The sequence below is a fragment of the Cupriavidus sp. 94F1 genome (assembly GCF_057798875.1).
The window spans coordinates 455,217-512,173 of record NZ_JBYOJT010000005.1 but is presented as its reverse complement, the minus strand read 5'-3'; the positions used below and the strand labels follow the sequence as shown (position 1 = coordinate 512,173).

Below are 56,957 nucleotides of genomic sequence, written 5' to 3'. Positions count from 1 at the left end.
GTGGACCGGGCATAGCGGGCGATTGATCGGCAGCTCGTGGAAGTTGGGACCGCCCAGCCGGGTGATCTGCGTGTCGATGTACGAAAACAGGCGCGCCTGCAGGAGCGGATCGTTGGTGAAGTCCATGCCGGGCAGCAGGTGCCCCGGGTGAAACGCCACCTGTTCGGTCTCGGCGAAGAAGTTGTCCGGGTTGCGGTTCAGCACCATCCGCCCGATGCGCTTCACGGGCACCAGTTCCTCGGGGATGATCTTGGTCGGGTCCTGCAGATCGAAGCCCAGCTTGAGCATGTCGGTCTCGGGCACCAGCTGCACGCCGAACTCGTATTCGGGGTACTGGCCCATCTCGATCGATTCCCAGAGGTCGCGCCGATGGAAGTCGGGGTCCTTGCCATTGATCTTCAGCGCCTCGTCCCAGATCAGCGAATGGGCGCCGCCCACGGGCTTCCAGTGGTACTTGACCAGCGTGGCCTCGCCCCTGGCATTGATGAGCCGGAACGTGTGGACGCCAAAGCCCTCCATGGTGCGGAAGCTGCGCGGAATGGCGCGGCCCGACATCGTCCACAGCACCATGTGCATCGATTCGGGCTGCAGCGAGACAAAATCCCAGAACGTGTCATGGGCCGACGCCGCCTGCGGAATCTCGTTATGCGGCTCCGGCTTCACCGCATGCACGAAGTCCGGAAACTTGATGCCGTCCTGGATGAAGAATACGGGGATGTTATTGCCCACCAGGTCGAAGTTGCCCTGGCGGGTATAGAACTTGGTGGCAAAGCCGCGCACGTCGCGCGCCAGGTCGGCCGATCCGCGCGAGCCAGCGACCGTCGAGAACCGCACGAAGACCGGCGTCTTTTCTCCGACGCGGGTGAACAGTTCGGCCGTCGTGTAGTCCTCGATGGACTCGGTCAGCTCGAAATAGCCGTGCGCTGCCGCGCCGCGCGCATGGACCACCCGCTCGGGGATGCGTTCGTGGTCGAAGTGCGTAATCTTTTCACGCAGGTGGAAATCTTCCAGCAGCGTGGGGCCCCGCAAACCGAGCTTCAGCGAGTCGTCATCCTCGGGAATCTGCAGGCCCTGGTTGGTGGTCAGCGTCTTGCCGGCGTTCGATACGACGTTGCCGACGCTGGGCGATCCCAGCCGCTCGGGGCGGCCGGAAAGGCGGTCTGCCACGGCTTTTTCGTAGGTGCCGTCCTGATTGCTGCCGGATGCGCGGTCCTGGCTGGGATTGTCGCCGGAGTGCTGGGGCGTGGTCTGGCCCGTAGGCACGGTCGTCGCTGAGGTTGGCTTCGGTGGGGACTGATCGGGCATGACGGCGCCTCCTTTGCGTTCCATGACGTATTGGGGAACCGTTTGTTCTGCAGAATGCGTGCCATGCCCGCACGCGCGCCTTTTGCCCGCCGCCGCGCCGGGCCGCTACACCATCACCACCTGGTTGCGGCCGTTGCGCTTGGCCTGGTACAGGCCGGTATCGGCCGCCTCGACCAGTCGGCTGAAGTTGCCGTCGCTGTCAGGGACGATCACGGCACCGCCGATGCTGACCGTCACGAAGCCGCTGGTGGGCGATCCGCTGTGCGCGATGCGCAGCGTCTCGATCGACCGGCGCACCTTCTCGGCCAGCAGGCGCGCGCCGCCGGGCGATGTGGCCGGCAGGATCATCGAGAACTCCTCGCCGCCAAAGCGCGCGGGCAGGTCCGCCGGCCGGGCGCAGTTGTCGCGGATCACGGAGGCCACGCGGCGCAGCACTTCGTCGCCCGCCACGTGCCCGTAGGTGTCGTTGTAGGCCTTGAAGGCATCGACGTCGATCATCAGCAGCGCCAGCTGGGTCTGTTCGCGCTGGGCGCGCTTCCACTCGGCGCCCAGGTATTCATCGAAATAACGCCGGTTGGACAGCCCGGTGAGGCCGTCGGAATTGGTCAGGCGCTGCAGTTCCAGGTTGGTCTCCAGCAGTTGCTGCTGACTCTGGCGCAGCGCGCGGTAGGCCTCGTCGCGCTGCAGCAGGTTCAGGTACGAGCGCGAGTGATAGCGGATGCGTGCCACCAGTTCGATCGTGTCGGGCAGCTTGACCAGGTAGTCGTTGGCCCCGGCGGCAAACGCCGCGCTCTTCATCGTGGGCTCTTCCTTGGTGGACAGCACGATGATCGGAATATCGCGCGTGCCGGCGTTCTCGCGATAGCGGCGCACCAGCGTCAGCCCGTCGGTGCCGGGCATCACCAGATCCTGCAGGATCACGGTCGGCTGCGTGCGCTCCGCCACGGCCACCGCGTCCTCCGGGTTGGCGCAATAGTGGAAGTCGATATCGGTCTCGCCGGCCAGCGCGCGGCGGATGGCTTCGCCGATGATGGCCTGGTCATCGACCAGCAGCACCATGGCCAGGTATTCGTTGCCGGCGGCCGACGGATCGGCCGGGTTCCCAAGTCTAGGCATTTCCATTACCCCTTGTTTCTTGTTGTCTCCTGCCCGCCGAAGGCCCGGATCAGCCGGGGTGCGATGCGTGGCAGCGGCAGGATCTCGCTGGCCGCCCCCAGCGTGGCGGCGGCCTTTGGCATGCCATAGACGGCACTGGTGGCCTGGTCCTGCGCGATGGTCAGGAAGCCGCGCTCGCGCATGGCCTTGAGGCCCTGCGCACCGTCACGCCCCATGCCGGTCAGCAGCACGCCCACGGCCTCGCCGCGCCAGTGTTCCACCACGCTTTCGAAGAACACGTCGATCGACGGGCGGTACAGATAGTCGCCCGGTTCGGGCGTGTAGGCCATCCGCGTGCCGCCCACCAGCCGCAGATGATCGTTGGTGCCGGCCAGCAGCACGGTGCCGGGCTGCGGCGTTTCGCCGGCGCGAGCAATGCGCACCGGCAGCGGGCTTTGCGCGTCGAGCCATTCGGCCATGCCTTGTGCAAAGGCCTCGTCCACGTGCTGCACGGCCACCACCGCCGCGCCGAACCCGGCGGGCAGGGCACCCAGCAGCGTGGCCAGCGCGGCCGGGCCGCCAGCCGACGCCCCGATCGCCACCAGCCGGGGGGCGGCCGGTGCCAATGCGGCTGCCGCCAGCCGGGGCGGCGTCTGGGTGCGGCCCGCCAGCAGGCGGCCGATATTGCGGATCTTGCGCAGCAGCGGGCCCGCGGCGAGCGTGGCGTCCGACTGGGTCAGCGTTGGCGTGTCGACGGCGTCGATCGCGCCGTGCCCCATGGCGTCGAACACCTGGTTGGCATTGCGCCCCAGGTCCATCGTCACCACCACGATCGCGCACGGCGTGGCCGCCATGATGCGGCGTGTGGCTTCCACGCCGTCCATCACCGGCATCAGCAGGTCCATCAGGATCAGGTCGGGCGTCTGGCTGGCGGCCATCTGCACGCCCTGCTCGCCGTTGCCGGCGACCCAGATAATGTCGAGCGATGGGTCGAGTGCCAGCGCGCGGCGTAGTGCGGCCACGGCCAGTGCGGAGTCGTTGACAATGCCGATCTTCATGCGCGTGCCTCGCCGATCAGGTCCCGCACGGCATCCAGCAGCGCGGTGTCATGGAAACTGCCCTTGGCCAGATAATAGTCCGCCCCGGCCTGCATGCCGCGTTCGCGGTCCTGCTCGCGGTCCTTGTACGACACGATCATCACGGGCAACTGCGTCAGCCGCGGGTCGCTGCGGATCCGCGTCACCAGTTCGATGCCGTCCAGGCGCGGCATGTCGACGTCGGTGATGACCAGGTCGAACGCCTCGGCGCGCAGCACGTTCCAGCCATCCATGCCGTCGACGGCCACGCTCACGTCGTAGCCCCGCCCGGCCAGCAGCTTGCGCTCCAGTTCGCGTACGGTCAGCGAGTCGTCGATCACCAGCACGCGCTTGCTGCGCACGACGGCCTTGTCGGCGGCCGACTGGCGTACGCGCTCGATGCGGCCTTCGGACACGAGCTTTTCCACTGAACGCAGCATATCCTCGACGTCGAAGATCAGCACCGGCGTGCCGTCGTCGGTCAGGCTGCCCGCCGCGATATCCTTGATCTTGCCCAGCGCCTGCGCCAGCGGCTGCACCACCAGCATCCGTTCGCCCAGCAGGCGATCCACGGCAATGCCGTAGACGCGCTCCTGTTCGCCAATCACCACCACGGGCGTGGTGTCGCCCTCGCGCGGCGGCTCCGGGCGCTGCAGGATCTGCGCGGCGCTGACCAGTCCCACCGGACGGCCTTCGTGGCGAAAGTGCTGATGCCGCTCGGTCTGCTCGATGGCGTCGCGCGGCACGGCCACGGCGCGATGCACGAGCCCGAGCGGAAAGGCATAGGCCTCGCCTGAGATTTCCACCAGCAGCGCGCGCACGACGGACAGCGTGAGCGGCAGTTCCAGATGGAAGTGCAGGCCGCTGCCGGGCTGCTGCGACAGCTTCAGGCTGCCACGCACCGCGCGGACCATGTCTTGCACAGCGTCGAGCCCGACGCCCCGGCCCGACACTTCGGACACCGTCTCGCGCAGGCTGAAGCCGGGCAGCAGCAGGAATTCGAGCATCTCGGCCTGCGACAGCCGCGCGGCGGTGTCGGCCTGGGCCAGGCCTCGGCGCACGATGGCCGCGCGCAGCGCATCGAGATCGACGCCGGCGCCATCGTCGAAGATCTCGATCACCAGGCGGCCGGCGTTGTGGCGCGCCATCAGCGTGATGCGTCCTTCCTCGGGCTTGCCAGCGGCACGCCGCGCGTCGGGAGGCTCGATGCCATGGTCCACGGCATTGCGCAGCAGGTGAGCCAGCGGCGCATCGAGCTGTTCCAGGATGTCGCGATCGACCTGCGTCTGCTCGCCGGACAGCTCCAGGTGCACGTGCTTGCCCAGCGCGCGGCCCAGATCGCGGACCATGCGCGAAAATCCGGTCATACCGTCCGACAGCGGACGCATGCGGCACGACAGGGCCGTGTCATAGATCCGGCGCGACAGGCGGCTGGCGCGATGATCGTACTGGTCGAACTCGTCCACGCGCTGCGACAACTGGCCGTGGCCGTCTTCGAGTAGCTGGCGCACCTCGGCCAGCGCGGCACGCATGCGCGGCACCGAGCCCTCGGGCGCGTCCAGCAGCGCCTGCACGCCATCGAGCGCCTGCAGCGCGCGCATCTGCTGGCGGCGCGCCTGCTGCAGGGCGCCGCCGAACGGCCGCAGCCAATGCGATTCGACCATGGCTTCGCCGGCCATCGCCAGCAGACGATCCAGGCGATCGGCATTGACGCGCAGCATGCGCTCGTGCGTGCCGCCGCCGGGCGCCGGTTCTGGCGCGCTGTCGTGAGACGGCGCAAGATCCGGGTCGGCCGCAGGCGCGGCGGCGTGTCCGGCCTCTTGCGGATGTGCCAGCGGTGGCGGCGCCAACGTGGCGCCGGGCGGCGGCAGGGCTTCGTCGCCGTCAAGCAACTGGCTCATCCGCGCGATCCAGGCGTCGATCTCGGCCCGGCCCTCGCCTTCGGGCCAGTCGAGGTTGCCGCCGGGCGGGTGGCCGATACGCTGAAGCAGGTCGGTGCCTTGCAGCAGGGCGTCGATATGGGCGGGCGCCAGCACGATGCCGCCGCGCTGGGCCGCGACCAGGCAGTCTTCCATGACATGCGCCACACGCACGCCGCCATCGAGCCCGACGATCCGCGCCGCGCCCTTGAGCGAATGGGCGGCACGCATGCACGCTTCCAGATGCGAGGCGGCGGCGGGATCGCGTTCGAGCGCCAGCAGGCCGGTGTTCAGTACCTCGGCCTGCGCGTCCGCTTCGAGCGCGAACAGGTCCAGCATCGAGGCATCGCGCAATTGCTCGGGGTTCATGCCAGGCTCCGCGACAGGGCCTGCCGCAGCAGGTCGGCATCGAGCAGCCCGACGCTATGGCCGGCGTGTTCGAACAGCGCCTGCGTATAGCGTGACGAAGCGCGTGTCAGCGTGGCGGGCAGCGGCAGCAACGCGTGACGCGGCACGTGCTCGACACCGGCCACCTCGGCCACCGGCAGCGCGATGGCATTGCGGCCCTGGCCCAGGATCAGGCAGCGCGCGGCCTGCCGGTCGGCACCTTCCGGGGCGCCGAACAGCAGCGCCAGCGATACGCAGGTCAGCAGCACCCCCCGTACCGCAGCCACGCCGATCAGGGCGGCATGGCGCCGGTGCGGCAGCGAATGCACGGGAACGGGCGCCGTGATCTCTCCGAGCGCGGCGGTGGGCAGCGCCAGCCATTCGTCACCGACGCGAAAGATCAGCAGCGACTGGCCGGCGGCGCGATCGATGCCGGTGGCGGCGTTGGCGCCGGCATTGTCGATGGTGCTGTCCCACAGGCTGCCGGCCGAGAGCGAATCGAGCACGGTCACGGCGGCCTGCGCATAGACCGGGCAGTTGCGGCAGCGCAGGTGTTCGTCAAGCTTGGGGCAGGAGCGGTCGCCGCCGGTGCCGATGCGGCGCCAGCAGTCGTCCACGGTGCCGGCGGCCAGGCCGGGCAGCGTGTGGGGGGCGTGTTGGACGATCGAATCAGCCATGGCTCGGTCGGGCATGTCGCTGGGCGCGCTCGCGCAGCCGGTGGGCGCCCGAGGCATCGCCCTCGCTGTCGAGCAGGGCGGCCAGATGATAGAGCGCTTCTTCGTGGGCCGGGTCAAGATACACCGCCTTGCGGTAGGCGGCATGCGCATCGGCGATCCGGCCGGCCGCGTCGTGCAGCACGCCCAGCAGGCACCAGCCGTCTGGCGACGATCCATGTCCGGTCAGATACTGCTGGCACGCGGCCGTGGCGGCATCGAGTTCGCCCCGGTCGGCCATGGCCGAGATCGCGGCCAGCGTGTTGCCGGCCGCCACTGTGGCGGTGACGCCGGCCGTCGGCATTTGCGCGGTCCGGGGCGCTGGCATGGCGGCAGCCAGCGCCGGGTGCCGGATGGAGGCCGCAGGCTTCCAGGCCGGTGGCCGTGGCAACTGTGTCCTTGCAGCCGGGGCTGTGTCAGCCGGCGCGGGATGGAACGCGAACGCTAGCGGTACGCCGGCGCCGGGCAGCCCATCGCGCGTCAGCAGGCTGGCTTCGGCCGGCCCCACGAAGATCAGTCCGCGCGCGGCGGTCAGGCGCCGCAGTGTCTGCACCGTCTGCTGCTGCGTGGCCAGATCGAAATAGATCAGCAGGTTGCGGCAGAACACGAAGTCGTAAGGCCGTTCGTCGGCCAGCAGCCCGGGCGACATCAGGTTGCCCTGCAGCAGCCGCACCTGCGCCCGGACCTTTTCCGACAACTGGTAGCCGGTGGGCGTGGGCGCGAAATAGCGGTCGCGGAAATCGGGCGGCGCGCCGCGAAAGGCGTTGCTGCCGTACAGGCCTGCGCGGGCGCGTTCCAGTGCGCGGGCGCTGACGTCCACCGCATCCACACGGAAGCGGTCGGCCGGCAGTCCCGCATCGAATAGCGCCATGGCGATCGAGTACGGTTCCTCGCCGGTCGAGCACGGCAGGCTCAGCACGCGCAGCAGGCGCTCGCCGTCGCCGAACGCACGGTGCGCGGCAAAGCGGCCCAGCGCCAGCAGGGCTTCGCGGTGGCGAAAGAACCAGGTTTCGGGGACTACTACGGCTTCGATCAGCGCTTGCAGTTCGTCAGGCACCGCGTGCAGCAGGTTCCAGTAGGCGGCGGGGTCCGGGGCGCCAACGGCCTGCCGGCGCTCGTCGACCGCGCGGGCGATCACGGCCGGCCCGATCGCGGCGGCGTCCAGCCCGATGCGTTCCTTGAGCAGCGCTTCGATCTGCGTGGGGGGATGCGGCAGATCCGTCATGCGGGGTTTGTCTCCGGAAACAGCAGCGTGTGTACCGCGTCGGGCAGCAGGTTGGCCACGCGAATCCATTGCACGAGCCCGCGCGCGTCCTGGCGTACGGGGCCAAGATAACGCGCCGGGCCCGGGTCGATGCCGCTGTCGACGAACGACGCCGGGTCGCAGCGCAGGGTATCGGTGGCGTATTCCAGCCGCAGCCCCAGCAAATGCATGGCGTCATCGGCCGCACCGGGGCGCCGGTAGTGGACCAGCACGGTGCGCGTGCTGGTGCGCGCGCCGGCTGTCACGCCGGTCGCCAGCGCGGTCACGTCGATCACGGGCACGGTCTGCCCGCGCCGCGTCATCAGCCCGCTGACCCACGGGGGCGACCCGGGAATCTGCTTGGTGGCGGTCAGCGGCAAGACCTCGGCCACTTCGGCGCTATCCAGCGCGTAGTAGTCGGGGCCGATGCGAAACAGCAGGAAGAGCGCCATGGGGACGGGCGGCTGGGCCGCTCAGACCTTGAAACGCGACACGCCGCTGCGCAGTTCGTTGGCAACCAGCGTCAGTTCGTCGATGGCCTGGCTCGACTGGCGCAGCGATTCCACGGTCTGCTGCGCCGCCTCGGACAGCTGCATCAGCGCCTGGTTGATCTGCTCGGCGCCGCCGGCCTGGGCCTGCATGCCTTCGTTGACCATCTGCACGCGCGGGGCCAGCGACTGCACCTGGCCGATGATCTGCGACAGCTGGTCGCCCACCTGGGTCACCTCGGACATGCCGCGCCGCACTTCCTCGGAGAACTTGTCCATGCCCATCACGCCGGCCGACACGGCCGACTGGATCTCGCGCACGATCTGCTCGATGTCGTAGGTGGCCACGGCGGTCTGATCCGCCAGGCGGCGGATCTCGGTGGCCACCACCGAAAAGCCGCGGCCGTATTCGCCGGCTTTTTCGGCCTCGATCGCGGCGTTCAGCGACAGCAGGTTGGTCTGGTCGGCTACCCGGGCGATGGTGGTCACCACCTGGTTGATATTGCCGGCCTTCTCGTTGAGCGTGGCCAGCCGGGCGTTGACCGATCCGGCGGCGTCCATCACGTGGTGCATGGTGGTTTCCATGCGCGACAGCCCCACCTGGCCGGTACCGGCCAGTCCGGCGGTCTGTTCCGCCGCGTGCGACACCTCGTTCATGGTGCGCACCAGGTCGCGCGAGGTGGCCGCGATCTCGCGCGACGTGGCGCCGATCTGCGTGGTGGTGGCGGCCGTTTCGGTGGCCGTGGCCTGCTGCTGGCGCGCCGTGGCGGCGATCTCGTTGACGGAGGTCGTGACCTGGATGGCCGATCGCTGGGCCTGCCCGACCAGCGAGGTCAGCTCGCCGGCCATCTGGTTGAAGCCGGCCTCCACGGCCTGGAATTCGTCGCGGCGGTTCAGTGTCATGCGCTGGCGCAGGTCGCCGCCACGCATGGCGCCCAGCAGCGACACGATCGAACGCATCGGGGCGGTGATCGCCCGCAGGAGCAGGTAGCCGCAGACCAGGGCAGCCAGCACGGCGATGGCCAGCGCCACCTCGATGCTGGTCTTGGCGGCGCTGACCGAATCGACGATGCCGGCGGCGGCCCGGTCGCTGACGGCGCCGTTGTCGTCCACCAGATCCTGCAGCGTCTTGCGGCCTTCGGCCCAGACGTCATGGGCGCCGCCGCGCAGCGCGGCTTCGGCGGCGGCCGTATCGCGCCAGCGCGTGGGATCGAGATAAGGCTGGGCAGCTTGCTCGTATCTTGCGCGAACGTCGAGGAACGCCTTGAAACGGGCTCTATCCTCTTCGCGCTGGATTGAATCGGCATACAGCTTCTGAAGCTTGTCCAGCCGGCGCGTGGCGTCCTCGGTCTGGGACAGCAGCCTGGCGCGCTGGGCCGGGTCGGATGCCGTGACGGTCTGCCAGGCCAGCACGTAGATTTCGCCCCAGACGCCGCGCATGCCGGCGCTGTAGTTCAGGCCGGGCAGCGCGTCGGTGCGCATGACCGTGGTTTCATGCTCGATGGCGGACAGGCGGTTGTAGGCCGTCACGCTCATCAGGGTCATGACCAGCAGGATGAAGGTGAAGCTTGCCAGGATGCGCGTGCGGATGGTCCAGTGGTTCACGGTCGATGGAGTTTCTCGTTGGGCGGACGGCCGCGGCCGGCGGGACTGGCGGGGGGCGGTCTGCCAGGGCCCACACTCGGATAAGGGGTATCCCTCGAATGGGTGGTAGGCGTTTGCGGCGTAGGGTACTGTAACGTCCGGGTCATTTCAACGCCGGCGGCCTTCCGCCAGCCCGCGCCGTTGCGCGGCAGCGGCGCCAATTTGTAGCCCTTGCTTTTTTCAAAGTTTTCGTCACACTTGCCAGATAGCTTGAGCGGGGAAAATGTTCATCACAACTGATAGGGCAGGGATGGTGGCCAAGTCGGAGGCACAGGTGACTGGCGCCTTGCCGCCGGCGGATCTGGATCCGCTGACCGGCGTGGTCGTCCGCCAGGCATTCTTGAAGCGGGTCGAAGCACGTCTGCATGGCGAGACGACGCCCCGCTTTGCCCTGTTGCTGGTGGGCGTCGACGATTTCCGCGCCTTCAATGACATGCACGGCCACCTGGAAGGCGACGCGATCCTTCAGCATGTGGCCCGCCGCCTGCGCGACGCCTCGCCGCGCGATGCCGTGGTCGGCCGGGTGGGCGGCGACGAGTTCGGCGTGCTGCTGACCTCCATTTCCGATCCCACGCTGGTGCGCCACGTCAGCGCGGCCATCCTGTCGATGCTGTCCGCCCCCTATGAGCTGGGCGGCAACCGCCATCACGTGCTGGCCAGCCTGGGCGCCTGCGTGATGCCGGCCGGCGGCGATTCCACGGCCGACGTGCTCGCGGCGGCCAGCCTGGCGCTGGCCCGGGCCAAGCACGACGGCGGCCGCACCATCCGCTTCTTCAAGCCGCAGATGCGCGCCGACGTGACGACGCGCCTGTCGCTCGTCCAGGCCCTGCGCGAAGCCTACGCCCAACGCCAGTTCGAATTGCTCTACCAGCCGCAGGTGGATTTGCGCGACGGCCGCGTGGTGGGCGCCGAAGCGCTGATGCGCTGGCGTCATCCCACGCTGGGCCTGCTGACCCCGGCGGCGTTCATCGACGCGCTGGCCGCCAGCAGCGTGGCCGCCGACGTGGGCATGTGGCTGCTGCATACGGCCTGCGCGCAGGCGCGGGCGTGGTCGCTGACCTTCCCCGACGCGCCGCGCGTCGCCATCAACCTGTTTGCGGCGCAGCTGGCCGAAAGCCGGCTGCTGACCGAGGTTCGCCACGTGCTGCGCGCGCTGGAACTGCCCCCGGACCGGCTGGAGATCGAGATTACCGAGACCATCGCGCTGCAACAGGGCGACGAGGTATCTGACCAGCTCCAGGCGTTGCGCCGCGACGGGGTGACGCTGACCTGCGACGATTTCGGCACCGGCTACGCGTCGCTGAGCTTCCTGAAGTCGTTCCCGGTGGACCGGCTCAAGATCGACCAGTCCTTCATCCGCAACGTCACCCACGACAATGTGGATGCCGCCATCGTGCGCTCGGTGATCAATGTCGGTCAGAGCCTGCGGATCGGCGTGGTGGCCGAGGGCGTGGAAACCGCCGAGCAGCGCGACTTCCTGCTGCGCAACGGCTGCATCGAAGCCCAGGGTTATCTGTACGGCAGGCCGATGCCGGCCGACCGCCTGACCGACTTCCTGCGCAACCAGCCGCGCTGAGTGGCGGCGCCGAACGCCGATGCTGCAATGCAGCGTCGGGCGCCTTCGTCCCTCTGGGGCCACGCCGGCCTGCCCATAATCCCTGCATCTGCAAGACTTGTATCCGCCTTTGTCCCGCATGCCAGCGCGCGGCGGCGGGGAAATATGTGCTTACAAAGTCTGGTACACAGGCCCGACGCTCCGCCGTTATCCGATATACGGTGGCAGCGGGTGCTTGCCGCCAAGGTCGCCGGCACGGCCCACCGGAATCAGGTAATCGATATGCAATCCCGTCATCGCTTCACGCTCGTGCCAGCCGCCATCGGCCTGGCCGCCGCCGTCCTGGTCCAGGTGAACGCCCGGGCACAGGACTACAGCCCGGGCGCGCCGGGTTTGCCGCCCGGCTATATCCAGCAGGACCCCAACGATGCCAACGTACTGGGCGATCCGTCCGCGATGGTGGCCGACCCGCCATCGCGCATTGCCACGGTCACCGACATGGCCGGCGGCCTGAGCTTCGCGCCAGCCGGCTCGGACGATTGGGCGGCCGTGGGGTTGAACCGGCCGATCACGACCGGCGACCGGCTCTGGGTGGACCCGGGCGGCCGCGCCGAACTGCACGCCGGCGCCACGGCGGTGCGGCTGGGCGGGGGCACTGCCGCGACGATCCTGAACCTCGACGACCGCGCCACCCAGGTAAAGCTGACCCAGGGCACGCTGCAACTGCGCGTGCGGGCGCTGCCGGCAGACCAGCAGGTGGAAATCGATACGCCAAATCTGGCATTTGTACCGCGCGAGCCGGGCGACTACCGGATCGACGTGTCGCCCGACGGGACGTCCACGCTTGTGTCGATGCGCCATGGCAGCGCCGTGCTGTATGGAGATACCCGGTCGATCGAACTCGGTCGCGGGCAGCGCATGCGGTTTGCGGGCACCGACCTGGCGGACGCGGGCACGGGCAACTATCCGCCGCCCGACAGCTTCGACCAGTGGACCGCCGCGCGCGATGCACGCGCAGACGCGTCGCCGTCGGCGCGCTATGTGCCGCCCGACATGACCGGATACACCGCGCTGGACGATTACGGCGACTGGCAGCAGGACCCCGGCTATGGCGCCGTGTGGTTCCCGCGCGAGGTGGCGCCGGGCTGGGCGCCTTACAGCACGGGCCGCTGGGCGTGGGTGGCGCCGTGGGGCTGGACCTGGATCGACGACGCGCCGTGGGGCTTTGCGCCGTCGCACTACGGGCGTTGGGCCCACTTCGGCAGCCGTTGGGGCTGGGTGCCGGGGCCGGTGGCGGTGCGCCCCTGCTACGCGCCGGCCGTGGTCGGTTTCATCGGCGGCACCAGCGTCCGCATCGGCGGCGGCCCGGGCGTGGCCTGGTATCCGCTGGGGCCGCGCGACGTCTACCGGCCCGTGTACCGGGCCAGTCCGCGCTATGTCACGCGTATCAACAATTTTCCGGTCAACGACACGTGGATGCGCGGCGGCGACCGTGACCGCTGGGTGAACCGCAATGTGCCGGGCGCGATCACGGGCATGCCGTCGCGCAATTTCGTGGAGGGCCGGCCCGTACCGCGGGGCAGCCATCGCGACGAATGGCGCCAGCTGCCGGCGGGCGAAGCGCGCGGCGGGCCGATCATGGCCCCGGTGAAGGCCAGCCTGATCGGCGGCGCGCGGCCGCAGGGTCTGCCGCCGATGGCGCGACAGGGATTTGAACGGCAAGCCATCGCCGCGCACCCGCCCGGGCGCGTTGGTGTGGACGACCTGGCCCGCCGTTTTGCCCGCGAGGGCGGGACGGGCGGCGCCGGGCCGGCCTGGCACGGGCCGACGCCCGGCGCGGACTACCGCCGTCAGGGTCAGCCCGGTCAGCCCGGCCGTGACGACGCGCGCCGCGGCCCGCAACCGGGGCAGGCCTGGCAGCCCGACGTCCGCATGAGCCAGGCCGCGCAGGCAGGCCGTGGGCCGGGGCAGCGGCCCGACGGGCTGCGCAGCGGGGTGTCGGATGCCCAGCGCCAGCAGTTCGAGCAGCAGCGTGACCAGCAGCGCCAGTTGCACGACCAGCAACGGCAGATGCAGGACCAGCAGCGGCTGTCCACGGACAACCAGCGGCAGCAACAGCAGGCGCTGCAGCGGCAGATGCAGGATCAACAGCGGCAGATGCAGGACCAGCAGCGGCAATCGCAGGATGCGCAGCGCCGGCAGCAATTCGACCAGCAGCGCGCGCAACAGGAGCGCCAGCAGCAGGACGTCCAGCGGCAGGCGCAGGAGCGCCAGCAGCAGTTTGACCAGCAGCGCGTGCAGCAGGAGCGCCAGCAGCAGGACGTCCAGCGCCAGGCCCAGGAACGCCAGCGACAGTTCGACCAGCAGCGCGCACAACAGGAGCGTCAACAGCAGGACGTCCAGCGACAGGCGCAAGAGCGCCAGCGGCAGTTCGACCAGCAGCGCGCGCAGCAGGAGCGTCAACAGCAGGACGTCCAGCGACAGGCGCAGGAGCGCCAGCGGCAGTTCGACCAGCAGCGCGCGCAGCAGGAGCGTCAGCAGCAGGACATGCAGCGGCAGGCGCAGATGCGCGATCAGCAGCAGCGGCAGGTCCAGGAACAGCAGCGCCAGCAGATGGAGCAGCAACGTCAGCAGGCCGCGCAGCGCCAGCAACTGGAGCAGGCGCGTCAGTTCCAGGAACAGCAGCGTCAGCAGTTCGAGCAGCAGCGGCAACAGGCCGTGCAGCGCCAGCAGATGGAGCAGCAGCGCCAGGCGCAGGAGCAACAGCGCCAGGCGCAGGAGCGGCAGCGCCAGCAGCAGGACCGGCAGCGGCAGTTCCAGGAGCAGCAACGCCAGCAACAGCAACAGCAGCAGCAGCAACAGCGGGCCCAGCAGGAACAAGCCCGCCATGCGCAGCAACAGGCGCGTAACGACGAGCGGCGCTGATCGCCGGGTGCGGTAAAGACAAAGGGCGTCCGGTTGTGCCGGACGCCCTTCGTTTCTCTCCACTTACGCTTTTTTTTAGACTGCTACATCAGTGCTGGCATGCCCGCCAGCGGGGTACAACTCCCTCCGCCTCTCTCTCTCTTCCTTGTGGTGCTGCTGCACTCCTTACTTGGCCAGTTCCGACAGCCGCACCGGCTCGATCTTGCCCTTCTGGACCCAACCCACCACGGTATCGGCCACCGAGCCGCCCTTGGCGTCGATGCCATCCACTTCGTTCGGATTCACTTCCTTGGGCAGTGCCTTCACCGCGTCGGGCATCTTGGCGCGGATTGCCGCGGCGTCGGTGGTGGTGCCGGCCAGCTTCATCGCGTTGGCCAGTGCCCATGTCATCGTGTAGTTCAGCGACATCTCCGTGGTGGCATCGCGGCCGTCGTGCAGCTTCTTGTACCGGGCGTTGTAGGCCTGCGCGGCCGGCCGGGCGTCGTTGACCAGCGGCATCACGCCGATCGAGCCTTCCAGCATGGCCAGGCCGTTCGTGACCTTGGCCATCTCGTCCATCTTGGCCTGGTCCATGATGATGAAGCCGCCCTTGAAGCCCAGTTCGCGGGCCTGCTTGACCACCAGCGCGGTAGGCTCGGACGGGCCGCCCACGAACATCACGTCGGGTTTGTCGGCGATGGCGCGCGACACGCCGGTGTAGAAGTCCGTGGCCTTGGTGTACGACATCGGATTGTTGCCCACCACCTTGCCGCCGGCACCTTCCCAGGCCGGTACGAACGCCTGCACCCAGGCCTTGGCGTAGTCGTGATCGGCCGGCACCATCGCCACGTTCTTGCCGTAGCGTTTCATCTGGGCCTTCACGAACGGCTCGATATAGCCGGTGTAGGCCGGGGGGATGCGGATCGTGAGCTTGTTGCCGGCGTCGGTGATGCGCGGCACGCTCGAATAGGCCATGACCAGGAATTTTTCCTGCTCGTTGAATGCCTGCAGCGCGAAGATGCCACCCGAGTGCGGCACGAACACGGCCGGCGTCTTGTGCTGCTGCACCAGCCGGCGCGCATTGATGGCGGCTTCGGCGGGCGCGTACTTGTCGTCCAGCGCCACCACTTCGAGCTTCACCTTTTTGCCGGCCACCTGCAGGCCGGCCGCGTTGATTTCATCCACGGCCATCTGGATGCCGGACAGCACGTTCTTGCCATAGAGCGCGGCGCCACCGGACAGCGGACCCGTGTAGCCGATCTTGACCACTTCCTGGGCCAGAGCGGGCGACGCGGCGACGATGGCGGCGGCTGCGCAGGTGGCCAGCGCGAAGAAACGACCCAATGTCTTCTGTTGCATGTGTTGTCTCCTTTGGATTCTATTGTTTACGCTTTTCGTTTACGCTTTTCGCTCCCCTCCCGCGCGCGGGAAAGGGGAGAACATCAATGGCTACCCGCCGATATACGCCTTGCGTATCCCTTCGTCCTTCAGCAGCGCGTCGCGGTCGCCTTCCATCACGATGCGGCCGCTTTCGATGACATAGGCGCGATGGGCGATGCCAAGCGCCGCGTAGGCGTTCTGTTCCGCCAGCAGCACCGTCGTGCCGGCCCGGTTGATGCGCTGGATCACCTCGAACATCTGCTTGACCACCAGCGGCGCCAGCCCCAGCGACGGTTCGTCGAGCAGCAATGCGCGGGGGCGGCCCATCAGCGCGCGGCCCAGTGCCACCATCTGCTGCTGTCCGCCTGACAGCGATCCGGCCGGGTCGTCCTTCTTCTGGCGCAGGATCGGGAACATCTCGTAGACCTCTTCCAGCGTGGTGCGGATGCCGCTGCGGTCGCGCCGATGCACGTAGGCGCCCAGCGTCAGGTTCTTCTCGACGCTCATGGCCGGAAACAGCTTGCGGCCCTCGGGGCAATGCACCAGCCCGGCCTGCACGATCTGCGACGGCTTCATGCCGCCCAGCTCGCGTCCGTCGAAGCGCATGCTGCCGCCCCTGGTACGGTGGATGCCGCTCATCGCCAGGAAGATCGAGCTCTTGCCGGCGCCGTTGGCGCCCAGCAGCACCACCAGCTCGCCGGCCCTGGCGTGCAGCGTGATGTTGTCCAGCGCGCGGAAGCTGCCGTACGACAGCGAGACACGTTCAAGCTGCAACATGGTCGGCTCCCAGATAGGCTTCGATGACGCGCGGGTCCTGCTGGATCTGCGCGGGCGTGCCCTCGGCGATCTTCTCGCCATAGTTGAGCACCATGATCTTGTCGGCCAGCCGCATGATCATGTCCATCTTGTGTTCGATCAGGCAGACCGTCTTGCCATGGCGCACCATCTTGCGGATCAGCTCCGCCAGGCCGACGGTTTCCTCGGGGTTCACGCCGCCGGCCGGTTCGTCGAGTAGCAGCAGGTCGGGGTCGGTGGCCAGCGCCAGGGCAAAGGCCACGCGCTTGCGGGCTTCCTGCGTGATATCGGCGGCCACTTCGTGTGCCAGGTGCGACAAGCCGACAAAGTCGAGCGCCGCCTCGGCCTTCTCGCGGCAGAGCTTTTCTTCGTCGCGCAGGCGGCGCGAGTTCAGCAGCACGTCAGCCAGGCCCGACTTCGTGCGCAGGCGGTGGCCGACGATCAGGTTGTCCAGCACCGTGGCGCGATCGAACAGCGACGTGGCCTGGAACGTCCGGGCCACGCCCAGCCGGGCGATCTGGTCGGCGCGCTGGCCGGCCACGTCCTGGCCCCGGATGAGGATCTGGCCCGACGACGGCGCATGCGTGCCGGCGATCAGGTTGAAGAACGTGGTCTTGCCGGCGCCGTTGGGGCCGATGATCGCGTTGATGTGGCCGGTCTCGAACGTCACGGAAACATCGTGCACCGCGGTCAGGCCGCCGAATTTCTTCGTCAGGTTGCGGATCTCAAGCATTCTCGGCTCCCGGGCGGGTGGTGGGGACGGGGGCGGGTTGCGCCGCCCGTGCGGCGGCCAGTTGGCCACGGCGCTGCGCGGCGGCGCGACGGGCCTGGCGCTTGAGGAACGATCCCACGATGCCATCGGGCACGAAGATGATCAGCAGGATCAGCACCGGGCCGAATACCAGCATGCGGTAGTCCTGCAGGAATTGCAGGGTCTGCGTGACCCACGGCACCAGCACGGCGCCCAGCAGCGGCCCAAGCAGCGTGCCGGCGCCGCCGACCAGCATCGACATCACCATGTCGAAGGTGATGTCGGTGCGGGCGATGTCCGGCCCCAGAAAGCGCACCTGGCCGGCATAGAGCGCGCCGGCGAATCCGGCGTAGGCCACCGACAGCACAAACGACAGCACCTTGGTGCGCATCAGGTTGATGCCCAGCGCCTCGGCCAGCGCGTCGCTGTTGCGCACGGCCATGAAGCTGCGGCCCAGCAGCGAGCCTACGATGCGGTGCATCACGAACGTGCCGATAGCCAGGAAGAACAGCACGAGGTAGTACTGCGCCTGCACGCTGTCGAACGCGACCGGTCCGATCGGGGCCGGCACCGGAATGCCGATCAGGCCCACCGCGCCGTGGGTCAGACCTTCCCACTTCTCGATGATCAGGTAGATGATGTAGCCCACGCAGAGCGTGAAGATCGAGAAGTAGTGGCCCTTCAGGCGCAGCGACACCACGCCCACGCCGTAACCCAGCACCATGCAGACCACGCCCGACAGCGCGAAGGCCAGCCAGAACGGCAGCTGGTGGTCAACGGTCAGGATGCCCAGCGTATAGGCGCCGATGGCCATGAAGCCGCCGTGCGCCAGGTTGAGCTGGCCCGTGTAGCCGGTCAGCAGGTTCAGCCCGAGCGTGGCGATGGCGGTGATGAACGCCAGCGTCATCACGGTCAGGAAGTAGCTGTTCGGGACCACCAGCGGGAACGCGATGGCGGCCGCCAGCAGCAGCGCCCAGCCGGTCTTGCCTTGCAGTGCTTTCATGTCGGTGTCCTCCTCAGGCGGCGCGGCCGGCGAACAGGCCCTGCGGCCGCACCGACAGGATGATCACAAGCAGCAGGAACGCGATGATGTCCTTGTAGTCGGTGGAGATGTAGAAGCCACCGAAGCTCTCGGCCATGCCGATGATCAGCCCGCCGACGATGGCGCCCGGAATGCTGCCCATGCCGCCCAGGATGATGATCACGAACGCCTTGGTGATGACCAGGTTGCCCATGCTTGGGTACACCAGGTTGATCGGCGCGTAGAGCGTGGCGGCAATCGCGGCCAGTGCCCCGGAGATGGCAAACACCAGCAGCGTCACGCGCGTGGCGTCGATGCCGACCAGCGCCGCGCCTTCGCGGTTCTGCGCCATGGCAACGATCGTCGAGCCGGTGACCGTCCGCGTCAGGAACAGATGCAGCAGCACCATGAGCCCGAACGCGGCGACGATGATCAGCACGCGCTGCAGCGGCGCGGTGAGGCCGAAGATGTCCACCATCTGGCCGTAGGGCGTGGGCATGCGGTGGAAATCGGCCCCCCACAGCGCCTGCGCCCCGGCTTCGAGAAACAGCAGGATGCCGATGGCGGCGATCATGTCGTGGATCTCGGGCGCATTGCGCAGCGGATGAAAGACCAGCCGGTCCGCCAGCATCGACAGCACGGCCACGACCGCCGCAGCGGCCAGCATGGCCAGCCAGTAGTTCAGCCCGAGCGTGGTCATCGCGTAGTACGACACATACGCGCCGGCCATGTACAACGCGCCATGCGCGAAGTTGGGCACGTGAAGGATGCCGTAGACAAGGGTTAGTCCCAATGCCACCAGGCTGTAGACGCCGCCCAGTGTGAGACCGTTGAGGAACTGCTGGAAAAACAATGCCATGCGTTGTCTCCTTGCGTTGGTGTGCCGTGACGGCACCCGCGCTGTCTCCGACGCCGTGTCGCGTTCTCGCACGGTCGTTCGTTTTCGGCGACTTTGCATAGCGTTTCAGCGAGCGTCAAGCAATCGGACGTAGTATTCCGATACGCGAAATAGGGAGTCCGCATCCCGCCGTGTTGCGTCGGTGAATTCCCTGATTTCAGCGTGCAAGTGGCTCGGGGTGGGAAGGCGTGGGCCTTATTTGCGCCGCCTATGACGCGTATGTCTTCACTGCATGGGCAGGGCCGGGAAAACCCCCGGGGGAAGGACGCGCCGCGCCTTAAAGAATTTCCGATATCCAGTCCGTAGCGATGACCCCGATCAGCACGAGCAATGGCATGACGCATACCCTGCGCCAAGGCAAAGCCATCGAGCCCGCCCACATGCCAAGCAGGGCAAGCACACATGCACATGCAATGAGCGTGGCAGTGAGCAGGTAAGCTGCCAGCGACCGATATGCCCAGCGGTTCGCCATGGCGCCGCCGTCGCCGCCGAAGTGATACGGCGCCGAATCCCGCCATGCGTTGAGTGCATCAATCCCGACGGCTAGCAGTAGTAGCACTGCGAGGCAGGTCGCAAGCCACCTAATAGCTGACTTCAAGGGTCATGTCCTTTGCGTACAGAATCAACTCGTGGACGAATGCCGGCATGTTCGAGGTGAGATCTATGCAGCCTGCGGAGCCGGGTTCAAGGCCGCCATGGACTCGGCCTGCAGGAACTGGCTGGCGTCGATGGCTCGGCAAATGCCGCGTTCATCCAGCCACATGTTGATAGCCTCCCAGTTAGTGTTGGCGAGCCAGTGTGGCAAGGTCACTCCGGGGGTGGAATCGTAGCCGTCCGAATTTTGCCCAGGCGCCCGGTTGAACCGTCGCGGAATGGCGACTGCGTCCTTCGGTCCATGAACCGTACTTCTGACGGACATGTTTTCGCTACATAGCGACGTGCATCGGGCACGGAAACTGATATCAATCGCACCATGAAGCGCACGACCTCGATTCCGCAGCCGCCCGATTCCGCCCTTGTGTCGAGCGAGGCCGCGCACGCGATGGATGGCGAGGACCGCAACTTCGTCACGGCGCTGGCGCGGGGGCTGGAACTGCTGCGCGCCTTTGGCCCGGACGACGACTTCCTGGGCAACGCCGAACTGTCCCGGCGTACGGGTATTCCCCGACCCACGGTGTCGCGGCTCACCTACACACTGGCCAGCGTCGGCTATCTCGTCTATGTGGAAGACCAGGAAAAGTACCGCATCGGCCAGGGCGCGATGCTGCCCGGGCAGCGTTATCTGTCCGGCGCCGGCATCCGCAATATCGCGCAGCCGCTGATGCAGTCTCTTGCATTTGCGACGGGATGCACCGTGGCGCTGGCGGCGCCCGATCGGCATGACATGCTCTACCTGGAAGTCTGCCAGCCACGTGGCGCGCTGGTCATGCGGCTCACGCCGGGATCGCGCTTGCCGATGGCGACGTCGGCCATCGGCCGCGCCTGGTTGGCTGGGCTGCCCGTGGCGCGGCGTACGGCCGTGATGACCGAACTGGAACGCCAGCACGGCACGCGCTGGCCCGGCGTGCGGACGCGGCTCGAACGTGCCATGCGCGAGCACGCGCGCCGGGGCTTCTGCGTGGCGCATGCCGAGTGGGACAGGTCGGTCAGCGGCGCGGCGGCGCCCGTCCGGCTGGCGGATGGCTCCGAAGTGCTGTCGATCAATATCGGCGGCGCGTCGACGCGGCTGTCTCCGGAAGTCCTCGAAGGCAACCTTGGGCCGCGCATTCGTGAGCTGGCCGACACACTTGCAACGCGGCTGTGGCAGTCCGCGTGACCGGATTCTGAAAACGGGAAGGAGATATCGATGGAGATTCGTAACAAGACTGTGATCGTGACGGGTGGCGGTACGGGCATCGGACGCGCGCTGGTGCTGGCGTTTGCCAGGGCCGGCGCCCGCGGCGTGGCCGTGGCCGACATCGATGCCGCCGGCGCCGCGCAGGTGGCTGCCGAAGCGGCGGCCGCCGCGCCGCAGTGCCAGGTGTTCTCGCAGCGGGTGGACGTGGCCGATGCCGCCGCGGTGCAGGGCCTGGTCGATACCGCCACGCAACGCTTTGGCCAGGTCGACGTCTTCTGCTCGAACGCCGGCATCATCCTGCGCAAGGGGCTGGAGGCATCCGCCGAAGAGTGGCAGCGGATCTGGGACATCAACGTGATGGCCCATATCCATGCCGCCAAGGCCGTGCTGCCGCAGATGCTGGAGCGCGGCGACGGCTATCTGGTCAATACGGTCTCCGCCGCCGGCCTGTTGTCGCAGATCGGCTCGGCGCCGTATGCCGTGACCAAGCACGCAGCCATCGGCTTTGCCGAGTGGCTATCGATCACATATGGCGACCGTGGCATCAAGGTGAGCTGCATCTGCCCGCAGGGCGTGCAGACGAAGATGCTGTTCGGCGAGGACGGCGAGCGCAAGGGGTTCCTGCAGGCGGGCTCGGTCACGCCGGAACACGTGGCCGAGAAGACGCTGGAGGGCATGGCCGCCGAGAGTTTCCTGGTGCTGCCGCATCCGGAGGTGCTGGAATACTATCGGCGCAAGGGGCAGGACTATGATCGCTGGTTGCGCGGCATGCGTCGCCTGCACGACCAGGTGTCAAAGGAATTCGGCAATATTGCCGTGTAGTCGCAAGGCAATGGCAATTCCGGTATCTAAATAAAGAACGATTCAGGAGACAGAATCATGCGTGCTCGAATGATCCGGCGCCGCCAGGTGCTGGGGATGCTGGCTGCCACGGCCGCTCTCGCCGCCGTGTCCGCCGCGCCTGCCGTGCTGGCCGCCGACGCCTACCCGACCAAGCCCGTCCGCATCGTGGTGGGTTTTCCGAGCGGCGGGGCGCCCGATATCCTGGCACGCATCGTTTCCGAGAAGTTTTCGCTGGGTCAGCCGGTGGTGGTCGACAACAAGCCCGGTGCCGGCGGCAATATCGGCGGCGAGGCGGTGGCCCATGCCGCGCCGGACGGCTACACGCTGGCCATGGGCACGGTGGGCACGCATTCGATCAACGGCGCGCTCTACAGCAAGATGCCGTATGACATGGTGAAGGACTTCACGCCGGTGATCCTGCTGGCGTCGACCCCCAACGTGCTCGTCGTGCACCCGTCGGTGCCGGCGAAAAACGTCCAGGAACTGATCGCACTGGCCAAGTCGAAGCCGGGCCAGCTGACGTTCGGCACGCCGGGCGTGGGGACGTCGCTGCATGTGGCGGGCGAACTGTTCAACACCATGGCCGGCACCAAGATCGTTCACGTGCCGTACAAGGGCCGGGCCATGGCCATTCCAGACCTGCTGGGTGGCCATATTACGATGATGTTCGACAACCTGCCCTCGGCATTGCCGGTGGTGAAGGAGGGCAAGCTGCGGGCGCTGGGTGTGACCAGTGCGCAGCGATCGGCGTCGGCGCCGGACATTCCGACCATCGCGGAGCAGGGGCTGCCCGGTTATGAGGCCACCTCCTGGTTCGCGATCTTCGCGCCGGCCCACACGCCGAAGGACGTGGTGGCCAAGCTCAACACCGAACTGAACCGCATCTTCACGCAGCCCGACGTCCAGGCCAAGCTGAAGACGCTGGGCCTGGACCCCGTGCTGGGCACGCCTGACAAGCTCGCCGACTACCAGCGCGGCGAGATTGCCAAGTGGGCCAAGGTCGTCAAGGATTCCGGCGCGAAGGCCGAGTAGCGACATGGAGCCAGGGCGGCGGCTAGCGGTCAGAGGACACGCGCCGCCGTGCCAGTCTGCGGACGAAAGCGGTAGCCCACCTTGGGCACCGCCGATACGCAACTGTCCAGGCCCAGCGGATGCAGCGCGCGCCGCAGCCGCGACACCAGCTGCGTCAGGCAGTTTTCATCCACCATCGCGCCCGGCCCCCAGACCGCGGCAATGATCTGCTGCCGCGACATGACTTTCTCGCCGTGGTCCCTCAGCACGATCAGCAACCGCAACTCGAAGCGCGTGAGCTTGGCGATGACGCCGTTGCACGAGATGATGCCCTGCGACTCGTCGATATGCAGCGCATCGTCGATATCCGAAAATGCCGAGACTGACGATGTGGAGATCGGCATGCCCAGGCGCGCCAGCACATGGGCCAGGCCCCGCGCCTGCTCCAGCGCGGAATCCACCGGCGGCACCGCTTCCGGCGCGGGCGGGACCGTGGTGGTGTACGGCACCGGAATGAACCGATAGCCCTGGCGCGGCACGGTCACGATATGGGCGTCCAGGCTGACCGGACTCAGCGCCTTGCGGAGGCGGTACACCAGTTGGACCAGGTAGAGTTCGTCCACCAGTGCGGCGCGTTTTCCCCAGACACCCTTCAACAGGGAATCGCGGGATTTGATGGCGGCCTTGCCTTCCACCAGCAGGCGCAGCAGTTTCTTTTGCTGGCCGGTTATCTTGGCTACCACGCCGCCGCGTAATACACGGTCGGTGTCCCAATCAAAGAATACCGAATCGCTATTCCGGATCATTTCGATTACCCCATGTCGTCTGCGATGGACGACAAGCGTATCGACACGCAGAAATAGCTCCCATGGAAGATATTTCTTCGGAATCTGACCCGCACGGGTGACGGCTCAACGCCGTTCTCTGCCGTATATCGCCAATTACGGAAACAATGGACGGTGCTGTGGGCTCACCATCTTCGTCTGGATAAGGAATATCCGTGCGTGCTGATCGATTGTCAGGACAAGATGACCTGACGATATTAAAGTCCGCGGACGCGGGATACCGCCCGCATCATAACCCATACGGGTATTAAGTTATTGCCGCAGTCAGGCATTGCGCGACCGATGGATTTGCACGAATCCACGTCATCCATTAGCGGCGATGGGTCATTGCCGATCCATGTCCGGGGATTAGCGGGTATTGGCGCGGAAACCCGATTGCGTATATGCACGGGGGCAAATCGGAGAATCCGGGTTGAAACGGATATGACCGTTTATATTCCACGCCGGATCCATGTCATTGCAGTGGCCGGAAGAGAAAGATGCGTCTGGCCGCCGGTATCACGGGCCGGAATCAAAAAGGCGCAACACGCCGGCGGCATTCAAACCATTCTGCAAGGACAGATGTCATGACAAAGAAATCGTGTGACAGCAACGACCAACCGGCCGGCCAGGCAACTCAGGGGCGCGCCGGCTGGAACTCGCGCACATATCGCAGCGGGGACCCCTCGGATACGGAGCCGCCGCGTGTGCCGCTGCGCCGCTTTGCCGGCGTGCGCAATGTGCTGGGCAGCGGGCGCAACAACAGCAAGCTGGTCTACGCGCAAGATCCGGGCGATCCCAATATTCCGGATTCGAAGGGCGCGTCGGACCGCACCTACAAGCAAAACAACTACGATCCGGCCACCGAGGTCGAGAAGTACTCGTACACCTCGACCCGTGTTGCCAAGCGCGTGTACAACACCTACGGTGCGACGCAGAAAGGTACGCAGGTTTTCGGCTACTACACCGACTGGTCGCAGTACGACGGCCGGCTGGATGGCAATTACGCCAATAGCGCCGCAGGCCGTGGCACCGACCTGATGCTGCTCAATGCATCGGCTTACGATCGTCTGATCATCGGGTTCGCCGGCATCGTGGGCGACACGGGCGAGAAGCAGTACACGATCGACCAGGCGGCGGTGGATTTTGGCAAGAAGCTCAACGAAGCCACCTTCACCGACCCGTGGGGCGATGTGGCGTCGTACCGCAACGTGGGCTTCAGCGGCTGGGTCAGCAACGACTACCGAGAGCTGTTCGACCAGAGCAAGGCCCAGGGCGTACTGGGCGGCCTGGCCAAGCTCAAGCAGCAGAATCCGAACCTGAAGCTGTCGTTCAGCCTGGGCGGCTGGACGATGAGCGGCGCCTTCCACGCCGCAACGGCCGATGCCACGCGGCGCCAGACGCTGATCGAGAGCATCGCCTATATCTTCGACCGGTTCCCGATGTTCACCGAGGTCGACCTGGACTGGGAATATCCGGGCATGCCCGGCGCGGGCAATCCGCATGGCCCCGAGGACGCGGCCCACTTCCAGGCGCTGGTGCGTGGCATCAAGCAGCGCCTGCCCCACGTGCGGGTGAGTATCGCGGCGGGCGCGGCCATGGACACGATGATTGCCGCAGACATCCCGGGCATGCTGCCCGCCGGTGTGGAGGGCATCAACCTGATGACCTACGACTTCTTCGGCACGCCATGGGCCGAGAAGCTGGCGCACCACACGAACCTGTACGACTACGAGGGCAGCCAGTTCAGCATCGACAAGTCGGTGCAGTACCTGCTGAGCGTGGGCGTGCCGTCGAAGAACATCTTCGTCGGCTACGCGGCCTACAGCCGCAGCGCGCGCAATGCCGTGATCGAAAGCTGGTCGCCGCTGGTGGGGACGTACAGCCCGGGTACCGGCACGACCACCGGCACCTACGAGTCGGGTGCGAGCGAGTTCTACGACATCCTGTACAACTACCTCGACCTCGAAAACCGCACGGGCATCAACGGGTTCAACGTGTACACGGACCAGGAGGCCGACGCCGATTACCTGTTCAATCCGGAAACCGGCCTGTTCCTGTCGATCGACACGCCGCGCTCGGTGAAGGCAAAGGGCGAGTACGTGCTCCAGCACAACCTGGGCGGCCTGTTCACCTGGACCATCGACATGGACAACGGCGTGCTGCTGAACGCCGCACGTGAAGGCCTGGGGGCGACGGCGAAGACCGAAGTCGTCGACATGGAGCCGTTCTACTTCGAAGGGATCAACACCGGCAATGTGGGCGCCACGGTGGCCGTGATCGAAGGGCCGACCGAGGCGTTCGAGGGTGACGAGGTGTCGTTCTCGGGGCTGCGCTCGCATGGCGCCGAACCGCTCACCTACAAGTGGAGCGCGCCCGGCCTGACGTTCCTGGACGGCAAGACCTCCGCCGTGGTGGAGGGCGCGCTGCCGCTGGTCACCCGTACCTACACGGTGACGCTGACGGTGACCGATGCCAACGGCAAGACGGCCACCGACAGCCAGAACCTGGTGGTCAAGAAGAAGACCCAGGAGCCGCCCACTTCCCGGATCACCGTGCTGCTGGAATCGGGCACGCCGTATGCACTGTCGGCCGAAGCGTCGTTCGACCCCGATGACAATCCCCTGACCTATGTCTGGGATGCGCCGGACCTGCCGTTCGACGGCAGCACCGACGAAACGGTGGAAAGCACCGCGCCGTCGGTGACGGCGCCGACCGACTATTGGGTCAAGCTGACCGTGAACGACGGCACCGAAACGGACCAGAGCGCGATCTTCCTGACCATCGTGCCGGGCGAGGCCTCCGAAGGCGACGTGGTGGCCGTTATTACCGGACGGACGCAGGTCGAAAGCGGCGCCCCGATCCAGTTGTCCGCCGCCGACTCCAGCGGCCCGCCGCCGCTGCTGTTCTCGTGGTCGGCGCCGGGCCTGTCGTTCAATGGTGCGGATTCGGTCACGGTCAACGCCAACGCGCCGCTGGTGGACCGCGACACGATCATCGAGGTGAAGCTGACCGCCACCGGCCTGGCAGGCACGGGCGACAAGGACACCACGTCGGTACAACTGCGCGTGCTGGCAGGCGGCAGTTCGGACACCTCCGGCACGTGGCGTCCGCAATCGTACGAGACCGGCGCCGAGGTGACCAACAACTACGAGGGCCAGGGGCTGCACAAGTACCGCGCCAAGTGGTGGGTGGGCGCCGACCAGGAGCCGGGCGATCCGAACTACACGTCGACGGTGGAAGGTGGCGATTCCAAGCCGTGGCTCGACCTGGGCCCGGCCTGAACTGACCAGGAAGTACCCAGCCGGCGGGTAAGCCGGTAGCGGTTCCGGGCAACGCGCTGTCAGGCAGGACGGTGCATTGCCCGGTTTTTTTGTTGGCTGGCCGATGTCACGAGGAAATCATGGCGAATCGATACGTGCGCAAGGGGCGCGGCATGGGCGGCGTGTTTGGCACGGCGGCGCTGGTGCTGCTGCTGGCGGGTTGTACCGTGATTTCGGTGGAAGGTGATCACAACCGGATTCGCGATGCCGGCGGCCACGGCGGCCTGGCGGTCCCGGCACCGGATGATGCGTCCACGTGGCACGAGCGCCTGGAGCGGATCGAGCGCGCGCTGGGCATGGCCCATCGGGACGCGCTACGCTGAGGGGCCCGCCGTATCCGCAACCTGGCGATCGCGCAACCGGCTCAGGCTGACAATGGCGCCGAGGGTGGCCACCAGGGCGGCCACATACAGCGCGGTCCGCGCGGCGTCGCCGCGATCCAGGCTGAACAGCACGGCAACGACGGCGGTGCCTGTGGTTTGTCCAAGCAGGCGCGTCGTGGCCTGTGCACCGCTCGCGCCACCGCTGCGCTCGTGCGGCGTGGCGCTGATCATGGCGCGGTTGTTGGGCGACTGGAAGAACCCGAAGCCGATTCCGCATAGCGCGGTGCGCCAGGCGATGTCGAGGCTGCCGGCATCGGGGCTCAGCACCGCCAGGCCGACCAGCCCGGCAGCCAGCATCAGCAGCCCCGCACCGGCCAGCACGCTGGCGGGATACCGGTCCGACAACCGGCCCGACAGGGCGGCCATGAGGGCCACCATCAGCGGCCACGGTGTGATCAGCAGGCCGGTTTCCGCCAGGCTGCGGCCAAGCTGGTATTCGAGGTAGAACGGCAGCGCCACAAACGCCAGCATCTGCGTCATGAAGGAACAGAACGAGGTGCCAACGGCCAGCGTGAAGGCGCGGCTGGCAAACAGGTCTACCGGCACAAGCGGCGCCGGCTGGCCCTGCTGCCGGCGTACCAGCAGCCAGCCAAGCAGGATGGACAGCAACAGGCCGGTCACCCCGGCGATCCGCAACGTATCGTGTCCCAGCCCATCCACGCCCAGTACGAAAAGCCCGATCACCACGGCGGACAGCACGGCGCTGGGATAGTCAAAGGCGCGCGGCTGCGGCGGCGTTTCGGGCAGCGCGCGGCGCGATAGCGCAAGCGCAAAGATAGCGACTGGCACGTTGACTGCAAAAAGCCAGGGCCAACTGCCGAATCCGAGGATCAGGGCGCCCAGCGACGGCCCCACGGCAATGGTCACCCCGACCACGAGCGCGTTGAGACCGATGCCGCGGCCCAGCCGGGTCGGCGGGTAGATATAGCGGACCAGTGCCGTATTGACACTCATGATGCCCGCGCCGCCGATGCCCTGGATGACACGCGCCGCCACCAGCACCGGCAGGTTGGGTGACAGCGCGCAGAGCAGTGACCCCACCAGGAACGTGGCCAGCCCGACCCGGTAGACGCGCTTGTACCCGAGGATTTCGCCGAGTGATGACAGCGGCAGCAGGAAGATCGTGACCGAGAGCTGATAGGCATTCACGACCCAGATGGTTCGTGCCGGGTCGCTCTGTAGATCCCGCGAAATGGACGGAAGCGCGATATTGGCGATCGATCCATCGAGAACGGCCATGACCAGGCCGCAAAACACTGTCAGGATTGCCCAGGTACGCTGGGGGCGCGGGAGACCTTGGTGGGACTGCATCGGGAGAGGACGGACGGCTTGCGCTGTTCTTGGAAAGCCCTGAACACGCAGTGGAATACCGCGACGGCGCGCTCGGACGCGCCATTATGGTCCGCCCGGCCTGGCCGTGCAACGACGGCAATCCTCTCCCGATGCATGTGTGGCGTGTTCGCACGGCCGCGCCGCCATGTGCCGACAGGTCAGGCGTCCAGCCCGGCGGTCTCGTCGCGGAACGTGCGCACCGCTTCATGCAGCGCAGTGCCGGCGGCGGCGATGGCCGGTGTCCACCCGCTGGCCTTGCTGCAAAGCGATTCCACCTGGCGGCACAACCGCACCATGTCCTGTGCATCGATCACCAGAAAGGCACCGGCCGACCGATGCGCCCAATGGCGGAGCGCCACCGGGTCATGACGCAGCAGGATGGCTGCCAGCTCCGGGCCGTCGTCCTTCAAGTGTTCGAGCAGCATGCTCTTGTAGCGCGCAATCTCGGTGGATGGAATTGGCGGGTTGGCCTGCTGGCCGCTTGCCGGTAGGGCGTCGTGCGCGTTGGGATGGTCTGCTGCCTGGTTGCCCGGGATCGCTTGCAGCGCCTGTTCGAGCGCCTTCAATGACGCCGGCTTGGCGATATGGCCGGTAAATCCCCGGTCCCTCCACGCGCCCGCCTGTTCCGTGTGCGTGACCGCGCTGAACGCCAGGACCGGCACGACCGGATCGATGGCGCGGATCGCGGCAAGCAATTCATAGCCGTCCATGACCGGCATATGGACGTCGGTCAGGACGGCATCGAAGTGGCCATGCTCGAAGGCGGACAGTGCCTGACGCCCGTCGCCAACCACAATCGGGTCCCAGCCGAGGGCACTCAGTTGTTCGGCGATCAGCGCCTGGTTCAGCGCGTTGTCCTCGGCAACCAGAATCGTGGGGCGTGGCAAGTCGCCACCGGCGGAGGCCGCATCGGGGCGAGTCGGGCCGATTTCACCGTCGCGGTGCGCGTTGCCCAGGCTGTCGTCTGCGTGGGCGGCGGTGGCCGTGGCGTCGACGGCGTCGGCGGCGTTAGCTGGCTCCGCGTCCAGAGCGGCCAGTGTGCCAGCCAGGATGGCATTGTGGCTGAACGTCGAAACCTCGAATACGCCGTGGCCGCGGTCGGCAGGGTGCTCCGGGCCGTCCCGCGTCACCCACACCACGTTGGCCGGGTGCAACTGCCGAAGGTCCGCAACGGTATCGAGCCCGTATTCGCCGGTCACCACGAAAATATGGGGTCGATTGGCCCGCAGCCACGCCTGGGCGGCGCCGAGTTGACGGAACACGTCGCACCGCCAGCCCGCGCGCTCCAGCCAGGCCTGCAGCATGGCACCCGAATCCGATTCCTGGCAAAGAATCATGGCCCGCGTGCCGCGCGTCACCGGGTCGGGCGGCGAGGTCTTTGTGGCCGCGGCGCCCAGTGGCACCACCACGGTGAACGCGCTGCCAACACCTTCGACGCTTTCCACCGTGATATGGCCGTTCATCAGTTCGGTCAGCCTGGCGCAGATCGACAGTCCAAGTCCGGTACCGCCATATCGGGCCGATGTACTGGCTTCCCCCTGGACGAACGGGTGGAAAATGCGCGCGACCAGCGCGGGCGGCATGCCGATGCCCGAGTCCCGCACGCGGCAGACCAGCAGGCTGCGGTCCTGCGTGTCGATGGTGACCTCCGCGCTGAGCGTCACTTTGCCGCACAGGGTGAACTTGAAGGCATTGCTGAGCAGGTTGTTGATGACCTGGGCAATGCGGGTCCGGTCGCCGGTCAGCACTGTGTCCAGCGTTGGGGAGAGATGCACGTAAAAGCGGATCGGCTTGCCCTGCGCCATCGGCGCATAGGACATCGACAGGCTTTCGAGATCGTCAATCGGCCGGAACGGTTCGGCGACCAGTTTCATTTCGCCGGCGTCGATCTTCGAAAAGTCCAGAATGTCGTTGACGATCCGCTGAAGCCCTTCCGATGCCAGTTGTAGCGCCCGGAGCCGTGGCGCCTGCGCTTCCAGCCCGTCCGTACGTGCCAATAGCTCCAGATTGCCAAGCAATGCGTTCAATGGCGTCCGGATCTCGTGGCTCATCGAGGCAAAGAAGTTCGACCGCGCGCGCATCATCGCTTCGGCCGTCTCGCGCGCCTCTCGCAGCTGCAGTTCAAGCTGGTGCTGCGCCGTGATGTCCTGGACCGCGCAGAACAGTACCGATTCGTCGCGATATCTGGCCGGCGCGCAGGTCACCTGCAGAAACTGCCGGGGTGCCCCCGCGGAAGCTTCCTGAACCGGCGATGCCGGCGTGCCTGCCACCGCCACCGCCGCCGCCGCGGCGGGCACTGTCACCTGGACGATCGAGGCGAGCCGCGTCTGGCCGGACGAGGCGGCCTGATTGCGCAGCGCATCCATGATGGACGCCGGCATGCGAGCGCCCTGGGTGCAGCCGAGTAGCGAGTCGGCGACGGCGTTCGACGTCAGGATCGACTCGTCATGCTGGCGCACGATGCACAGCCCGATCGGCGTGGCACTGACCAGAATATGGTTGATGGTCTCGTTCTCGAGCGAACGCGCGGCTTCGGCGTGGCTGCGGCGCAGAAGATGGATGTCCCAGTAGCGCGCGGTCAGCACGATGCCCAGGATCAGCAGCAGCCCGGCGCCGAGCATGGCGAACAGTTCCGTCGCGATCGCATTCAGCAGTGTGCCGTACGAGAGCTGGTAGATCAGTGTGCCGAATGCGGGGTCCAGCGGCTGCACCAGCAGCAGCCCATAGCGTGTCGGGGTAGGGGTGTCGACGGGAAGGCTTCTGGCATGCCGCGGGATGTCGTCGGACAGCGAGGTATCGGCATCCGGGGATACGTCGATACTGGCGTTGTCGCGATTCACTAGCCAGAGCGTGGCCGGATCGGGGGGGCGTGCAAGGCCGGCGAGAAACGACCGGGCCGGAATGCTCGCTGCAACAAGGATGGCGTGCCCGTTCCCATCCGTGCCCCGCGCGTCCAGAGTCGCAATCATGGCGCGCGTGCGAAGAATCGGGTCGCTGACGGGCCCGACCCAATGCGGCGCCGTCAGGTCCGGACCAGCGCCATGGCTGGCGACACCGCGCGCAAGGTCGTCTCGCAGGCGGGTCACGAGCGCGGCATCGATTTGCGTGTTGGGGGGGATACCCCCCGGAGACACCAGGATGGCGAACGACGCATCGGGCGCGACCACGTACGCCTGCATGTCGAGCCCGAATGACATGCTGGTAGTGAGCGTGGCCGTGGCGATCTGCTGCAGTTGCCAGATCCTGTGCGGCAGCGTGTTCGCCCAGGCCTCGCGCGCGGCGTTGGTCACCAGCAGCACATACTTCCCATCGGACGACCGCGCCGCACCGGTACGGCGGACCTGCGCAAGCAGTTCGGGGTCGGGCGGCGCATCGCTGGATGCGGCGAGATAGTAGTCGACAGTCAGTGCCGTACGGCGCAGGAACGACGTCTGGCTCTGCAGCTTGACGGAGATGCCGCTCACATATTGCGCGACATGGCTGCGGCGAGCATCGAGATGACGCGCGGCCGCCAGTCCGGCCAGCAACAGCCCGGAAACGATGACGATGGCGATCAGCAGCCCGACGGTGGCGTAATAGAGTTGTTGCTGGCGCCGCGCGTTATGCGCGAGAGCGGCAAACGACTGCGCCAGGGACTCCTGGGTACGATCCAGTATCTGCTGCATGACGAAAGCTCAGATCAGCCCGTTCTCGTAGGCGTAGCGAATCAGATCCGTATTGGTCTGGACGTTGAGCTTGCGCATGGCCACGGTCTTCTGGCTGGAAATCGTACTGACTGACCGGCCCAGCTTGCTGGCGATCTCGTTGAGCTGGAAGCCCTGGGCATACAGCCGCACCACCTCGAGTTCGCGTAGCGTCAGTTCTGTGGCTGGCGCGGCCGAGGCAACGCTGTCGAGCACGGCGCGGATGGAGGGCGAATAGAAATTGCCGTTGCTGACGGTCACATGGATGCAGGCCCGGACGATCTCGTCGAGTTCGTCTTCCTTGCTGACGAACGCGCGGGCGCCGAGTTTCATGGCGCGGATGACAACACCGGGGTTGGTTTGCGCACTGACGATGACAATGCGCGTTTCCGGATAGAGGCGCCCCAGCCTGCGCAGCAGGTTGAAGCCGTCCAGTGACGTATCGCCATGCCCCATGCTGAAGTCGGTGACGGCGACGTCCACCGGGTTCTGGGCCAGGGCGCCGACCAGCTCGCTGCCGTTCGTGCATTCACATTTCACCTGGAAGCCCGGTGTGCGCTGCAGGCAGTCGCGCAGGGCCGTGACGACAAGGGGATGGTCGTCAGCCAGAGCGACCCGAATGGTTTTTGCAGGCATGCCTCAAAGTCCTTTTCGCAGACAGATGACGCGTCCAGTAGGAATCGCGACTCGTTTTGGTGCTTTTTCAAGCATAGGAAAAATACTCCATCCGTTCCCGAAAATCACATTTCTATGACAAGACGAATTGCGCATTGTCAGATTTCAATTACATAGAAAATTCTCGTCGGATTTCAGCATTGGAAGACAGGATGGAGGGCAATAACGCGGCGTTTCCAGGCCGCGTTGGCCATGCATGGACGATGTGCCGTTCCATCGAACCATGCATCGGATCGGTCGCATTTTGGCGCTTGCGGACCGATCAAGAAATAGTCATTCAACTAGATTGTTGGCATGACCATTACGAACGCGTCTCTGACAGTATTTTTACCTGCCGGTCGATGGCGTCGGTAAATGCCCGGTACTGCGGCAGCAGCCTGCTCACGCGTTCGACGAAGCCCGCGCAGCGTTGGGACTGGACCGGTGGCCCCCCTTTCAACAGCATGGCCGCGGGGTGCGACAGCGCGGCATGTTTCGTCAGGTATTCGGGAAGGTGGTTCGATCCGCGCAAGCGCATCAGCATAAGAAGCTCGACTGGAATCGTCTGCTCGACCGGATGATCGAAATCAAATAACGAGTGATCGGTATCCAGCCGGCATTGCATGAGGTGACGGTCGGCCAGTTCGAACGCCAGCGGCATGAAGGTTTCGTCGTCGGCCTGCCAGCGTTCGACGATGCGGGCCAGCAGCGCGTCGCTCTTGTGGAAGACGGTTTGCGGAACGCTGACGCCCAGCGCCTGCCCGGCGATGTTCACGATCATCCCGGTCATGCCATTCATCGGGTGCAGTGCCGCGAGGTCGCTGTCGATGCCGAACCAGGCGTCCAGGCAGAAGGTGCCGAGTTCCTTCCAGTCGAGCGCCAGCAGCATGGCGATCTGCTGGGACATGTCGCGCTCGTAGGTCTGTCGGCGTGTCGGGCCGCTCCATTGCTCCTTGTGCAGGGCCAGCGCGTGCGTGCCGGACAGCGATTCCACAACGCCCAGCTGCAGTGACAGCCAGTTCGGCGTGGCGCAGGTGTCGCCATTGTCCAGGTCGATCGCGCGCCATTGCCTGAGCCGGCCCAGCCAGAATATCGCACGCGCGGCCCGCGGGACGGGAACGGCCGAAGGTGTGGCGGTGAAGGTTGCAAGCGTGTCCCGGTACATGCCATGCAGGGCGTTCGCTTGCGCCTGCGCAGTATGGAAGATGGTCTGACGCCGTTGCTCGTCTTCCGTCTCGTGTGTGATCTTCTTCCGCATTGTCGTTTCCATAGGGATGGAGATAAGAAGATCGACACTACGAGTCCCTGCGATTACAGTCCATCACTTTTCATTGAAAAATCAGGAAATTGTTCAAGACGACTGCGCAGAAATGCAGGAGGCGAAAGAATGATGCGGATGCAAAAAAGAAGATTCAGTTTTTTAGTCGAATTACTATTTATCTTCGATTCTTAAAGTGTGTGGGGCGCAGGCTTAGCCGTCCTGGTGCACTGTAGACGACGTCCCGTTGCACGTCGCCGGGTGTAATAGGCCATGTGATGCTTGCGATTCAATACATTCGAAGTGCGCGTGGTCTTTCGCACTGCATCACGTACAGCATTGAAAAGTGGCATGCTATGTCCGCGCGCAAATACCCGCGTGGAGGTGTGCCATGACGATGCGTCAATTCGACGAGTTTCCCCCTCAGGAACGGCAGGAGGTCGAGGCGGTGTTCAGACAGGTCGGTCTCGCCTTGCAGGAATTCGACATTTCCGATGTCAATGGCGCGGCGGCACGCCAGGTGACGGTGCGAAGGCAGGCGACCGGCGCCGAAAGCGTCTACGACGCCGGGCCGGGCACGTCATGGGTGGAAGAACTGGAGAGCGACCTGGAGTGCGGGCTGTTCGGGCAATTGTCGGCCTGAGCCCATCCGCCCACGGCGACGCGCATTCCCCACCAGACGCCAGGTTCAGCTTCGTCCGCGATCCGGACTGCGTCCGACGATGGAGGCGCCGGCAATCAGTTCCCTGAGCAAGGCCAGCGATGCGGTGCCAGGCATGCGGTATGGGTCGAGTTCGCCCTGTGCCGAATACTTGAGCAGCGTCGCGGCGTTGATCTTTCCGGCATTCACGCGTCCCATCGACCAGCCGGAAAATGCCCGCTCGGCGATCTCCTCGTAGTGCAGCAGGACCACTTCGTGATGGCGCCTGTCCTGGCCGATATTGAGGTAAAGCCGGGATACCGCATCGCGGCTGCCCTCCAGCGCCTGCAGGAAAATGCTGTTGCTGTGGCACAGCACGCCGGTAATGCCGTGGCGGGGGTTGTGCGCCAGGCTGGTTTCGAGGATGGCATCCAGCACATCGGCGGCCAGTGGTTCCCTGGCGCGGCTGGCGTAGAGCAGACGAACTAGCATGGTGGCCTCCTGCGGTGGCGGGGCGGATCAGCGGCGGTTCAGGTTCAGCAGCGTCAGGAATTCGCGGCGCAGCTTGTCGTCCTTCAGGAACGAGCCGCGCATCACGCTATTGGTCATCTTGGCGTCGGTGTCGCGCACCCCGCGCCAGTGCATGCAGAAATGCTCGGCTTCCATGACGATGGCCAGGCCATCGGGATTCATCTTTTCCTGGAGCAGGTCCGCCACCTGGGCCACCGCCTCTTCCTGGATCTGCGGGCGGCACATGATCCATTCGGCCAGCCGGGCGTACTTGGACAGGCCGATCAGGTTCGAGTGCCGGTTCGGCATGACCCCCACCCAAAGGCTGCCGATAATCGGGCACAGATGGTGTGAGCAGGCGCTTCGCACCCGGATCGGGCCCACGATCATCAGCTCGTTCAGCTGTTCGACGTTCGGGAATTCCGTGACTTCCGGGGCCTTGGCGTACCGTCCGGCAAAGATCTCCTTCAGGTACATCTTGGCGACGCGTCGGGCCGTCTCGCGGGTGTTGTGATCCTGGTCGACGTCGATCACCAGCGTGCGCAGCACGTCTTCCATGCGCGCTTCGACCTCGGCCTGCAGGGCATCGAGTTCGCCGTGCTCGAGAAAGCGCGCGATGTTGTCATTGGCATGAAAACGCTCTCCGGCCTCGGTGATGCGGGCCCGGATCCGATCGGAAACCGGAGTATTGGCAGGGTGCCTGGCCCCCACGGGGTGATCCTTGTGTGACATGTGCGGCCGCTGGAGATCGGCGGAAAAGGGGCGCGGTGCGCGGTGCTTCACTATAAGCGAAAACGGCCGGCGCGGATTCAGCGCAGGACGGCAAGCGCCGGCAGCAGGGCCAGCGGCATCACGATCGCCCCCGTTTTAAGGAATGTGCCAGCACTGACGGCGTGGCCCTCGCGGCGCAGGGCGGTCAGCCACAGCAGCGTGGCCAGCGATCCGGTGACCGACAGGTTCGGCCCCAGGTCGACGCCAATCAGCACGGCCGCCGTCACAGTCTCCGAGGCGTGGCCGGCGGCCAGCGCCGACGCGGCAAACAGCCCGGCCGGCAGGTTGTTGACGATATTGCTGACGATGCCCACCGCCGCCCCCGCCATGCCGGCGCCGACCGCCGCATCGGTGCCCTGACGCATGGACAGTTCGCGCACCCAGTCGGCCAACTCCGCGGTGAGGCCGGTCTGCGACAGGCCGGCCACCAGCACGAACAGCCCCGCCACCATCGGCAGCACGCCCCAGGATACCTCGGCCAGCGACGGGCGCAGCAGGCGCGGCTGCGTGGCGCAGACGGCCAGCAGCGTGGCGGCGCCGCCGATGAACGTGGGCCAGCCCAGGTCCATGCCACGCAGCGATGCCGTCAGCAGTGCCGCGCCGGTCAGGATGATGCCTGCCGTGGTCAGCCATGCCTGCAGGGTCAGCGGCGGCGTTTCCACGTCGTCGGCAATGCGCTCGGCCAGCGCGTCGCGCTGGGTCCAGTACAGGGCCACGAACGTCATGACGATGGCCACGGCAGACGGCAGCGAAAACCGCGCCAGCCAGCCCAGCAGCGGCGGCATGCGTTCGCCGAACAGCACGAGGTTGGCCGGGTTCGAGATCGGCAGCACGAAGCTTGCCGCGTTGGCGATGAACGCGCAGGCGTAGAGGTAGGGCAGGGGATGCCGTACGCGTGCCGCGCGCGTGGCGGCCAGCACGGCGGGTGTCAGCACCACCGCCGTGGCATCGTTCGACATGAAGGCCGTCACGGCGATGCCAAAGCCATAGACCAGCACGAACAGGCGCCGCGCCGACCCACGGGCGCTGCGCACGGCCAGGGCCGCGACATGGTCGAACAGCCCGGTCTTGCGCGCCAGTTCGGAGATCAGCATCATCCCCGCCAGGAACAGGTAGACGTCGTTGCCGCGTGCCACCGCTTCGAGCGCATCGCGCCAGGGCAGCAGGCCCGCCACGCAAAGCAGCAGCGCGCCGGCCATGGCCCAGAATGGCTCCGGCAGCCGGAACGGGCGGAACAGCACCCCCAGGGTGGCCAGCATGGCAACGGCCCAGATCAGCGGCGTGGCGTAGGCGGGCATGGTCGGCATCAGAAGGGCGCAGTCAAAAGGGGGGGTGTCAAAAAAGTGGCGTCAAAGGGATGACACCGACGATCAAAGGGGGGCGCCGCTGGCGCGCGGCGCGCTGGCCGATGCCGGCATGTCCAGTGCGGCGGGCGTCGGGGGCGGGGTCATGGGCGCACCCGGCCCGCCGGGTGCGCTGCCATCGGCGGGCAGGTCCGGCACGGCCGGTGGCGGCGGCAAGCCCAGCGACGCCAGGCCGTGCGTGCCGTCGGCGTTCTCGGCGTAGGCCAAGTCGTTGTTGAACTGGGCCAGCTGCGGCGGCGTCGCGAAGCTGGCGTCGGGCACGCCCGCCAGGCGTCCTTCCATATAGGCGGCCCAGATCGGCAGTGCCGTGGTTGCGCCGAACTCGTGGCGGCCCAGCGTGCGGTTGTCGTCAAAGCCCATCCAGGCCACGGTGACCACCTGCCCGCCGTAGCCCGCGAACCAGCCGTCCACCGAATCGTTCGTGGTGCCGGTCTTGCCGGCGACGTCTTCGCGGCGCAGGTAGCGTTTGACGCCGGCGCCCGTGCCTTCGTCCACCACGCTTTGCAGCAGGCTGTTCATGACAAAGGCATTACGCTCGGAGATCACGCGCGGCGGCTCGCTCGTGTCGGCGGCAAACAGAACACGGCCGTCTCCGTCGGTGATCTTCTCGATCAGGTACGGCTCGACGCGGTGGCCCTGGTTGGCGAACACGCCGTAGGCGGCCGCCAGCCGCAGCGGCGACGTGGTGCCCGTGCCCAGCGCCATCGGCAGATACGGCGGCAGGCGCTTGGTGGCGAAGCCGAACTTGCCGGCGAAATCGATCGCATACGGAATGCCGATGGCCTGCAGCGTGCGGATGGCCGGCAGGTTGCGCGATTCGGCCAGTGCCTGGCGGACCGTGATCGGGCCGACAAAGCGGCCGTCGTCGTTGCCCGGCTGCCAGCGTGGCGAGTTGTCGAGCGGTGCGTCGTTGATCAGCGTGCCCGGCGAGATGCCTCGTTCCAGCGCCGCCGAATAGATGAACGGCTTGAACGTCGAGCCCGGCTGGCGCTGCGCCTGCGTGGCGTGGTTGTAGCGGTTCGCGTTGAAGTCGCTGCCGCCGACCATGGCCTCGATGGCGCCGCTGCGGGCGTCCAGCGAGATCAGCGCCGCCTGGGGCAGCGCCTTGGCGGCCTTTTCCGCGCCATGCCGCTTGCCGTAACGCTCGATGCCGGCCTGCACGGCGTCATACGCCAGCGTCTGGTGCATCGACGACACCGTGGTGTAGACGTTGATGCCACGGGTATAGGCCTCGTCGCCGAAACGGTCATGCGCCAGCTGGCGCGCCAGTTCGGCCACGTATTCGGCGTGCCCGTCGAAGCGGCCATTGGCATCGTGATTGACCACGATCTGCGCATTGCGCGCCTCGCGATACTGGTCCTGCGTTATCATGCCCAGCGCCAGCATGCGGCTGAGCACGTACTCCTGGCGGCGCTTGGCGCGGGGCAGGTTGACCACCGGATTCATCGTCGAGGGGGCCTTGGGCAGGCCCGCCAGCATGGCCGTCTCGGCCAGCGACAGTTGCGCCAGCGGCTTGCCGAAGTAGGTCTGCGCGGCGCTGCCGAAGCCGTAGGCGTGCTCGCCCAGGTAGACCTGGTTCATATAGAGCTCGAGGATGCGCTCCTTGGGCAGCGATCGGTCGATCTCGAAGGCCAGCAGGATTTCATACCACTTGCGCGACAGCGTCTTCTCGCGCGACAGGTAGAAATTGCGGGCCACCTGCATCGTGATGGTGGAAGCGCCCTGGGCGTAGCCTTCGCCAATATTGGCCAGCGCGGCACGTACCAGGCCCGGCACGTCCACGCCGACATGGCTGTAGAACTGGTCGTCCTCGGCGGCCAGCAGCGCATCGGACATCAGCTTCGGCATGCGGTCGATCGGGATGAACTCGCGATGCTCGGTGCCGAATTCGCCAATCTGCACGTTGTCACGGGTGAAGACACGCAGCGGCACCTGGGGGCGATAGTCGCGCAGTGCGTCGACGGACGGCAACTGCCGCAAGCTGACCACGGCGGCAAAACCGGCCAGCAGCACACCGGCAGCGGCCAGGCCAGCGGTCACGGCCGCGGCCTTGACTACGATTCTTTTCATGGCGCGCATTCTACCGTGCTGCGGAAAGCGGCAACGGCACACCGGAATCGGTCATGTCGGCAGGCGGCGCTTTGGCCGCGCGGCGGGGCGCTTCCATCGGCGGAGGTGGTTGATGCGGCACCTGGCGGGCAAATTCGCACAGCGCGAGCCAGGTTTCGGGCAATTCGACAATGGTGTAGTGGTCCGCCCCGGCAATGGTCTGCACCGCCACCGGCCCTGGCCACGCGGCCATCAGCCGTTCGGAGCACGCATGCGGCACCACGTCGTCCCGTTCGGCAAGCAGCACCTTGGTGCTCTGCACGACCTTCTTGCAGTGGGAGATCGAGTCGAAGTGATGGCGCATCAGCTGGCGCAGCGGCACCAGCGGAAAGCGTTTGCGCACGATCTCCAGCAGCGAATCGTAGGGGGTGATCAGCTGCAGGCTCTCGAAATCCTGCAGGTCGGCCAGCTGGATGGCCACTCCGGTACCCAGCGAGCGGCCTACCACATGCACGCGCACACCCGGAAAGGCGCGGCGGATATGCAGCAGGAACTGGCTCGCATCGGCCACGGCGGCGGCCTCGGACGGCATGCCGTCCGAGTGGCCCAGCCCACGGTAGTCGAAGGTGGCGAAGCCCATGCCGGCGGGCAGCCATTTCATGAACTGCAGCGTTTCCAGGACGTCCTCGCCGCGGCCCGGCAGGTAGAACAGCAGGTCGCGCACGCCTTCGTGGTCGGCGTGGTAGGTGTAGCCCCGGAACAGGCCGCCCGGCACCGGATGCGAATAGGCGTCGATGCCGTCGGGCAGGTCGCGCGGCGGGCGCCGGCGCGCGTCGAACAGCAGGCGCTCCTGGTTGACGGTGAGGTAGGTCCAATAGCAGGCAAAACCGCCGGCCGTCACAAGGGTGGCGGCCAGTGTCCTGCGCAATAACGACGATGACATGGGGGCGTTGAACGGTGACGTCGGGCGGTGACGGATGGGGTCACGGACAGTAATGTCCCGTCCAGCCTACCCGAATTTCTGGCAATGCGGCGTTGGACCCGGCAGGATGCCCGCAAGTTCTTGTACGATATGTCGCATATCGACATCAAGGCCACCGGGGGCTGTTGCATGAGTGACGAACAGAAGCGCGCCGAGGAGGCGCAGGCAATGGAGCGCGTGGTCAATGCCACGCGCCAGGTGCAGGTGGCTTTCACCGCGCTGCAAAGCCAGTATCCGCCGGAAGGTGGCGGCAAGCCATCGAAGATCGCCTTGCAGACCTTCGATGCCGCGCTGCAGGCGCTGGAAGACGCCCAGGCAGCGTTCGACGCCGTGCTCAACGACCTGCTGGACGGCAACCGATAAGGCTTCCTGCCGAGGATATCCAGCCCCGACCCCTTGCGGGACCGGGGCGCTGATATCGATCATTCGAGCGTGAACTTCGCTTCCTTGACAGCAGCCGAGTCAAAACCCACCTGCACGCTGAACTCGCCCGGTTCGGCCACGTATTCGAGCCTGGCGTTGTAGAACTTGAGCTTGTCTTCGCCGATCGGGAAATCGATCACGCGCGATTCGCCCGGTGCCAGCATCACTTTGCGGAAGTCCTTCAACTCCTTGACCGGCCGCACGGTCGATGCCATCACGTCCTGCAGATACAGCTGCGCGACGGCTTCGCCGGCACGGTCGCCGGTGTTCTTCACGGTCACGCTGGCCGTAAGCTGGCCGTTGCGCGCCAGCCTGGTGCCCGACAGCCGCACGTCGGACATGCTGAACGTGGTGTAGCTCAGGCCGTAGCCGAACGGGTAGAGCGGGCCGTATTCCTCCTCGAAGTACTGCGAGGTGTAGTTCGGCGCCTTGCCGGGCGTGAACGGCCGGCCGATCCGCAGCGCGTTGTAGTAGGTGGGAATCTGGCCCAGCGAGCGCGGGAACGTGACCGGCAGCTTGCCCGACGGATTGGCGTCGCCGAACAGCAGGTCGGCGATGGCATGGCCGCCTTCGGTGCCGGGATACCAGGCCTCCAGAATGGCGTCGGCGTTCTCCTTTTCCCAGTTGATCGTCAACGGCCGGCCGTTCATCAGCACCAGCACCAGCGGCTTGCCGGTGCGCTTGAGCGCCTTGAGCAGCGCCAGCTGGCTGCCGGGCAGGCCCAGGCTCGACCGGCTCGATGCCTCGTGCGACATGCCCCGCGTCTCGCCCACGGCCACCACCACCGTGTCCGCGCCGCGCGCCACGCGCACGGCTTCCTCGATCATGTCGCCGTCCGGGCGCTTGTCCTGCACCACCTCGGGGTTGTCCCAGTTCAGGAAGTTCAGGTAGCCCACCACGCGCGGGTCGTCGGTGATATTGACGCCGCGCGCGTACGTCACCTGGCCCTTGCCGGCCAGCGCGTCGCGCATGCCCTGCAGCAGCGTGACCGATTGCTTGTCCACGCCGGCGGCCGACCAGCTGCCCATCATGTCGATCTGCGAATCGGCCAGCGGGCCGATCACGGCCACCGTGCCGGCCTTCTTCAGCGGCAGCGTGCGATTGCGGTTTTCCAGCAGCACCATCGACTTGCGGGCCGCCTCGCGCGCCTCGGCGCGGTGCAGGCGGCTTTCGGCATTGACATCGGGCGGATCGTCGGCAGCGCGGCCGATACGGCGGAACGGGTCCTGGAACAGGCCCATGTCGTACTTGGCGGTCAGCACTTCGCGTACGGCTTCATCGATCAGCGACATCGGCACCGCGCCGGACTTGACCAGCGTGGGCAACTGCTCCAGGTAGCGCGTATCGGCCATGCTCATGTCCACGCCGGCCTCGATGGCCAGCCTGGCGGCGTCGCGGCCCGTGGTGGCCACGCCATGGCGCAGCAGTTCGTCGATGGCGCCGTGGTCGCTGACGGTCACGCCCTTGAAGCCCCATTCCTTGCGCAGCAGGTCACGCAGCAGCCATTTGTTGGACGTGGCCGGCTGGCCGTTGACCGAGTTCAGCGCGATCATCACGCCGCCGGCGCCCGCGTCCAGGCCGGCGCGGTAGGGCGGCAGATAGTCGTTGTACATGCGCTGCGGGCTCATGTCGACGGTGTTGTAGTCGCGGCCGCCTTCCACGGCGCCGTACAGCGCGAAATGCTTGACGAATGCCATCACGCTGTCCGGATTGGCCGGCGATGTCCCCTGGAAACCCTTCACGCTGGCGCGCGCGCATTGGGATACCAGGAACGGGTCTTCGCCGAAGCCTTCCGACGTGCGGCCCCAGCGCGGGTCGCGCGAGATGTCGACCATCGGCGCGAAGGTGGCGTCCAGGCTGTCCGATGCGGCCTCCAGGCCCGAAATCCGCGCGGCCTTTTCCACCACGGCCATGTCCCAGCTCGACGCCAGGCCCAGGCTGATCGGGAAGACGGTGCGGTGGCCGTGCACCACGTCATAGGCAAAGAAGATCGGAATCTTCATGCGGCTGCGCATGGCCGCTTCCTGCAGCGGGCGGTTGTCCTTGCGCGTGACGGAGTTGAACGTGCCGCCCACGCGTCCAGCCGTGATTTCCTCCATCAGCTTCGGGGCGGGCATCTCTGGCCCGATGCTGATCAGCCGCAACTGGCCGATTTTCTCGTCGAGCGTCATCCGACCGATCAGGCCGTCGACGAACGCCTGCCGGTCGGTGGCAGGCGGGGTGCCGGCCGATACCGGGGCGGCAGTTTCGGCGGCAGCGGCGCCGGCAAACATGGGCGCGCAGGCAAGGCTGGCGGCAACGGCCAGCGTGGAAAGCATTCGCATTATTCGTTGTCTCTGATGGGCGGACTGGCGGACGCACTGCCGGGATCATCGCCCTGCATGATGCGGGAAGGACGCTTCGCCGGCTGTCGCCACGTGTCTGACAGGCACGTCAGGAGAAATCGGTTATTTTTCTGAACTGCGCCGCAAGTTTACAGCCTTACTGTGCCTAAAATGGCCGGTTTGTGGCCGCTGTGTGGCTTTTTTCCGATGTAATTCCAGGAGGTTGATTGGTGTTTGCCGCTTTCGTCGCCCGCCCCGTCGCGTCGTTTCGTAACAGGTTGCAACTTGCCTTGCCGGGCGTCGCCATTGCTGCGTGCCTGCTCGGCACCGCGCCGGCGCACGCCTTTTCGCTCGACGACGTGACCGCCCGCGCGAAGACCCTGGCCGACCGGCCCTATGCGGCGCCGGCCAGCAACCTGCCGCCCGTGTTCGCACAGATGCAGTTCGGGGACTACATCAAGATCCAGCCGAAGATGGACAACGTGGAATGGAAGGGGCAGGGCACGCCGTTCAAGCTCGGCTTCTACCATCAGGGCATGCATTTCAGCACGCCGGTGCGGGTCAACGAGATCGTCGACAGCCGCATCCACGAGATCAAGTACGAACCCAGCCGCTTTGACTTCGGCGATCTGAAGCTCGACAAGGCTGCCACCAACAAGCTGGGGTACGCGGGCTTTCGCGTGCTGTACCCGATCAACCGTGCCGACAAGCTCGACGAAGTGATGAGCGTGCTGGGGGCCAGCTATTTCCGCGTGATCGGCAAGGGGCAGGTCTATGGGCTGTCCGCGCGCGGCCTGGCGATCAACACCGGCCTGTCGGAGCCCGAGGAATTCCCGGCCTTCCGCGAGTTCTGGATCGAGCGCCCGAAGCCCGAGGACAAGCGCCTGGTGTTCTACGCGCTGCTCGATTCGCAGAACGCCACGGGCGCCTATCGCTTCGAACTGCAGCCCGATTCTGATGCGGTGCTGAAGGTGCAGGCGCGCGTGTTCATGCGCGGCGCGGTGAAGAAGGTGGGCATTGCGCCGCTGACCAGCATGTTCCTGTTCGGCCCGCAGCAGATGCGCGATGCCAACAATTTCCGCCCAGCGCTGCATGACTCGAACGGCCTGGCGATCCATACCGGCGACGGCGAATGGCTGTGGCGCCCGCTGAACAACCCGAAGTACGTCGCGCTGAGCATGTTCCAGGTGAACAATCCGCGCGGCTTTGGCTTGATGCAGCGCGGCCGCGACTTCGCGTCGTATGAAGATCTGAAGGACCGCTACGACCTGCGCCCCAGCGCATGGATCGAGCCGCAGGGCGACTGGGGGCGCGGCAAGGTCGAACTGGTGGAAATTCCCACGCCGGACGAAACCAACGACAACATCGTGTCGTTCTGGACGCCCGACCAGCTGCCGCCCAAAGGCACGCCAATCAAGGCCGACTACACGATCCACTGGACCATGGACGAGCGCGGCATGTTCGCCAAGGACCTGGCGTGGGCCAAACAGACGCTGCGCACGGCCGGCGAGATCACGCAGAAGAACCTGATCCGTCATCTGGACGGCAGCCTGGGCTTCGTGATCGACTTCGAAGGCGGCCCGCTGGCCTCGCTGCCGGCAAATACGCCGGTGCAGGCGCAGTTCAGCGTGGGCGACAACGCCGAGGTCATCGAAAACGTGCTGCAGCCCAATCCGGTGACCAAGGGCTATCGGGTGACGCTGCGCATCAAGGTCAAGGATCCGAACAAGGTGGTGGAAATGCGCGAGGCGCTGGTGGCCAACGGCAAGCCGCTCAGCGAGACCTGGAGCTACCAGATCCCGCCGGGTACCGCCAACCAGCCGACGCCGGCCCAGGCCGTCAAGTAACGGCGGCCGGCACGATCGAAGGCAAAGGGCCAGCCACGCGGCTGGCCACTGTTATTTCCGCGCGCGGCCGGACACGCGCTCGCGCAGCGGCTTCAGCAGGTCGGACAGGCCGTTGTGGTCAAGCTCGTGCATCAGCGCCAGCAGCCGGCCGATCTCTCCGGGCGGAAAGCCCTCGCGCGCAAACCAGTTCAGGTAGTTGCCCGGCAGGTCGGCAATCAGCGTGCCCTTGTGCTTGCCGAAGGGCATCTCGCGCGTGACGAGCAGGAGTAGCGATTCGCTGTCCGGCAGCATGGATCGTGTTCCCGTGGTGAAGAGCGGGCATTGTAGCGCCGCATCGGGCGGCCGCCGCGTAGCACGCCCGCCGCCATGCGGACATACCGCTTGCGTGATCCCGCCCATTTCCGGTAGTCTCCGTTTTGCATACAAAAAATGAACGCAAACAGGAGACAACCCCATGGAGCTTGCCGCTCAACTTCCTCAATTGCTGACTGGACTCGAATGGTCGGGGTGCGCCCTGGCCATGAGTGGATCGTTCCTGGTGGCGTTGCACAACCGTGCATCGCGCTGGGGATGGATTGCCTACCTGTGCTCGAACCTGGTGTGGAGTGCATTTGCGCTGGTCACGGGTACCTATGGCCTGTTTGTCCAGCAGCTCGGCTTTACGGCGACGAGCCTGTACGGGCTGTATCGTCACACACGTCACTACCGCCAGGCGGCGCGTGAGGCACGCGGGGCGCAGGCGGCCTGAGCGGTCAGGACTGGCCGGCGGGCCGGGAAACGTGAAACTTCCCGGCCCACCCTGACGTCGAAGCCTGCATTGCAACGATTCAGGCTCGGCCCATGCGCGTCATTTTCACAACCCTCGGCATATGGTTTCTGCTGGCTGCGGCCCAAGGGTGTACCACCGTTTCCGATACCGGAGAGCGGCAATCGAGCGTGACCGCCTACGGCACCGTCGATGCCGGTGTCAGCGTCACCCGGGACCGCTGAGGCCCGTGGCCGCCGCCGGGCTCTCTCGATTTCCGCATCTCAGGCCGCTTCGGACACATGTACGGCATAGCCGGTCTGTCCCGGGGCGATATCGGGCCGTAGCGTCAGTGCCGGTATCTCGTAGGCGCCGCTGTTCTGCGGCCGAAACGCGATGGGCGCGGCCGTGAACAGTTGGTCCAGGCGCTCGCCCAGTGCATCGGTCGTGGCCTGGAAGCGCGCCGCGTCCATGCGGCTGGTGCGATAGACCACGAACGGCGGCAGCACGTCGAAGCCCGGGTAGTACAGGATGCCGTGCTGGATCGGGAACAGGATGTCGTCCATCGGCCCATTGATGCCGCGCGGGCCGTAGTGCGATTCCCAGCCGCCCGTGGTCACCACCAGCATCGCCCGCTTGCCGGCCAGATTGCCTTCGCCGTAGCGGTCGCCCCAGCGCTCGTCCGAGTGCTCGCCCACGCCGTAAGCGAAACCGTAGGCGTACACACGCTCGACCCAGCCCTTGAGGATGGCCGGCATCGAGAACCACCAGAGCGGGAACTGCAGGATCACGGCATCCGCCCAGCGCAGCTTTTCCTGTTCCGCGGCGATATCGGGGCTCTGCACGCCGTTTTCGAAGGCGTGGCGCGAATCGAGCGACGGGTGGAAGGGCGCGCCGCCGGGACGCCGCTCCAGCGTATCGCCGGCATCGAGCGGTGCCTTCCACTGCATCGCATAGAGATCCGAAACCTGCACCCGGTGCCCGGCGGCTTCGAGCCGTTGCACCGCGAAATCCCGCAGCGACCCGTTCAGCGACGTGGGCTCGGGGTGGGCGTAAACAATCAGTACGTTCATGACAGCCTTCCATTGATCAGTCGGTGAAGGCAGGATAGGCGTGGCTTCGGTATATTAGAAATGAATATCCGGAATTCCAGCCATTAACCTTTGCTATGCCACCAGCCATGACCAACCTGCGCCGCCTCGACCTGAATCTGCTGGTCACGCTGGATGTGCTGCTGTCGGAGCACAACGTCACCCGCGCCGCGGAGCGCCTGCACTATTCGCAGCCATCGGTCAGCGTGCATCTGGCCCGGCTGCGCGAGATCTTCGACGATCCCCTGCTGTTGCCGGGGCCGCGCGGCATGCGGCCCACCGCGCGTGCCGAATCGCTGCGGACGCCGTTGCGCGAGGCGCTGGCCGCGCTGGAGCTTGCCGTGTCGCCCGAGCGCCCATTCGATCCGGCCGTGGCCACCCACACCTGGCGGATCGCGGCCACCGACTACAGCGAATCGACGGTGTTGTTGCCGGCGCTGGCCGGCCTGCGGCAAGCCGCGCCCGGCACCCGGGTGGCCGTGGTGGAGATGGTGCCGGCCAGCCTCGTGCGTCTGGCCGAACGTGGCGATATCGACCTGGCATTCCACACCACCGAAGGCTCGCCGGCATCGCTGCATCGGCTGCCGCTGTTCACGGAGCGTTACGTGCTGGTGGGGCGCGCCGGGCATCCGCGCCTGAAGCGCAAGCCCACGCTGGCGCAGTTCTGCGCGCTGGAGCACGTGATCGTGTCGCCCGACGGCGGCGGCTTCTTCGGCGTCACGGACGAGGCGCTGGCGGCGGCGGGGGTGTCGCGCCGTGTGGCGTTGTCCGTGCCACATTTCCTGTACGTGGCGGCGGTGGTGGGCAGCACCGATCTGGTGGCGATGCTGCCCGCGCGGCTGGTGGCCGATAACCCGGCGCTGCAAGTGGTGGAGGCACCCGTCGAAGTCCCCGGCTACGAGATGTCGATGCTCTGGCACGAGCGCGTGCATCGCGATCCCGCGCACCAGTGGCTGCGGCAGGCCATCGTTGCATCGCTGCCCGCCGCCTGAGCGGGCGACCCCCGATTCAGTTGCAGGCCGTGCCCGGCACGGGTTTGCCCGTGGTGGTCAGCCCCTGGCAGGCATCGCCAGCCACCAGCGGTGCGTCGCCGGACTGCGGCGGAGCCAGGCGCAACTTGCCCGCCACGGTACAGCAGTTGCGCGGCACGCTGACGTGTTGCGACTGCGGTTGTCCCTGCGAGGGTGGCGACTGTTGCGGCGAGGGTTGCAAAGGCGGCAGCGGCTGCGAGGACGGCTGCACCGAGGGCGGGTTCGATGGCTGCGGTGACAGCTTGATCGTTGGCATCGACTTGCTTGACGAGGCTGCCGGGCCCGAGGCGTCGGGACCATCGGCATCGGGCGCCATGCAGCTGCCCATGTTGCAGATCCGGTCGCCCTTGCACTGCATGTCGTGCTGGCATCCCTGCCCAAGGGCGGGAAGGGTCCAGGCCAGGCCGATGGCCGTAAGAAACAGAGTATTACGCAGGGACATATCCCCTCCCACCCGATAAAACGCGCGGCACCCGGCGCCATGCTTCGTGGGTACGGCGCCCCGGCGTCGCATGTATCCAGCATAGGGCGACGCGTGCATGCCCCGCCATGCTCTTGTGCCCTATCCCACAGTGGCGAACCCGCACCGGGATACCGGCGGATACAGGACTCCGGCGAAGGGGCATTGCGCCGGGCTCCGGCAGCGAAAACGGTTTTGCTTCACAATAGCGCCCTCGCGTAGGCGGTGCCGTCCCCGGCGGCGCAGCGTAGTACTACGTAGCAGCATCACCCCGTATTACCCATTACGACGCCGCACCGGAGCACGCTGGAGCCCCCGAGGCAGGACGCAAGATCCCGCCCGCCAGTCCGCGGCGCAACGCCATAACAAGTGTCTCGCGATCTCTCCTCATGACCGTTCCTTCCGGCAATTTCCATAACGTCCCCGATCCTGCCCCGCATGCGCTCGCCGATACGCCCCGCGACCGAGCCGCCGACCGCCGCGCGCTGCTGGCGCTGGGCGTGGGCAGCTTTGGCATTGGCACGGGCGAGTTTGTCATCATGGGCCTGTTGCCCGATGCCGCACGCGATCTGGCCATCAGCATCCCCGAGGCCGGCCACCTGATCAGCGCCTACGCGCTGGGCGTGGTGATCGGCGCGCCGCTGCTGGCGGTGCTGGGCGCACGCTGGCCGCGCCGCAACCTGCTGATCGCGCTGATGGCGTTCTTTGCCGTCGGCAACGTGGCCAGCGCGCTGGCGCCAACCTATCTGTCGATGCTGGTCCTGCGGCTGCTGACCGGCTTTCCGCATGGCACCTACTTTGGCGTGGCGGCGCTGGTGGCGGCCGGGCTGGTGCCGCGCGAGCGCCGCGCCCAGGCCGTGGGCCTGGTCATGCTGGGCCTGACCGTGGCGACGCTGGTGGGCGTGCCCATCGCGGCCGGCATCGGCACGTGGCTGGGCTGGCGCGCCGCGTTCATGATCGTGGGCGCCATTGGCGGGCTGACGGTGCTGCTGGTGTGGCGCTGGGTGCCGTTCGTCCCGGCCGACCGCCATGCCAGCCCGCTGCGCGAACTGTCGGCGCTGGCGCGCAAGCAGGTGTGGTTCACGCTGGCCATCGGCGCGATCGGCTTTGGCGGCATGTTCGCCGTGTTCAGCTATGTCAAGCCGACCATGCTCGAAGTGGCGCACATGCCGGCCAGCGGCATCCCGATCGTGCTGGCGCTGTTTGGCGTGGGCATGGTGGCCGGCAACCTGGCGGGCGCCAAACTGGCCGACCGCGCATTGATGCCGACCGTGGGCGGTGTGCTGGTGTGGTCGGCGCTGGTGCTTGGCGCGTTCGTGTTCACGGCGCACCACGCCTGGCTGGCGTCGCTGAACGTGATGCTGGTGGGTACGGCGGTGGCGCTGGGCCCGCCGCTGCAGATCCGGCTGATGGACGTGGCCGGCGATGCACAGACGCTGGCCGCCGCGCTCAATCATTCGGCCTTCAACATGGCCAACGCGCTGGGCGCGTGGCTGGGCGGCGTGACCATCGCCGCCGGCATGGGCTGGACATCCACGGGCTGGGTTGGCGCGCTGCTGGCGCTGGGCGGCCTGGTGGTGTTCGCGTGGTCGCTGTCCAGCGCGCCGCGCCGTGACGTTACCGTGACGGCTTGATGTCAGGGTTGGCGGCGGGCGCGCCGGCTGGCTTGGCCGCGGGCTCGCCGGGCGGCTGCGGTACGGGGCTGGCATGCTCGCGCGCCGCCGCATCGATCACCCGATGCACGAACTCCAGCTTGGCCACCACGGCTGGCGACAGTGTGAACGGGTAGCCATCCGGCACGCCCAGGCTGCGGTTCAGGCTGTTCAGCACGTAGGTCAGCGGAAACCAGCGTTGCATCAGGCTGCGGAAGCTGGCGTCCTCCACGGGCGTCCGGTCGGTCAGCGTCGGCTCGCGCGGGCTTTCCGGCTTGAGCACCAGCCCGCATGACTGGGCTGTGTCAAGCGTATCCACCATATGCAGGTAGTGGGCCCAGGTTTCGGCCCAGTCTTCCCACGGGTGCATCGTCGCGTAGGCGCTGACGAACGACGCCTGCCAGTCGGGCGGCGCTCCGTGGTCGTAGTGCCGTTGCAACGCCGCCGCGTAGTCGGCGCGTTCGTCGCCGAACAGCTTGCGGAACGGTTCGATGCGCCGCGTGCCGGCAACCAGCCGGTTGAAGTAGAAATGTCCCACCTCGTGCCGGAAGTGCCCCAGCAGGGTGCGATAGGATTCGCCCATCTCGGTGCGGGTGCGCTCGCGGTACGCGTCGTCGGCTTCGGCGATGTTGATGGTGATGCGGCCGTTGTCGTGCCCGGTCATCGCCGGGTCGTGCGGGCCGGTGTTGGCCAGGAAGTCGAACTGCAGGCCCGATACGGGGTCGTCGTCGCGCGAGATGACCGGCAACCCGAGCGACAGCAGCGTATAGAGCAGGCGCCGCTTGGCGGATTCCAGCCGGTACCAGTACAGGCGGTTCTCGGGTGCGTCGAGGTTGGGGATGGTGTGGGTCAGCTTGCACGCCTCGCACAGCGTGCCGGGATCGTCCGCGGGCACCATCCAGTTGCAGACCGCCTCCACCTGGTAGTTGTGACAGCGGCGGAACATGGCGCCGTGGGCGTCGGGATGCAGGCTGCGCCAGCCGCCGGCATCGTCGCCCTCGAAGGCTGCCAGCTGCGATATCGCAGGAATGAAGCCAAGCGTGGCCTGGCAGCGTTCGCAGGCGATGTTCTCGAAGAACACCAGGTTGTCGCAGCGATTGCAGTGGAACGTCTTCATGGCGCCGGCTCCCCTTGCCGGGCAGGCGGCGCCCGGTTGCCCTGATCGTGCCCGCAACGGGGCGGGCCGGCAACCGGAGGCTGTCCTACAAAGGCGGCTTGCGCCGCCGTGAGGTCAGAAGAACGACGAGTCGTCGTCCTGGCTGGCGTCGACGTAGTCGTCCAGCCCGTTGTCCAGGTTGCCGTTGTCGGCCAGCAGCGCGTTGTCGCGCTGGCCGCCGCCGCTGTTATCGTCGCCGTAGAAGTTGTTCACCACGGTCTCGGAACCTGCCGCCGGCTGGCCGCCAAAGAAGCCGCCGCCGCTGTTGCCGTGATGGAACAGGTTTTCAATTCCCTGGAACAGCATCGCGCCGCCCGCCACACCGGCAGCCGTGGTGGCGATGGTGCCGAGCGTGCCGCCCAGCCCGCCGCCCAGGAAGCCCGGACGGGCCGCCGGGGCCGATTGGCCCGATTGTGCCGGCGCGGCCTGGTACGGGGTTGCGGCAGGAGCCGCGGAAGGATAGGGCTGCTGCGGCGGATACTGCGGTGCCGGGGCAGCCTGCGGCGCGCGGCCGGCGCTGTTGCCCCAGGTGGCGTCGTTGTCCAGGAAGCCGCGTCCGCCGGGGCCATTGGCGGCCTGCGCCGCCTGCAGCTGCGCCTGGAGCGAATGGATCTGCGCCTGCGCCTGTTGCAGCGCGCGGTCGAGCAGCATCGACCGCTGCACCAGCAGATAGGCGGTATCTGGCTGGCGGGCGGCGGCATCGGCAATCATTGCCGCCGCCTGGGCGTCCTTGTTGTCCACGCGCGCCTGGGTCAGCTGGTTCAGGAAGGCTTCCAGTGCTTGCACGTCTTGGGGAGTCATGGCTTCACCTCTTGGGGTTCGGTTGCGGTACGGCTCAAATCTAGGGCCGCAGACTTAAACGAAACTTAAAGCAACCGGCGTGGCCGGGGGCTACACTTTTGTTTCGAATGATCTTCACGCGAAACAATTCATGTCCGCCCTGCGCACGCTCTATCCCGAAATCGAACCCTACGAGACCGGCACGCTCGACGTGGGCGACGGTCATGTCCTGTATTTCGAACGCGTCGGCACGCGCGGCGCCAAGCCGGCCGTGTTCCTGCATGGCGGGCCCGGCGGCGGCATTTCGCCGGACCACCGCCGCCTGTTCGATCCGGCGCGCTACGACGTGCTGCTGTTCGACCAGCGCGGCTGCGGGCAATCCACGCCGCATGCGTCGCTGGAGGCCAATACCACCTGGCATCTGGTGGATGACATCGAGAAGCTGCGCCAGTTGATCGGCGTGGAACAATGGCTGGTGTTCGGCGGCTCCTGGGGCTCGACGCTGGCGCTGGCCTACGCGCAGACCCATCCGGCGCGTGTCAGCGAACTGGTGCTGCGCGGGGTCTACACGGTCTCGCAGGCCGAGCTCGACTGGTACTACCAGTTCGGCGTGTCGGAGGTGTTTCCCGACAGCTGGGCGCGCTTCCAGGCCCCGGTGCCTGCCGCCGAGCGCGGCAACATGATGGCGGCCTATCGCAAGCTGCTGACCGGCGATGACCGGCAGAAGCAACTGGAAGCCGCGCGCGCCTGGAGCGTCTGGGAAGCCGAGACCATCACGCTGCTGCCCAACCCGGACATTGCAGCCAAGCACGACGAAGGGCACTTTGCGCTGGCCTTCGCGCGCATCGAGAACCATTACTTCACCCATCATGGCTGGCTCGAAGACGGCCAGCTGCTGCGCGATGCCCACAAGCTGGCTGGCATTCCTGGGGTGATCGTGCATGGCCGCTACGACATGCCGTGCCCGGCACGCTATGCCTGGGCGCTGCATCAGGCTTGGCCCGACGCCGACTTCCACCTGATCGAAGGCGCGGGCCATGCGTGGACCGAGCCCGGCATCATGGACCAGCTTCTGGCCGCCACTGACCGCTTTGCGGCGTAGATTCCCGGCAAATCGAGGAATGGATCTACCGGCCGCAAAGCGCGTGGCGATCGAACGATCGTGCGCCTATACTGGCCTCTGTTGCGTTGCAGCAATGTCTGCCCGCCAAGCGGACATGGTTGTTGCAGGGTCCGAAATCAGAGTCTGGAGAGCACGATGGTTCCTTGCGAACTTTGCAAGAACCTGCTGGGTCGTCCCGGTCATGTTCCGCCCCATCCGCGCCTGGCGCGGTCCGGCGATGCCACGATGCACGCCGGCAGGCAGGTCTTTGTCTACACATGCCAGCATTGCCATCAGAGGATCGTGCTGTCCACGCACGATGATGGCGCCGATTACTGGACCGGGCACGAGCCCGGCGGACCCTAGGCCTGCCGGGGCGGCGCCCGTAGCGGCCGTCAGGTGCCTAGCGCCGCCGCCATGTTTTCCACGCGCAGCGTCTGGGGTTCGGACAGCGAGATATTGGCCGCCCGCAGCCGCTTGAGGATCTCGAACAGCAGGTCGCTCTTGGTGCCGGCCGCAATGCGCGGACTGCTCACATAGCCCGTGACGCTCAGCGTGATGCCATTGGACGCCAGCTGGCTGAACGTGACCGACGGCGCGGGAATGTCCAGGATGCTGTCGTTCTCGCGGTAGACCTCCAGCAGCAGGTCGCGCACCGCTTCGGGGTCGGTGTTGAGCGGGAACGTGAGCTGCAGCGTGGCCACGCCCTGCGTGCTGTTGCTCATCGTGACGTTGCGAACGTTCTGCGAGATCAGCTGCGAATTCGGCACGATCACCGTCGAGCGGTCGCCCAGCTGGATCTCCGTGGCGCGCACGTTGATGCGGCGGATATCGCCTTCCACGCCGGCCAGGCTGACCATGTCGCCCACTTTCACCGGCCGCTCGGTCAGCAGGATCAGGCCCGACACGAAGTTCTTCACGATCTCCTGCAGGCCGAAGCCGATACCCACTGACAGCGCGCTGACGATCCACGCCAGGTTTTCCCATTTCACGCCCAGCAGCGACAGCGTCAGCAGCACCAGCAACACGTAGCCGACATTGCTGAACAGCGTGATCAGCGATGCGCGCAGGCCCGGCTCGGCGCAGAGCTTGGGCAGCAGTTCGGCGTCGAGCCAGCGGCGCACCGAGCGCAGCAGCCAGATGCCCACGGTCAGCGCGATCACCGCATTGAGGATGCGGTCCGGCATGATGTTCATGCTGCGCAGCCGTTCGCCGCCCAGCACGATCAGCAGGCTGTTGAGCAGGTCTACCGGCGTGGTGCCGAAGCCGCCCGTCAGCAGGGCCAGCACCGCCAGCAACAGCAGCACGCTGGCACCGATGCCGGACAACACCGTCGACACCTGTTCCAGGTGCGAATCGCCCACCCCGAACAACTGCTTGATGATCCGGCCGCTGCGATGGCTGGCCGAGAACAGCGCCTCGCAGATGTCGCGCGTGAGCTGGGTCAGCAGGTACAGGCTGCACAGCACGATGTCGAACCAGACCAGTTCGTAGGTCAGGAAGCGCGCGAAGCTGATGTAGCCGATCAGCAGGGCACCGAACGACACCGCCACGATCAGCGTGACGGCCGCGTGGATCAGTCCGGCCAGCGTCGCGCGCTCTTCGGGCCGCTCGCCGGCGGCCACCAGTTCGCTGCGCACGCGGTTGGCGCGCAGCAGCGCCGCCCCGATGGTCAGCACCACCACCAGCGAGACCAGGCCGCGCCCGAGCAGCGTGACCTGCACCGTGGTATCGGCCATGCGGTTCAGTTGTTCCACCGTGCCCGCGAGCAGCAGCAGGCCCGCCAGCACCGTGGGAAACGGCCGCAACGCCAGCGCCACCGGGTCCGCCAGCGCGGGCAGCCGCCAGCTCGGGTGCCGCGTGCAGAGCAGCGCGCGCCCCAGGCCGGCGATCAGCGCGCTGGTCATGGTCAGCTTGGCGATCTCGTTCATCAGGTCCTGCAGCGCGGGCGATATCTCGTCGCCGCCCGTGAAGGCTGCATAGACGATGCGCACGGCCAGCGCCGTGGTGGCCACGGTGGTCAGCGCCGTGGCCAGGGCCAGCGCGCTGCGGCGCAGGCGCGTTTCAGGCAGCTGGGTCAGGCAGAACCACGCCAGCCCGCGTTCCAGCAGGCGCCGGCCCAGCGACCACACCGCCAGCGCCAGGGCCAGCAGGATGATGGTCTTGCCGCGCTGCGATGCATCCCAGGCCAGCCGGATGCGCGGCCCGATGTCGTCGGTAAAGTTGCCCAGGCGCTCGCGGTCTTCCTCGGACACCTTGAACAGCGGCGTCCAGAAGGCGGGGTTCAGGATGCTGTCCGAGCGCAGCGCGAGCTGGTCCTTCAGGCGGCTGCGCTGCAGCTTGGCCAGCTGGTCGCGCAGATGGGCGATGTTGTCCTTGCTGTCGGCGGCCTGCTTCAGTTCGTCGTCGAGCTGGCTCTTGCGCGCGTTCAGCTCCGCCCGCTGCCTGATGACGGCGGGCGCTTCCTTGGCGGCGTCCTTGGCCTTGCTGTCGGGGCTGGCTTCGGGCGGCGGCCCGAGCAGGTCTACCTGTGCCTGCAACTGGGCGCGCTGCGGCGTCAGCGCCGCGGTGAGCTTGTCGACATCGTCGTCAAGCTGCTTCAGCGTGTCGTTGAGGTCGCCCAGCTTGATGATGCCGGACGCACTGGACGCCTGCTGTTTCACGCGATCCTGCTCGGACTGCAGGCGCTTCAGTTCGGAGATGGCTTCGGCGTGCGTCAGCGTGGGAATTTGCTGCGCTTCCGCCTCGGAGGCGGGTTCGGCCGCGAAACCTGCGGGCACTTGAATCAGTGCCGCGATGACAAGGCTCATGATGAGCCAGGAGATTCGGCGCATGACTTGGGGCGCGGTGGTTGACCGGCCCGGCAGTATAAAAGCCGCGCTCCGCTGGCCCGGTGTACATTACGCCTTGCACTGCACAGCTACACATGCTGTTACATAATCGCCGCTCCCGGGGGCACCTCCGGGACCACGAAAGGACGCCCCCGCCATGACGCTAGCGATCGAACGCCTTGACCATATCGTGCTCAATGTGAAGGACGTGGAGGCCAGCGTGGCCTGGTACGAACAGGTGCTGGGCATGCAGCGCGAAGACTTCGCGTCGCGCACCGGCAAGCGCGTGTCGGTCAAGTTCGGCCAGCAGAAGATCAACCTGCGCCCGGTGGATGAAGACACGGTGGCGTGGTTCACCGGCGTTCACCCGACGTCGGGCAGCGACGATCTGTGCTTCATCACGAAGATGCCGCCGCAGGAGGTGGTCGCCCATTTCCTGGCACACAAGGTGGCCGTGGAAGTGGGGCCGGTGCAGCGCACCGGCGCGCTGGGGCCGATGACGTCCGTGTATTGCCGCGATCCCGACGGCAACCTGATCGAAGTGGCGAGTTATCCGGTGTAGCAATACCCCTCGTGCGGCCAGTGCCTGCCCTCTCCCCCAACCCCTCTCCCGCGCGCGGGAGAGGGGAGCAACCCGGCAGCGTGCGAAAAGCCGCCTGCTGTCTCCCCCTTGCGCATCATGAAGTACGCTGCACCGCTTGCATTCGCCCTGTTTGCCGTCACCGCTGCCCATGCCGCCGGCGATATCGACAAGGGCAAGGACATCTTCGCCACGCGCTGTGCGTCGTGCCACCACGTGGGTCCGTCGGCCCGGGCGGCCTTCGGGCCGCAGCTGAACGGTGTGTTCGGCCGCAAGGCCGGCGGGACTGACGACTAC

The 56,957-nt window shown here is 66.7% G+C and carries 49 protein-coding genes (2 of these 49 cut by a window edge); 17 read left to right on the top strand and 32 right to left on the bottom strand.

Translation table 11 applies throughout. The features are described 5' to 3' along the window. The 8 genes from AC3FJ6_RS15915 to AC3FJ6_RS15880 all read right to left on the bottom strand — a co-directional run. A protein-coding gene (locus AC3FJ6_RS15915) for a catalase (protein WP_488772788.1) crosses the window boundary here: on the bottom strand, positions 1–1,305 show its 5' portion. It extends 942 nt beyond the left edge of the window; the window shows 1,305 of its 2,247 coding nt (coding positions 1–1,305); the start codon lies at positions 1,303–1,305; its stop codon lies off the left edge, out of view. Between the two features lie 105 nt (positions 1,306–1,410). After that, a complete protein-coding gene (locus tag AC3FJ6_RS15910) occupies positions 1,411–2,421 on the bottom strand; it encodes a diguanylate cyclase (RefSeq protein ID WP_488772787.1) in 1,011 nt (336 codons plus the stop codon). Positions 2,422–2,426: 5 nt separating this feature from the next. Next, positions 2,427–3,458, bottom strand: a complete 1,032-nt coding sequence (locus AC3FJ6_RS15905; protein ID WP_488772786.1) for a chemotaxis response regulator protein-glutamate methylesterase — start codon at positions 3,456–3,458, stop codon at positions 2,427–2,429. Then, positions 3,455–5,764, bottom strand: coding sequence for a hybrid sensor histidine kinase/response regulator (locus tag AC3FJ6_RS15900; RefSeq protein ID WP_488772785.1), 2,310 nt, complete (start codon positions 5,762–5,764; stop codon positions 3,455–3,457). Before AC3FJ6_RS15900 ends, AC3FJ6_RS15905 begins: the two co-directional genes overlap by 4 nt. Then, positions 5,761–6,459 carry a chemotaxis protein CheW gene (locus tag AC3FJ6_RS15895; protein WP_488772784.1) on the bottom strand — a complete coding sequence of 233 codons (699 nt, stop codon included), beginning with the start codon at positions 6,457–6,459 and terminating at the stop codon, positions 5,761–5,763. Before AC3FJ6_RS15895 ends, AC3FJ6_RS15900 begins: the two co-directional genes overlap by 4 nt. Continuing rightward, positions 6,452–7,720: a CheR family methyltransferase gene (locus tag AC3FJ6_RS15890; RefSeq protein ID WP_488772783.1), complete on the bottom strand. Its 1,269-nt coding sequence runs from the start codon at positions 7,718–7,720 to the stop codon at positions 6,452–6,454. Before AC3FJ6_RS15890 ends, AC3FJ6_RS15895 begins: the two co-directional genes overlap by 8 nt. Further along, on the bottom strand, positions 7,717–8,190 hold the full coding sequence (locus AC3FJ6_RS15885) for a chemotaxis protein CheW (protein ID WP_488772782.1): 474 nt from the start codon (positions 8,188–8,190) through the stop codon (positions 7,717–7,719). Before AC3FJ6_RS15885 ends, AC3FJ6_RS15890 begins: the two co-directional genes overlap by 4 nt. Positions 8,191–8,211: 21 nt before the next feature. After that, complete coding sequence (locus AC3FJ6_RS15880; protein WP_400395652.1) at positions 8,212–9,831, bottom strand: methyl-accepting chemotaxis protein; 1,620 nt, start codon at positions 9,829–9,831, stop codon at positions 8,212–8,214. Between the two features lie 289 nt (positions 9,832–10,120). On the opposite strand from AC3FJ6_RS15880, the gene AC3FJ6_RS15875 reads away from it, so the two are divergent. Together AC3FJ6_RS15875 and AC3FJ6_RS15870 are read left to right on the top strand one after the other, a co-directional pair. After that, the gene (locus AC3FJ6_RS15875) at positions 10,121–11,446 is read left to right on the top strand and encodes a putative bifunctional diguanylate cyclase/phosphodiesterase (RefSeq protein ID WP_400395650.1); all 1,326 of its coding nucleotides are present in this window, start codon (positions 10,121–10,123) and stop codon (positions 11,444–11,446) included. 261 nt (positions 11,447–11,707) lie between these two features. Next, the gene (locus AC3FJ6_RS15870; protein ID WP_488772781.1) at positions 11,708–14,350 is read left to right on the top strand and encodes a DUF6600 domain-containing protein; all 2,643 of its coding nucleotides are present in this window, start codon (positions 11,708–11,710) and stop codon (positions 14,348–14,350) included. Between the two features lie 165 nt (positions 14,351–14,515). Here the strand turns inward: AC3FJ6_RS15870 and AC3FJ6_RS15865 are convergent, their stop codons facing one another. The 7 genes from AC3FJ6_RS15865 to AC3FJ6_RS15835 all read right to left on the bottom strand — a co-directional run bounded on the left by AC3FJ6_RS15865 (position 14,516) and on the right by AC3FJ6_RS15835 (position 19,979). Beyond that, on the bottom strand, positions 14,516–15,688 hold the full coding sequence (locus AC3FJ6_RS15865; RefSeq protein ID WP_488772780.1) for an ABC transporter substrate-binding protein: 1,173 nt from the start codon (positions 15,686–15,688) through the stop codon (positions 14,516–14,518). 90 nt (positions 15,689–15,778) lie between these two features. Next, positions 15,779–16,486 (bottom strand): ABC transporter ATP-binding protein, encoded by a 708-nt coding sequence (locus tag AC3FJ6_RS15860; protein WP_488772779.1) that lies wholly within the window; start codon positions 16,484–16,486, stop codon positions 15,779–15,781. Beyond that, a complete protein-coding gene (locus AC3FJ6_RS15855; protein ID WP_488772778.1) occupies positions 16,473–17,237 on the bottom strand; it encodes an ABC transporter ATP-binding protein in 765 nt (254 codons plus the stop codon). Before AC3FJ6_RS15855 ends, AC3FJ6_RS15860 begins: the two co-directional genes overlap by 14 nt. Continuing rightward, on the bottom strand, positions 17,230–18,258 hold the full coding sequence (locus AC3FJ6_RS15850; RefSeq protein ID WP_488772777.1) for a branched-chain amino acid ABC transporter permease: 1,029 nt from the start codon (positions 18,256–18,258) through the stop codon (positions 17,230–17,232). The genes AC3FJ6_RS15855 and AC3FJ6_RS15850 overlap by 8 nt, the downstream gene beginning before the upstream one ends. 13 nt (positions 18,259–18,271) lie before the next feature. Next, positions 18,272–19,135, bottom strand: coding sequence for a branched-chain amino acid ABC transporter permease (locus tag AC3FJ6_RS15845; protein WP_153949226.1), 864 nt, complete (start codon positions 19,133–19,135; stop codon positions 18,272–18,274). A gap of 316 nt (positions 19,136–19,451) precedes the next feature. Further along, complete coding sequence (locus tag AC3FJ6_RS15840; RefSeq protein WP_488772776.1) at positions 19,452–19,772, bottom strand: hypothetical protein; 321 nt, start codon at positions 19,770–19,772, stop codon at positions 19,452–19,454. A gap of 63 nt (positions 19,773–19,835) precedes the next feature. Then, on the bottom strand, positions 19,836–19,979 hold the full coding sequence (locus AC3FJ6_RS15835) for a hypothetical protein (RefSeq protein ID WP_488772775.1): 144 nt from the start codon (positions 19,977–19,979) through the stop codon (positions 19,836–19,838). A 168-nt stretch (positions 19,980–20,147) separates the two neighbouring features. Between AC3FJ6_RS15835 and AC3FJ6_RS15830 the strand changes: the two genes are divergently transcribed. From AC3FJ6_RS15830 to AC3FJ6_RS15820, 3 genes are read left to right on the top strand one after another with little or no spacing between them, the layout of a single operon-like run. Then, positions 20,148–20,990, top strand: a complete 843-nt coding sequence (locus AC3FJ6_RS15830; RefSeq protein ID WP_153949229.1) for an IclR family transcriptional regulator — start codon at positions 20,148–20,150, stop codon at positions 20,988–20,990. 30 nt (positions 20,991–21,020) lie between these two features. Next, entirely contained in the window at positions 21,021–21,833 is an 813-nt protein-coding gene (locus AC3FJ6_RS15825) for an SDR family oxidoreductase (protein ID WP_153949230.1), read from the top strand. Positions 21,834–21,890: 57 nt separating this feature from the next. Then, positions 21,891–22,886 carry a tripartite tricarboxylate transporter substrate binding protein gene (locus tag AC3FJ6_RS15820; RefSeq protein ID WP_488772774.1) on the top strand — a complete coding sequence of 332 codons (996 nt, stop codon included), beginning with the start codon at positions 21,891–21,893 and terminating at the stop codon, positions 22,884–22,886. Between the two features lie 29 nt (positions 22,887–22,915). On the opposite strand, the gene AC3FJ6_RS15815 is transcribed toward AC3FJ6_RS15820, so the two are convergent. Continuing rightward, complete coding sequence (locus AC3FJ6_RS15815; RefSeq protein WP_488772773.1) at positions 22,916–23,608, bottom strand: winged helix-turn-helix domain-containing protein; 693 nt, start codon at positions 23,606–23,608, stop codon at positions 22,916–22,918. 668 nt (positions 23,609–24,276) lie between these two features. Here AC3FJ6_RS15815 and AC3FJ6_RS15810 point away from each other — a divergent pair. Continuing rightward, positions 24,277–26,973, top strand: coding sequence for a glycoside hydrolase family 18 protein (locus AC3FJ6_RS15810; RefSeq protein ID WP_488772772.1), 2,697 nt, complete (start codon positions 24,277–24,279; stop codon positions 26,971–26,973). A gap of 119 nt (positions 26,974–27,092) precedes the next feature. Then, the gene (locus AC3FJ6_RS15805; RefSeq protein ID WP_153949234.1) at positions 27,093–27,335 is read left to right on the top strand and encodes a hypothetical protein; all 243 of its coding nucleotides are present in this window, start codon (positions 27,093–27,095) and stop codon (positions 27,333–27,335) included. Here AC3FJ6_RS15805 and AC3FJ6_RS15800 read toward each other — a convergent pair. From AC3FJ6_RS15800 to AC3FJ6_RS15785, 4 genes are all read right to left on the bottom strand, one after another. Then, positions 27,327–28,706 carry an MFS transporter gene (locus AC3FJ6_RS15800; protein ID WP_488772771.1) on the bottom strand — a complete coding sequence of 460 codons (1,380 nt, stop codon included), beginning with the start codon at positions 28,704–28,706 and terminating at the stop codon, positions 27,327–27,329. The genes AC3FJ6_RS15805 and AC3FJ6_RS15800 overlap by 9 nt on opposite strands. A 179-nt stretch (positions 28,707–28,885) precedes the next feature. Next, a complete protein-coding gene (locus tag AC3FJ6_RS15795; RefSeq protein WP_488772770.1) occupies positions 28,886–32,392 on the bottom strand; it encodes an ATP-binding protein in 3,507 nt (1,168 codons plus the stop codon). Positions 32,393–32,401: 9 nt separating this feature from the next. Further along, on the bottom strand, positions 32,402–33,046 hold the full coding sequence (locus tag AC3FJ6_RS15790; protein WP_153949237.1) for a response regulator: 645 nt from the start codon (positions 33,044–33,046) through the stop codon (positions 32,402–32,404). Between the two features lie 340 nt (positions 33,047–33,386). Beyond that, a complete protein-coding gene (locus AC3FJ6_RS15785) occupies positions 33,387–34,322 on the bottom strand; it encodes a hypothetical protein (RefSeq protein WP_488772769.1) in 936 nt (311 codons plus the stop codon). A gap of 391 nt (positions 34,323–34,713) precedes the next feature. On the opposite strand from AC3FJ6_RS15785, the gene AC3FJ6_RS15780 reads away from it, so the two are divergent. Further along, positions 34,714–34,965, top strand: a complete 252-nt coding sequence (locus tag AC3FJ6_RS15780) for a hypothetical protein (RefSeq protein ID WP_488772768.1) — start codon at positions 34,714–34,716, stop codon at positions 34,963–34,965. A 45-nt stretch (positions 34,966–35,010) separates the two neighbouring features. On the opposite strand, the gene AC3FJ6_RS15775 is transcribed toward AC3FJ6_RS15780, so the two are convergent. The 5 genes from AC3FJ6_RS15775 to AC3FJ6_RS15755 form a co-directional block, all read right to left on the bottom strand. Then, complete coding sequence (locus AC3FJ6_RS15775; protein ID WP_488772767.1) at positions 35,011–35,454, bottom strand: BLUF domain-containing protein; 444 nt, start codon at positions 35,452–35,454, stop codon at positions 35,011–35,013. Positions 35,455–35,481: 27 nt separating this feature from the next. Continuing rightward, the gene (gene folE, locus AC3FJ6_RS15770; RefSeq protein ID WP_488772766.1) at positions 35,482–36,204 is read right to left on the bottom strand and encodes a GTP cyclohydrolase I; all 723 of its coding nucleotides are present in this window, start codon (positions 36,202–36,204) and stop codon (positions 35,482–35,484) included. Positions 36,205–36,281: 77 nt separating this feature from the next. Next, entirely contained in the window at positions 36,282–37,541 is a 1,260-nt protein-coding gene (locus AC3FJ6_RS15765) for an arsenic transporter (RefSeq protein ID WP_488772838.1), read from the bottom strand. Between the two features lie 72 nt (positions 37,542–37,613). Further along, on the bottom strand, positions 37,614–39,677 hold the full coding sequence (locus AC3FJ6_RS15760; RefSeq protein WP_488772765.1) for a penicillin-binding protein 1A: 2,064 nt from the start codon (positions 39,675–39,677) through the stop codon (positions 37,614–37,616). A 10-nt stretch (positions 39,678–39,687) separates the two neighbouring features. Then, positions 39,688–40,599 carry an alpha/beta hydrolase gene (locus tag AC3FJ6_RS15755; RefSeq protein ID WP_488772764.1) on the bottom strand — a complete coding sequence of 304 codons (912 nt, stop codon included), beginning with the start codon at positions 40,597–40,599 and terminating at the stop codon, positions 39,688–39,690. Between the two features lie 168 nt (positions 40,600–40,767). On the opposite strand from AC3FJ6_RS15755, the gene AC3FJ6_RS15750 reads away from it, so the two are divergent. Next, on the top strand, positions 40,768–41,001 hold the full coding sequence (locus AC3FJ6_RS15750; RefSeq protein ID WP_400394213.1) for a hypothetical protein: 234 nt from the start codon (positions 40,768–40,770) through the stop codon (positions 40,999–41,001). Positions 41,002–41,060: 59 nt separating this feature from the next. On the opposite strand, the gene bglX is transcribed toward AC3FJ6_RS15750, so the two are convergent. Next, on the bottom strand, positions 41,061–43,379 hold the full coding sequence (bglX, locus tag AC3FJ6_RS15745) for a beta-glucosidase BglX (protein ID WP_488772837.1): 2,319 nt from the start codon (positions 43,377–43,379) through the stop codon (positions 41,061–41,063). 296 nt (positions 43,380–43,675) lie between these two features. Here bglX and AC3FJ6_RS15740 point away from each other — a divergent pair, with 296 nt between their 5' ends. Further along, a complete protein-coding gene (locus tag AC3FJ6_RS15740) occupies positions 43,676–45,232 on the top strand; it encodes a glucan biosynthesis protein G (RefSeq protein WP_488772836.1) in 1,557 nt (518 codons plus the stop codon). Between the two features lie 51 nt (positions 45,233–45,283). Here the strand turns inward: AC3FJ6_RS15740 and AC3FJ6_RS15735 are convergent, their stop codons facing one another. Next, positions 45,284–45,523, bottom strand: coding sequence for a DUF3820 family protein (locus AC3FJ6_RS15735; protein WP_153949246.1), 240 nt, complete (start codon positions 45,521–45,523; stop codon positions 45,284–45,286). Positions 45,524–45,686: 163 nt separating this feature from the next. Here AC3FJ6_RS15735 and AC3FJ6_RS15730 point away from each other — a divergent pair, with 163 nt between their 5' ends. Both AC3FJ6_RS15730 and AC3FJ6_RS15725 read left to right on the top strand, forming a co-directional pair. Next, positions 45,687–45,980 carry a nicotinamide mononucleotide transporter gene (locus AC3FJ6_RS15730; RefSeq protein ID WP_488772763.1) on the top strand — a complete coding sequence of 98 codons (294 nt, stop codon included), beginning with the start codon at positions 45,687–45,689 and terminating at the stop codon, positions 45,978–45,980. A gap of 92 nt (positions 45,981–46,072) precedes the next feature. Further along, complete coding sequence (locus AC3FJ6_RS15725) at positions 46,073–46,222, top strand: hypothetical protein (protein ID WP_487522784.1); 150 nt, start codon at positions 46,073–46,075, stop codon at positions 46,220–46,222. Between the two features lie 39 nt (positions 46,223–46,261). Here the strand turns inward: AC3FJ6_RS15725 and AC3FJ6_RS15720 are convergent, their stop codons facing one another. Next, positions 46,262–47,050, bottom strand: a complete 789-nt coding sequence (locus AC3FJ6_RS15720; RefSeq protein ID WP_487522785.1) for an NAD(P)H-dependent oxidoreductase — start codon at positions 47,048–47,050, stop codon at positions 46,262–46,264. Between the two features lie 107 nt (positions 47,051–47,157). On the opposite strand from AC3FJ6_RS15720, the gene AC3FJ6_RS15715 reads away from it, so the two are divergent. Beyond that, positions 47,158–48,060 carry a LysR family transcriptional regulator gene (locus tag AC3FJ6_RS15715; protein ID WP_488772762.1) on the top strand — a complete coding sequence of 301 codons (903 nt, stop codon included), beginning with the start codon at positions 47,158–47,160 and terminating at the stop codon, positions 48,058–48,060. 16 nt (positions 48,061–48,076) lie between these two features. Here AC3FJ6_RS15715 and AC3FJ6_RS15710 read toward each other — a convergent pair whose 3' ends face one another. Then, entirely contained in the window at positions 48,077–48,541 is a 465-nt protein-coding gene (locus AC3FJ6_RS15710) for a hypothetical protein (RefSeq protein ID WP_488772760.1), read from the bottom strand. Positions 48,542–48,948: 407 nt separating this feature from the next. Here AC3FJ6_RS15710 and AC3FJ6_RS15705 point away from each other — a divergent pair, with 407 nt between their 5' ends. Then, the gene (locus tag AC3FJ6_RS15705) at positions 48,949–50,193 is read left to right on the top strand and encodes an MFS transporter (RefSeq protein ID WP_488772759.1); all 1,245 of its coding nucleotides are present in this window, start codon (positions 48,949–48,951) and stop codon (positions 50,191–50,193) included. Here AC3FJ6_RS15705 and AC3FJ6_RS15700 read toward each other — a convergent pair. Further along, complete coding sequence (locus AC3FJ6_RS15700) at positions 50,177–51,328, bottom strand: zinc-binding metallopeptidase family protein (protein WP_488772758.1); 1,152 nt, start codon at positions 51,326–51,328, stop codon at positions 50,177–50,179. The two genes, AC3FJ6_RS15705 and AC3FJ6_RS15700, sit on opposite strands and share 17 nt — an antisense overlap. 114 nt (positions 51,329–51,442) lie before the next feature. After that, positions 51,443–52,168 carry a DUF2076 domain-containing protein gene (locus tag AC3FJ6_RS15695; protein WP_488772757.1) on the bottom strand — a complete coding sequence of 242 codons (726 nt, stop codon included), beginning with the start codon at positions 52,166–52,168 and terminating at the stop codon, positions 51,443–51,445. A 130-nt stretch (positions 52,169–52,298) separates the two neighbouring features. Here AC3FJ6_RS15695 and pip point away from each other — a divergent pair, with 130 nt between their 5' ends. Next, positions 52,299–53,249: a prolyl aminopeptidase gene (gene pip, locus AC3FJ6_RS15690; RefSeq protein WP_488772756.1), complete on the top strand. Its 951-nt coding sequence runs from the start codon at positions 52,299–52,301 to the stop codon at positions 53,247–53,249. 395 nt (positions 53,250–53,644) lie between these two features. Here pip and AC3FJ6_RS15685 read toward each other — a convergent pair whose 3' ends face one another. Beyond that, positions 53,645–56,083 carry a DUF3772 domain-containing protein gene (locus tag AC3FJ6_RS15685; RefSeq protein ID WP_488772755.1) on the bottom strand — a complete coding sequence of 813 codons (2,439 nt, stop codon included), beginning with the start codon at positions 56,081–56,083 and terminating at the stop codon, positions 53,645–53,647. 154 nt (positions 56,084–56,237) lie between these two features. Between AC3FJ6_RS15685 and AC3FJ6_RS15680 the strand changes: the two genes are divergently transcribed. Together AC3FJ6_RS15680 and AC3FJ6_RS15675 are read left to right on the top strand one after the other, a co-directional pair. After that, complete coding sequence (locus AC3FJ6_RS15680) at positions 56,238–56,642, top strand: VOC family protein (protein ID WP_488772754.1); 405 nt, start codon at positions 56,238–56,240, stop codon at positions 56,640–56,642. A 117-nt stretch (positions 56,643–56,759) separates the two neighbouring features. After that, positions 56,760–56,957: the 5' portion of a c-type cytochrome gene (locus AC3FJ6_RS15675; RefSeq protein WP_153949257.1), read on the top strand. The gene runs 180 nt beyond the window's last position; only the first 198 of its 378 coding nucleotides appear in the window; the start codon lies at positions 56,760–56,762; its stop codon lies off the right edge, out of view.

Bases quoted from the DNA above. Each gene is read 5' to 3' on its own strand.
- AC3FJ6_RS15910 (WP_488772787.1), bottom strand. From the start codon at position 2,421: ATGCCTAGACTTGGGAACCCGGCCGATCCGTCGGCCGCCGGCAACGAA.
- AC3FJ6_RS15905 (WP_488772786.1), bottom strand. From the start codon at position 3,458: ATGAAGATCGGCATTGTCAACGACTCCGCACTGGCCGTGGCCGCACTA.
- AC3FJ6_RS15900 (WP_488772785.1), bottom strand. From the start codon at position 5,764: ATGAACCCCGAGCAATTGCGCGATGCCTCGATGCTGGACCTGTTCGCG.
- AC3FJ6_RS15895 (WP_488772784.1), bottom strand. From the start codon at position 6,459: ATGGCTGATTCGATCGTCCAACACGCCCCCCACACGCTGCCCGGCCTG.
- AC3FJ6_RS15890 (WP_488772783.1), bottom strand. From the start codon at position 7,720: ATGACGGATCTGCCGCATCCCCCCACGCAGATCGAAGCGCTGCTCAAG.
- AC3FJ6_RS15885 (WP_488772782.1), bottom strand. From the start codon at position 8,190: ATGGCGCTCTTCCTGCTGTTTCGCATCGGCCCCGACTACTACGCGCTG.
- AC3FJ6_RS15875 (WP_400395650.1), top strand. From the start codon at position 10,121: ATGGTGGCCAAGTCGGAGGCACAGGTGACTGGCGCCTTGCCGCCGGCG.
- AC3FJ6_RS15870 (WP_488772781.1), top strand. From the start codon at position 11,708: ATGCAATCCCGTCATCGCTTCACGCTCGTGCCAGCCGCCATCGGCCTG.
- AC3FJ6_RS15865 (WP_488772780.1), bottom strand. From the start codon at position 15,688: ATGCAACAGAAGACATTGGGTCGTTTCTTCGCGCTGGCCACCTGCGCA.
- AC3FJ6_RS15860 (WP_488772779.1), bottom strand. From the start codon at position 16,486: ATGTTGCAGCTTGAACGTGTCTCGCTGTCGTACGGCAGCTTCCGCGCG.
- AC3FJ6_RS15855 (WP_488772778.1), bottom strand. From the start codon at position 17,237: ATGCTTGAGATCCGCAACCTGACGAAGAAATTCGGCGGCCTGACCGCG.
- AC3FJ6_RS15850 (WP_488772777.1), bottom strand. From the start codon at position 18,258: ATGAAAGCACTGCAAGGCAAGACCGGCTGGGCGCTGCTGCTGGCGGCC.
- AC3FJ6_RS15845 (WP_153949226.1), bottom strand. From the start codon at position 19,135: ATGGCATTGTTTTTCCAGCAGTTCCTCAACGGTCTCACACTGGGCGGC.
- AC3FJ6_RS15830 (WP_153949229.1), top strand. From the start codon at position 20,148: ATGAAGCGCACGACCTCGATTCCGCAGCCGCCCGATTCCGCCCTTGTG.
- AC3FJ6_RS15825 (WP_153949230.1), top strand. From the start codon at position 21,021: ATGGAGATTCGTAACAAGACTGTGATCGTGACGGGTGGCGGTACGGGC.
- AC3FJ6_RS15820 (WP_488772774.1), top strand. From the start codon at position 21,891: ATGCGTGCTCGAATGATCCGGCGCCGCCAGGTGCTGGGGATGCTGGCT.
- AC3FJ6_RS15810 (WP_488772772.1), top strand. From the start codon at position 24,277: ATGACAAAGAAATCGTGTGACAGCAACGACCAACCGGCCGGCCAGGCA.
- AC3FJ6_RS15805 (WP_153949234.1), top strand. From the start codon at position 27,093: ATGGCGAATCGATACGTGCGCAAGGGGCGCGGCATGGGCGGCGTGTTT.
- AC3FJ6_RS15800 (WP_488772771.1), bottom strand. From the start codon at position 28,706: ATGCAGTCCCACCAAGGTCTCCCGCGCCCCCAGCGTACCTGGGCAATC.
- AC3FJ6_RS15795 (WP_488772770.1), bottom strand. From the start codon at position 32,392: ATGCAGCAGATACTGGATCGTACCCAGGAGTCCCTGGCGCAGTCGTTT.
- AC3FJ6_RS15790 (WP_153949237.1), bottom strand. From the start codon at position 33,046: ATGCCTGCAAAAACCATTCGGGTCGCTCTGGCTGACGACCATCCCCTT.
- AC3FJ6_RS15785 (WP_488772769.1), bottom strand. From the start codon at position 34,322: ATGCGGAAGAAGATCACACACGAGACGGAAGACGAGCAACGGCGTCAG.
- AC3FJ6_RS15780 (WP_488772768.1), top strand. From the start codon at position 34,714: ATGACGATGCGTCAATTCGACGAGTTTCCCCCTCAGGAACGGCAGGAG.
- AC3FJ6_RS15775 (WP_488772767.1), bottom strand. From the start codon at position 35,454: ATGCTAGTTCGTCTGCTCTACGCCAGCCGCGCCAGGGAACCACTGGCC.
- folE (WP_488772766.1), bottom strand. From the start codon at position 36,204: ATGTCACACAAGGATCACCCCGTGGGGGCCAGGCACCCTGCCAATACT.
- AC3FJ6_RS15765 (WP_488772838.1), bottom strand. From the start codon at position 37,541: ATGCCCGCCTACGCCACGCCGCTGATCTGGGCCGTTGCCATGCTGGCC.
- AC3FJ6_RS15760 (WP_488772765.1), bottom strand. From the start codon at position 39,677: ATGAAAAGAATCGTAGTCAAGGCCGCGGCCGTGACCGCTGGCCTGGCC.
- AC3FJ6_RS15755 (WP_488772764.1), bottom strand. From the start codon at position 40,599: ATGTCATCGTCGTTATTGCGCAGGACACTGGCCGCCACCCTTGTGACG.
- AC3FJ6_RS15750 (WP_400394213.1), top strand. From the start codon at position 40,768: ATGAGTGACGAACAGAAGCGCGCCGAGGAGGCGCAGGCAATGGAGCGC.
- bglX (WP_488772837.1), bottom strand. From the start codon at position 43,379: ATGCTTTCCACGCTGGCCGTTGCCGCCAGCCTTGCCTGCGCGCCCATG.
- AC3FJ6_RS15735 (WP_153949246.1), bottom strand. From the start codon at position 45,523: ATGCTGCCGGACAGCGAATCGCTACTCCTGCTCGTCACGCGCGAGATG.
- AC3FJ6_RS15730 (WP_488772763.1), top strand. From the start codon at position 45,687: ATGGAGCTTGCCGCTCAACTTCCTCAATTGCTGACTGGACTCGAATGG.
- AC3FJ6_RS15725 (WP_487522784.1), top strand. From the start codon at position 46,073: ATGCGCGTCATTTTCACAACCCTCGGCATATGGTTTCTGCTGGCTGCG.
- AC3FJ6_RS15720 (WP_487522785.1), bottom strand. From the start codon at position 47,050: ATGAACGTACTGATTGTTTACGCCCACCCCGAGCCCACGTCGCTGAAC.
- AC3FJ6_RS15715 (WP_488772762.1), top strand. From the start codon at position 47,158: ATGACCAACCTGCGCCGCCTCGACCTGAATCTGCTGGTCACGCTGGAT.
- AC3FJ6_RS15710 (WP_488772760.1), bottom strand. From the start codon at position 48,541: ATGTCCCTGCGTAATACTCTGTTTCTTACGGCCATCGGCCTGGCCTGG.
- AC3FJ6_RS15705 (WP_488772759.1), top strand. From the start codon at position 48,949: ATGACCGTTCCTTCCGGCAATTTCCATAACGTCCCCGATCCTGCCCCG.
- AC3FJ6_RS15700 (WP_488772758.1), bottom strand. From the start codon at position 51,328: ATGAAGACGTTCCACTGCAATCGCTGCGACAACCTGGTGTTCTTCGAG.
- AC3FJ6_RS15695 (WP_488772757.1), bottom strand. From the start codon at position 52,168: ATGACTCCCCAAGACGTGCAAGCACTGGAAGCCTTCCTGAACCAGCTG.
- pip (WP_488772756.1), top strand. From the start codon at position 52,299: ATGTCCGCCCTGCGCACGCTCTATCCCGAAATCGAACCCTACGAGACC.
- AC3FJ6_RS15685 (WP_488772755.1), bottom strand. From the start codon at position 56,083: ATGCGCCGAATCTCCTGGCTCATCATGAGCCTTGTCATCGCGGCACTG.
- AC3FJ6_RS15680 (WP_488772754.1), top strand. From the start codon at position 56,238: ATGACGCTAGCGATCGAACGCCTTGACCATATCGTGCTCAATGTGAAG.